Here is a 55,712-nt window from a genome sequence, read left to right as displayed (position 1 = left end):
GGCCACTACTTGGCGCATGTCTAATCGGTGGCGCGGAGGCACAGGCCGCATTCGTTTAGCAATTCGTTAAGATTTTCCATCGGAAAACAAAAAAGGCCTACGCCCTTAAGCGTAAGCCTTTGTTTTGTATGGTGGGCCCAGTAGGACTCGAACCTACGACCAAGGGATTATGAGTCCCCTGCTCTAACCAACTGAGCTATAGGCCCTCAGTAGGCCGCGGATTATAACGATGGTTTCTCTACAGTGCTATCCGAAAAGTCTGAAATAGAGATACGAAGAAATGTCGCAGCGAATTCTTCTGCCGATAAAGGCACGCTGACGATGTAGCCCTGAATTTGCTCGCAGCCTGCCTGGGCTAGGAAATCTTGTTGGGCGAGGTTTTCTACGCCTTCTGCAATGACGGTGAATTGCATGCTGCGACCCAAGGCGATGATGGCGCGCACGATGGCCGCGTCATGTGGGTCGTCCGGCAGCCCACGGATGAAGGATTGGTCTATTTTCAGGGTGTCCAGCGGCAGTCGCTTGAGGTAACTGAGCGAAGAGTAACCGGTGCCGAAGTCGTCGATGGCCAGTTGCACGCCCAGGCGTTTGAGTTGGTGCAGCACTTTAAGCGCTTCTTCGGTTTGGCTCATGATGAAGTTTTCAGTGATCTCCAGTTGCAGGCAGTCGGGTTTCAAGCCGTGACTGTTGAGTAACTGGCGGATACGTCCGACAAGACGAGGCTGGTGCAGTTGGGCGCCGGCAAGGTTAACCGACACCGGGCCAAAAGGTTCGTAACCCTGATCCCAGATGTTTAGTTGTGCGCACGCGTGCTCCAGTACCCAATCGCCCACCTGGATGATCATGCCGTTTTCTTCGGCCAGATGAATAAAGCGCTCGGGCGGAATAACGCCCAGCGTGGGATGAGTCCAGCGAATCAGTGCTTCGGCGCCCACCAGCGTAAAATCAAGCAGGCTGATTTTGGGTTGATAGAACAGGGACAGCTCATTGCGTTCAAGGGCGCGCCGCAGCTCTTGCTCAAGCACCACGCGCTCACGCGCTTGTGAGGTGAGGTCGTGGGTGTATCGCTCCACACGGTTGCGGCCTTTGAGCTTGGAGCGGTACATGGCGGCATCGGCGTTTTTAACCAGTGTGGCAACGTCGCTGCCGTCATCCGGGTAAACACTGGTGCCGATGCTGGCACTGATAAACAGTTCGTGTTCGCCAGCAGGAAAGGGCGCGTTGAAACACGTCAGCAACTTGTCGGCAATCAGTTCGGCATCGTGGGGTTGGTGCAGGCCCGGCAGCAGGATGATGAATTCGTCGCCGCCCAAGCGGGCGACGGTATCGATATCGCGCAATTGCTCTTTCAGGCGCGTTGCGATGCCCTTGAGCAAAAGATCGCCGACGGGATGGCCCAGGCTGTCGTTGATGTTTTTGAAACGATCGAGGTCCAGAAACAGGACGGCGCCGCATTTGCCTTGTGTGCTGTGCTCGTTAAGAGCGTGTTGCAGTCGGTTTTCGAACAATAAGCGGTTGGGCAAACTGGTCAGCGGGTCGTGATGGGCTTGATAGTCAAGGCGCGCCTGAGCGTGTTTGAGGCTGGAAATGTCGGCAAACACGGCCACAAAGTGGGTCACGATATTTTCGGTATTGCGCACCGCGCTAATGGTCATCCAACTGGGGTAAAACTCACCATTTTTGCGTTTGTTGCAAATTTCGCCCTGCCAGTGCCCTTCACTTGTGAGTTGGTGCCACATCGCGGCATAGAACGCGCTGTCGTGCTGGCCGGAGGCGAGTATGCGGGGCGTATGGCCCAAGGCTTCACGTTCGCTGTAGCCAGTGATTTCACTAAAGGCGCGGTTTACGGCGGTGATTTTTTGCTGTGGGTTGGTGAATAAAATACCTTCGGCCGTGCTTTCAAAGACGGTGGCCGTTTGTTGCAGTTTTTCCTGCATGTGTTGGCGTTCGGTGATGTCGCGAGCGATGGTCAGCATGCACGCTTCGCCGCCTATCATCAGCGGACGGCTGGAAACTTCGCACAAGCGAATGCGGCCACTTTTGTGCCGCAGGTTGCACCTGAAATCACGGACAAAGCCATGTTGTTTCAGCAATGCCAACAATTCATTGCGCTGGTGCAGGTCGGCCCAAATCTTCAGGTCCAGGGATGAGCGGTTCAGCGCGCTGGCCGTGTCGTAGCCGCTCAGCCGGCTGAAACCCTCATTGATTTCGATCAGCAGGCCATCGCTTTGGCGGCTCAACAACAAGCCATCGGGGGAGGCGTGAAAGGCTTTGGCGAACTTCTCTTCCGACAGGCGCAGGGCTTCTTCGGTGTGTTTGGCTTCGCTAATATTGATCATGAGGCCGCGCAGAACGGGTTTTTCGTTGTGGTGGGTGAGGCTGATGATGTCGCGTAGCCACAGGGTTCTGCCGTCAGCGGTGAGTACGCGATAGTCGATGCTGTGGTCGCGGCCCGCGCTGATCTCTTGGTTGCAGAAGGTTTGGGTTCGGTCCAGGTCATCGGGGTGAACGATTTTGGCCCAGAAACCCGGTACTAACCAATCCGCCAACGGGTAACCAATTAACGCTTCGGCTTGAGGGGACACGTAGGTGTAGGTGTAGTCATCCAGATGCGCCTCCCATGCAATAGCCGACAGACTTTCGACCAGCCCTCTGTAGCGGTATTCGCTGCTGCGCAGTTCTTGTTCAAGGGCGATACGGCGGGAAATTTCGGAGCTCAGGCGTCGGTTGATCCGAATTACCACCACCAAGACGCTGACCAGCAACAGGATGCCCGGCAATACATAGAGCAGCACGCCGCGCCACAGGGGGCCGTAGTCGTTAGTGTTGCCGATCCAGCGTTCCTGGATGGCCTGGAGTTCGCGTGGGCTTATATCGGCCATGACTTTATCGAGCAGGCGCAGCAAAACGGCCTGATCTTTAGGCACGGCCATTGCCAATTGATAGCGGTAGGGCGTTTCGCCACTGACGTACAAACCATCCAGTTTGAGTTGGCGCAAACTCCACACACTGGAGGCCAGATCGCCGACCATCGCATCCACTTGGTCGGTGGCCAATGCTTGCAATGCGGAGCTGACATTGGGCAGTGCCACCAGATTCAGGTCGGGGTGTTGGGCCTGAAGCAGCTCGTGGGGGGCATAGTTTTCAACCACCGCGACTTTCAAACCGTACAGGTCTTTGATGGTTTTTGGTGAGGCCCCGCCTTTGTGCGCCAGGATCACTATCGGGAAGTCGAGGTAGGGACGCGTAAAGGCCAAGCTTTTTTGCCGCTCGGGGGTCGACATGATGCCGGGCAGCCAATCCAGATTGCCCTCTTTGGCCAGCGTTAGCACGTTGCTCCAGCTGTACGGCTCCACGGGTTTTATCGTTACGCCGAGTCGGTCTTTGATCAGTTGCACGTAGTCCGCAGCAAGACCGGTGTAGAGACCTTTTTCATCGCGGAATTCGAAAGGCGGCCACGTAGCATCGATCCCCAGGCGCAGCTCAGGGTGGTTATCCAGCCACTGGCGCTCTTCATCGGTCAGCGTCAGGGCGTTTGCCGTTGCCGTCCAGGCGATGAACAGTAAGCAGAGGGGGGCTATCAGTCGGGGCATGCGCGTCTCGCTCTACGCTCGGGTGAGTCGAGTGTAGACGGGGGCAGGGCGCGAGGATGTGCAGAGGGGAAAAGAAGGTGAAGCGTGTGGCGGGCACATAGCAAAACCCCCGGCAGGGCCGGGGGTTTTGGGATCACTCGTCGAGGAAGGAGCGCAAATGCTCGCTTCTCGTCGGGTGGCGCAGCTTGCGCAGCGCTTTGGCTTCGATCTGGCGAATCCGCTCACGGGTCACGTCGAACTGCTTACCAACCTCCTCAAGGGTGTGGTCGGTATTCATGTCGATACCGAAACGCATGCGCAATACCTTGGCTTCACGGGCTGTGAGGCCGCCGAGTACGTCGCGTGTCGCTTCTTTAAGGCTCTCAACCGTGGCGACATCGATTGGCGACTGCATAGTCGAGTCTTCGATGAAGTCACCCAAGTGGGAGTCTTCGTCATCACCGATCGGGGTTTCCATGGAGATCGGCTCTTTAGCGATCTTCAATACCTTGCGGATTTTATCCTCAGGCATTTCCATGCGTTCACCCAGCTCTTCCGGGGTCGGTTCACGGCCCATTTCCTGCAACATCTGACGGGAAATACGGTTGAGCTTGTTGATCGTCTCGATCATGTGCACCGGGATACGGATGGTGCGGGCCTGGTCGGCAATCGAGCGAGTGATCGCCTGACGGATCCACCAGGTGGCATAAGTCGAGAATTTGTAGCCGCGGCGGTATTCAAACTTGTCTACCGCTTTCATCAAGCCGATGTTGCCTTCCTGGATCAAGTCGAGGAACTGCAAGCCACGGTTGGTGTACTTCTTGGCGATGGAGATCACCAGACGCAAGTTGGCTTCAACCATCTCTTTTTTCGCGCGGCGGGCCTTGGCCTCACCGATCGACATGCGACGGTTGATGTCCTTGATCTCGGCAATCTTCAAGCCGGTTTCAGCTTCGAGGGCCGACAGCTTTTGCTGGCAACGGATGATGTCCGGTTGCAGGCGACCAATGGCTTCAGCGTATTTGCTTTTGCCCTTGGCCAGCGCGTCGCTCCAGCTTTCGTCGACTTCATTGCCCGGGAACAGGCGCAAGAAATCGGTACGCGGCATACGTGCATCACGTACACACAGCTGCATGATGGCTCGCTCTTGTGCACGCAGACGCTCCAGGGCGCTACGAACACGTTCAACCAGGCCTTCGAATTGCTTCGGGACCAGCTTGATTGGCATGAACAGCTCAGCCAGGGCAACCAGCTCGGCAATTGCCTGCTTGCTGTCGCGACCGTGCTTTTTCAGGGCCTTGCGAGTGATTTCCATCTGATCGGAAACGGCGCCAAAGCGCTGTGCCGCGATGATTGGGTCGGGGCCACTTTCGACCTCTTCCTCTTCTTCGCTGGCCTCTTCCTTATCGTCCTCTTCGTCATCACCTTCGGCTTTCACCTTGGGGTCGACAGGAGGCGGAATCTCGGCTGCGGGCGGCGCAATACCGTCGTCCGGGTCGATATAACCGCTCAGGACGTCAGACAGGCGACCACCTTCGGTGGTGACACGAGTGTACTCGGAGAGAATATGGTCAACCGTGCCAGGGAAGTGCGCGATTGCGCCCATCACTTCACGGATGCCTTCTTCAATACGCTTGGCGATTTCAATTTCGCCTTCGCGTGTCAGCAGTTCTACCGTGCCCATTTCACGCATATACATGCGCACAGGGTCGGTAGTGCGACCGATATCGGTTTCTACTGCCGCCAACGCTGCGGCTGCTTCTTCAGCAGCGGCTTCGTCGGTGTCAGCATCGGCCAACATAAGGGCGTCCGCATCCGGAGCACTCTCGTGTACGGGGATCCCCATGTCATTAATCATGCGGATGATGTCTTCCACTTGCTCCGGATCTGAAATATCTTCGGGCAGGTGGTCGTTGACCTCTGCGTAAGTCAGATACTTCTGCTCACGGCCGAGGGTGATCAACTCTTTGATACGAGACTGCTGTTGCGCTTTTCCGGACATAACACCCTATCCACTGAAGGTCTTGGCGGGCAAAAAACAAGCCGAGGATTATACCTTAGCTATGACCTCACGCGCCAGTTGAGGTCGGGTTTGATGCAGGATTATTGCGACTTAGGAGGTCGCGTAACTGATTTTTCTCCTCGGTACTGAGCTCGCCTTGACGTGCTTTTCGAAGAAGTTGCTCTAAATTTCGCTCGCGTTGACGAGCTGACAAGCTTGTTATGGTGTCGAAAAACTGTTGTTCAAGGTTATCGGCATCAATTAGCCACTCCTTTTCCAGCAGCCTTTGTAGTAAGCGACCCTGTTCAGTGCCGTGCCAGCGCGACAGTAACTGGATAGAGCTTAGCTTAGGATTTTTCTGTACAGCCTCTACCAGTGCAATCAATAGCTGGTTGTTCGTCTGATCTTCGGCTGCAAAGTGCTCGGCATCCTCAACTTTTTTAGCCAGTTGAGGGTGATGCAGCAGTGTGCGCAGGGCAGTCAGGGTGGGCGGTTCAACGCCCACGGGGATCCACGCCTGTTCGCGCTCGCCGCCACGCTTGCCCTTTTTGTCCCACGGTTTGTTTTCCCACTTTTTGCCGCCAGCGCCGGTTTTTTTCGGCGTCCATTCCTGTTGGGGGATGTAGGCGTCTGGCTGCTGGAAGTCGCTGTAATCCGGCATGGCGTCGTAATCAATGCCGGGGTCGTAGGCGGGTTGCGCGGGTGGGGGAGCACTTTGCGCCAGTTGGCTGACCGCTTCGCTGTTGAGACCGGTTATTTCGCTTAAATGCTGACGCATCAAGTTGCGCAGGTTGGCGCCGGGCACTTTATCGATAAGCGGCGCTGCCAGCGTGGCCATGTGGGCCTTGCCTTCAAGCGAGCGCGGATCGGTTTCTTCCGTCAGTTGCTGGAAGAAGTAGTCGGCCAGCGGCTGAGCGTGCTGATTGATTCGCGCCTTGAATGCATCGCTGCCTTCGGACCGCACCAGGGTGTCCGGGTCTTCGCCTTCGGGTAAAAACAGGAAGCGTGCCCGGCGGCCGTCTTGCAAGCAGGGCAGCGTGGCTTCCAGTGCGCGCCAGGCGGCATTGCGGCCTGCCTGGTCGCCGTCAAAGCAAAACAATACGCTGGGCACCACGCGAAACAGACGTTTCATATGCTCTTCGCTGGTCGCGGTGCCGAGTGTTGCAACGGCATTGCGCAGCCCTTGTTGGGCCAGTGCAATAACGTCCATATAGCCTTCAACCACGATAATTTCATCGAGGCTGCGATTGAACTTTCGCGCTTCGAACAGCCCGTACAGTTCCTGGCCTTTGTGAAAAACCGGGGTTTCCGGGGAGTTCAGGTATTTGGGTTTGTCGTCGCCCAGTACGCGGCCACCGAAGGCGATGATGCGGCCACGGCTGTCGCGGATCGGAAACATCACGCGATCGCGAAAGCGGTCGTAGCGTTTGCCGGTCTCTGCGTTTTCGACCAGCAAGCCTGCATCGATCATGGCTTTTTGCTGGAGCGTGTCATTGCTCAGGTGCTTGAACAGGTTGTCCCAGCCGGGTGGGGCGAAGCCCAGTCCGAAGTCGCGGGCGATCTCGCCTGTCAGGCCGCGACCTTTGAGGTACTCCACAGCCGATTTACGCGCCGGGTGGCTTTTCAGGGCTTGACGGTAAAAGTCGGCGGCAGCGGTCAGCAACGGGTAAAGCGGGGAGTCGGTCGGCTGGCGTGGTTTGTGCGGGCGACCGCTTTCTTCCCGGGGGATTTCCATGCCTGCGGCTTTGGCCAGTTCTTCGACGGCCTGGGGGAAGTCCAGGTTGTCGTGGTCCATGATGAAGCCGAGAGCGTTCCCCCCTGCGCCGCAGCCAAAGCAGTAATAAAACTGTTTGTCCGGGCTGACGCTGAAGGAGGGGGTCTTTTCTTTGTGGAAGGGGCAGCAGGCGGTGTAGTTTTTGCCTGCTTTCTTCATTTGCACGCGTGAGCTGACGACATCGACGATATCGGTGCGGTTCAGAAGGTCGTCAATAAAGCTCTGGGGGATTAACCCTGCCATAGCGTTCTCGTCATCTCAGCGCAAAAAAATAGCCGAATAAATGGGCTTGGTCATCAGGGCGTGCAGGCGAAAGCGCTGCTCGAACGTGTGGCGTCTGCTCAATCATGTCGGGAAGTGTATCTGTCGAAGCTCCGTAGACTCGGGTTTAAATCTGAGTGAATGGGTTCGAAAATGTCACGCTCTGAGTCCGGCATTGACCAATGGCTGGTCTCGGATAGCTCATAAGCAGGCAGGGGAGAGATGCCTTGGGCTGATCGTCTTTAAGGAAAATCAGAGGTGTGTGCTCGTCGGTAGCCTTGAAAGGCTCGTCAGTAAAGACGTGCACCGCTGGCTTATAGGCCAGGTCTGACGTGTGTAGCTTTTGTCGCGGTCGCATCTGCGGCCTTGACGATAGTGCGTGTAACTTGCTGCAACTGCCTACGGCCCGGCTTTAGGCCGGGCTTGGCAGAAGCATGCAACGAACGTCTGTGTATTAGTACAGACGAACGGCGCGGCGCTGCTCGCGCTGAACTTTCTTCGCGTGACGCTTAACAGCAGCTGCTGCCTTACGCTTACGCTCAGAAGTCGGCTTCTCGTAAAATTCGCGGCTGCGAACTTCAGCCAGTACACCGGCTTTTTCGCAGGAGCGCTTGAAACGACGCAGAGCTACGTCGAAGGGTTCGTTCTCTTTTACTTTGACGGCTGGCATCCAGAGCTACCTTCATTCATTACCGGGGTCAACGTCTCAAGGCAAAATCGCGTTGGAAGACGTCGGTTTTTAAGGGTTGCGGATGTTAACCCCTCATCGCCCGGAATGCAAAGCCTCTGATCGAAAACCGCTGGCCGGGGGCGGTAGTGGCGACTATTATGCGCGCCTTCGAATTTAGCCTCTACAAGGCGCAAACCCATGCTAGTACTGGGATTAGAAACTTCCTGCGACGAAACCGGCGTCGCGCTATACGACAGTGAGCGCGGGCTTTTAGCCGATGCGCTGTTCAGTCAGATCGACCTGCACCGCGCTTATGGCGGTGTGGTGCCGGAGCTGGCGTCACGCGATCACGTCAAACGCATGCTGCCCTTGATTCGTCAGGTGCTGGCCGAGGCAGACTGCGTGCCCACAGAGATTGACGCTATCGCCTACACGGCGGGTCCGGGGTTGGTCGGGGCCTTGCTGGTCGGGGCTTCGTGCGCTCAGGCACTGGCTTTTGCCTGGGGCATTCCGGCACTGGGCGTGCACCACATGGAAGGCCACTTGCTGGCCCCTATGCTGGAGGAGCAGCCCCCCGAGTTCCCGTTCGTCGCTTTGTTGGTCTCGGGCGGTCACACGCAGCTGGTGCGCGTGGATGGTATCGGTCAATACGAGTTGCTCGGCGAGACGCTCGACGACGCCGCAGGTGAGGCGTTTGACAAGACCGCGAAGATGATGGGGCTCAACTATCCAGGCGGTCCTGAAATCGCACGTCTGGCCGCTCACGGGGTTGCGGGGCGCTTTGTGTTCCCACGCCCGATGACGGACCGTCCGGGCCTTGCATTCAGCTTCAGTGGGTTGAAAACCTTCGCCTTGAACACATGGCAGCGCTGCGTAACGGCGGGCGATGACAGTGAGCAAACGCGCAGCGATATCGCGCTGGCGTTCCAGCAGGCAGTGGTCGAAACCTTAACCATCAAGTGCAAGCGCGCGCTTAAGCAGGCGGGCATGAAGCGTCTGGTGATTGCGGGCGGCGTGAGTGCCAATACGGCATTGCGCGCTTCGCTGGAGAAAATGCTCGGCGAGATGAATGGCAACGTGTTCTATGCGCGTCCTGAGTTCTGTACAGACAACGGCGCGATGATTGCGTTTGCAGGTTGCCAGCGTTTGCAGGCCGGTCAGCACGAAAGCCTGGCAATCAGCGTGCAGGCACGCTGGCCAATGGAGCAACTGAGTCCGCTGCGAGGTTGAGCGGGCGCGGACGTTGCCGAATATGAGCTTTTTTCATTTGGCGCATTCAGAAATGCCGTTCGCGCCCGGCCAGCAGGTCGCGTAAATTGCCGCGGTGGCGCCACACAATCAGTGCGGTCAGTGCACACATGGGCAGCAGGGCGGCGGGTTCTTGCCAGGCCAGTAATGGCAGGGTCAGAGGGGTGGCAATCAGGGCGGCGAGTGAGCTGGTGCGGGTGAGTTGAAAGGTCAATAGCCACGCAGCTACGGCCAGCAGGGCAGCGGGCGGGTACAGTGCCAGCAGCATGCCGGCAGCCGTGGCGACGCCTTTTCCGCCCCTGAAGCGGAAGAAGGCCGGGTACATGTGGCCGATGACGGCGAAGACGCCGATCCAGGCTTGTTGCTGGAGTGCGAAGTCGAGTTGGTTGGCGAGCAAGACAGGCAGCAAGCCTTTGCACAGGTCGCCGAGCAACGTGAGGATGGCCAGTTTTTTACCGGCCAGGCGCAACATATTGGTCGCGCCCGCATTGCCTGAGCCACTCATTCGCGGATCGGGGTTACCGGTCAGGCGGCTGAGCAAAATGGCGAAGGACAGCGAGCCAAGCAGGTAGGCGATAATCGCCAGTAACCAAAACATGCTAACTATTCCGGGCGAGGACGCCCTGATTCTAACGGCGCATTGCGCCCTTGTCGTGCTGCGGAGAAGAGTGCTTGGACAGAGTGTTTATCGAAGGCCTGGAAGTTGACACCGTAATCGGTGCTTATGACTGGGAGCGTGGCATCCGTCAGTGTTTGCGCCTTGATCTGAGTTTTGCGTGGGACAACCGCCCGGCTGCTGCGGGGGATGACCTGACACTGGCATTGGACTACGCCAGTGTGTCGGCGCGTATTCAGGCATTTGCCGACCAGGCTCAATTCCAGTTGGTTGAAACCTTTGCCGAGCGTTTGGCCGAGGTGTTGATGAACGAATTTAATATTCCCTGGCTGCATCTCAAATTGACCAAGCCTGGTGCCGTTGCGGCGGCCACTGGGGTGGGTGTGGAGATAGAGCGCGGATGTCGCTAACTCAGGTCTTTCTCGGGCTGGGCAGCAATGTCGAGCGCGAAACGCATTTGCGCGCAGGTCTTGATGCACTGGCGGGTTTTCTTCGGGGCGTGAATTGCTCGCCAGTGTTTGAAAGTCAGCCGGTGGGGATCAAAAGCGGACCCTTTTTCAACCTCGTAGTGTCGGCTGAAACGGATCTTTCGTTGCCTGAGTTGAGTCGACGTTTGAAACTTATCGAAGCGGATAACGGACGATATGCTCAGGATCGCAAAGGTTTGCCCCTGGACATCGACGTGTTGTTTTACGGTGACCTCACGGGCAATTTCGACGGATTGATCTTGCCGCGTGCTGAAATTCTCACCAATGCCTTCGTGCTATGGCCGTTGTCGCTAATGGCCACGGAAAGGGTTCATCCGGGTACAGGTAAAACGCTGGGCCAAATGTGGGCAGACGCGCAAATCGATCAAGTGCTCGTACCCGCCGCATTCGAATGGCGCGGTGTGCCGTTGACGCCGGCAAACATGCTGCCCCCCTGTCCGTTGTTGTAGTCGCTGTCGAGGCGCGAGGCTGCGGCGCGGGTAGTATCACCCCCGCAAGCAGCCTCGCATGACGCGTCAGCGACAGGTTTTGCGTCCGAGGCCGTGGCAACCTGTTTCGGCATCAGTTTTTGGCGGCGTCTTTGTAGGCTTGCAGTGCCTTGAGTCGCTCGCGCTTGAGGGCCTCTCCCAGGTCCGGGCCTTTGAAACCCTGTTCAAGCAGGGGTTGGACTGCGACGCTCAGGGCTGCCTGTGCCGCTCCTCGCAGGTAATCCGCTTGTGGATAAGGCCGGTTTTCTAGCCCCAACCGTCCCTTGGCATCCATCTCGCATGCCACGATGAACTCTTCAAAGCGTTGCGGCCGACGGTACACGTCAAAACGTTGCAACAACTCCAGTAAGGTCGATGCCTTGAGTTCAAGCGCGCGATGGCCGTGGGTGTGGTATTCGCCGACCAACATGGCCAATTCCTGACAGTCCCGAGGCACTTTAAAGCGTTCATTGATGGCTTTAATCAGGCGCTGTCCCTTGTGCTCGTGGGCGATGTGCCGCGGCCACTCGCTCTCGCGGGTCAGCCCTTTGCCCACGTCATGCAGCAGACACGCCCAGCGCACGGTCAGGGGCTGATGATGCCGCGCGGCTTGTTCAAGCACGCTTAGGGTGTGAACACCACTGTCTATTTCGGGATGGTGGGCAGGGGGCTGCGGCACGCCAAACAGTGCGTTTACCTCGGGTAACAGCGCGTGCAGTGCACCGCAACTGCGCAACACTTCGATAAATACCTGTGGGTGGTCTTCCATCAGTGCTCGGGAGATTTCTTTCCAGCAGCGCTCGGGTGTCAGGGCTTGCAGTTCGCCTGAGGCAGACAATTGGCGCATCAGTTCCAGGGTTTCGGCAGCCACCTTGAAACCCAGCCCGGCATAGCGCGCAGCAAAGCGTGCAACGCGCAACACTCGCAGCGGATCTTCGGCGAATGCGGGTGAAACGTGGCGCAATATCCGGGCTTCCAGGTCCTGTTGGCCATGATACGGGTCGGTGATATTGCCAGCGTTATCTTCAGCCATCGCGTTGATGGTCAGGTCGCGGCGAATCAGGTCTTCTTCGAGGGTGACGTCGGGGCTGGCATGGAACACAAAACCGCCATAGCCATGACCACTTTTGCGCTCGGTGCGGGCCAGCGCGTACTCCTCACCCGTCTTGGGGTGCAGGAACACCGGGAAGTCGGAGCCTACAGGGCGAAAGCCCTTGGCGAGCATTTGCTCGGCACTGGCGCCTACCACCACCCAGTCGATGTCGGTGACCGGTTTGCCCAACAAGCGATCACGTACTGCACCGCCGACTTTATAGATCTGCATAAAAAACCTCCGTTAGCGCGACAGGATAACCGCTGCGCCGCACAAACGGAGGCCCTTGTGTCACAGGTGGAGGGCGCTGAGATCCAGTCGCGCGTAGTCCATCTCGCCATGCTCGCCTTTGGGCGGCACATGATGGACTTTCATGATCTGATCGCCTTGCAGGGTTTCGAGGTGGATATCAAAGCCCCACAGACGATGCAGGTGTTTGAGTACTTCGTCGGTGGACTCGCCCAGGGGTTTGCGGTCATGTTGTTGGTGGCGCAGGGTGAGCGAGCGGTCACCGCGCCGGTCGATGCTCCAGATCTGCACGTTGGGTTCGCGATTGCCCAGGTTGTACTGAGCGGCCAGGGTTTCGCGAATGATGCGGTAGCCGTTTTCGTCATGAATGGCCGGGACCAGCAAGTCGTCTTTCTGATCGTCGTCCATGATGCTGAACAGCTTGAGGTCGCGGATCACTTTAGGGGACAAGTATTGCAGGATAAAACTCTCGTCTTTAAAGCTGCTCATGGCGAACTTGATACTCGACAGCCAGTCGCTGCCGGCCATGTCCGGGAACCAGTGATAATCCTCTTCGGTGGGTGCTTCGCAGATGCGCCGGATGTCGCGGTACATTGCAAAACCTAACGCGTAGGGGTTGATGCCGCTGTAGTAAGGGCTGTCGAAGCCGGGTTGAAACACGACGCTGGTGTGGGACGTGAGGAACTCCATCATGAAGCCTTCGGTCACCAGCCCCTCGTCGTAGAGGTCGTTCATCAGGGTGTAGTGCCAGAAGGTCGCCCAGCCTTCGTTCATGACTTGGGTTTGGCGCTGCGGGTAAAAATACTGAGCGATTTTGCGCACGATTCGTACGATTTCGCGCTGCCAAGGCTCCAGCAGAGGAGCGTGTTTTTCGATGAAGTACAGAATGTTTTCCTGCGGTTCATCGGGGAAGCGAGCGTTGTCTTTTTCGCTGAACTTGTCTGCGCCTTTGGGAATGGTGCGCCACAGATCGTTGATCTGTTTTTGCAGGTGCTCTTCGCGGTCTTTTTGCCGGCGGCGTTCTTCCTCGGCAGAAATCGGATACGGCCGTTTGTAGCGATCGACCCCGTAATTCATCAGCGCATGGCAGGAGTCGAGCAGGTCTTCAACAGCATCAATGCCGTGGCGTTCTTCGCACTGCATGATGTACTGCTTGGCGAACACCAGGTAGTCGATGATCGAGCTGGCGTCGGTCCAGGTGCGAAACAGGTAATTGCCCTTGAAGAAGCTGTTGTGGCCGTAGCAGGCGTGCGCGACCACCAGCGCTTGCATGCAGATGGTGTTTTCTTCCATCAGATAAGCGATGCACGGGTCTGAGTTGATGACGATTTCGTAGGCCAGCCCCATCTGTCCACGGGTGTAGGACTTCTCGGTGCTCAAGAAGTGTTTGCCATAGGACCAATGGTGATAGCCAAGCGGCATGCCTACGGAGGCGTAGGCATCCATCATTTGTTCAGCGGTGATGACTTCTATCTGGTTGGGGTAGGTGTCCAGCGCATAGCGTTCGGCCAAGCGTCCGATCTCACGGTCATAGGCCTGAATCAGTTCAAAGGTCCACTCTGAGCCAGTGGAGATGGGATGGCGTTTATTCTCTTTGGCGGTCATGTCACTAACCTGCGCTGGAAGAGTTCACGGAAGACCGGGTAGATATCGCCGGCCGAGACTAATTGCTGCTGGGCGAAGGTGTCGCTAAACGCCTCGCTGATGCGTTCGTACTCGTACCAGAGTGCCTGATGCTCGCGGGGGGTAATTTCCACGTAAGTGTAGTACTGGACGAACGGCATGATCTGGTTGATCAAAATGTCGCGGCAAATGGGGGAATCGTCGTTCCAGTTGTCGCCGTCGGACGCTTGTGCGGCGTAGATATTCCATTCGTTGGTGGGGTAGCGCTCAGCCATGATCTCCTGCATCAGTTTGAGTGCGCTGGACACAATGGTGCCGCCGGTTTCCCGGGAATAGAAAAACTCTTCTTCGTCCACTTCACGGGCGCTGGTGTGGTGGCGAATAAACACCACGTCGATCTTGTCGTAGTTCCGTTTCAGAAACAGGTACAGCAGGATGAAGAAGCGCTTGGCGATGTCTTTGGTGGCCTGCGTCATGGAGCCGGAAACGTCCATCAGGCAGAACATCACGGCTTTGGAGCTGGGGTTGGGTTGTTTGACCAACAAGTTGTACTTGAGGTCGAAGGTGTCGAGGAACGGCACGCGATGAATCCGCGCGCTGAGTTTCTCGATTTCGCTCTCTATTTCTTTAATATCGCCGAAGTTGTCAGGCTCTTCGCGCTTTAGTCGCTCAAGTTCAGCGTTGGCCTCTTTAAGTTTTTTACGGCTGCTGCCCGTCAGGGCGATACGCCTCGCGTGGGCTGAGCGCAGGGTGCGGATGATGTTGATGCGCGACGGGTTGCCCTCATTGCTGATGCCCGCGCGTACGGTTTTGAAGGTGTCAGTGCCGGTCAGGTTGCGTTTGACCAGGTTGGGCAGTTCGAGGTCTTCGAACATGAATTCGAGGAACTCTTCCTGTGTGATCTGGAACACGAACTCATCCATGCCTTCGCCGGAGTTGCCCGCCTTGCCAGGCCCGCCGCCACCGCCTGAGCCGCCTTGCGGGCGCTGGATATGTTCGCCGCTGGTGAACTCCTTGTTGCCGGGGTGCACGATGGTTTGCTTGCCGCCACGGCCATGATGGAGCACCGGCTCGTCGATATCGCGGCCTGGAATGCTGATTTGCTCGCCATGCTCCATGTCTGTAATGGAGCGGCGACCTACGGCTTCTTCGACGGCCTTTTTAATGTGGTCGCGATAGCGGCGCAGGAAGCGCTGGCGGTTTACCGTGCTCTTGTTCTTGCCGTTGAGGCGTCGATCGATCACATAGCTCATAAGCCCTCCGGGCAGCTTCAAGGGGTGAGCGGCAAGCTGCAAGTTGAAGCGCTCCCGGTGTGGGGCTTATGCGCTTTTTACGTGCAACCTGCTGCTGGGTGCCTGGCGCTGCATCACTGCGATTTTCTGACCCGCAGGTACCACTCGGAGAGCAGTCGTACTTGTTTGTCGGTGTAGCCGCGTTCGACCATTCGGGTCACAAAGTCGTTGTGTTTCTGTTGGTCCTCTTTGCTCGCCTTGGCGTTGAAGCTGATGACCGGCAGCAGGTCTTCAGTGTTGGAGAACATTTTCTTCTCGATCACGACCCGCAGTTTTTCGTAGCTGAGCCAGGTCGGATTTTTGCCGTTGTTGTTGGCACGGGCGCGCAACACGAAGTTGACGATTTCGTTGCGGAAATCTTTCGGGTTGCTGATGCCGGCCGGTTTTTCGATTTTTTCCAGCTCCTCGTTGAGCGCCACGCGGTTGAGGATTTCGCCGGTTTCGGGATCGCGGTACTCCTGATCCTGAATCCAGAAGTCTGCGTAAAGCACGTAGCGGTCGAAGATGTTCTGTCCGTATTCGCTGTAGGACTCCAGGTACGCGGTCTGGATCTCTTTGCCGATGAACTCGATATAGCGTGGTGCCAGGTACTCTTTCAGGAACCGCAGATAACGTTCGCGGGTTTCAGGCTGGAACTGTTCCTGTTCGATCTGCTGTTCGAGCACATACAGCAGGTGCACCGGGTTGGCGGCAATTTCGTGCGGGTCGAAGTTGAACACCTTGGACAGGATCTTGAAGGCAAAGCGGGTCGACAGGCCGTTCATGCCTTCGTCTACGCCAGCCGTGTCGCGGTACTCCTGAATGGATTTGGCTTTCGGATCGGTGTCTTTGAGGTTTTCACCGTCATACACGCGCATCTTCGAGTAGATATTGGAGTTTTCCGGCTCTTTGAGGCGTGACAGTACGGTGAACTGAGCGAGCATCTTCAGGGTGTCAGGCGCGCAGTGGGCTTTGGCCAGCGAGCTGTTGAACAGCAATTTGTCGTAGATTTTGACTTCGTCGCTGACGCGCAGGCAGTACGGCACTTTAACGATGTAAATCCGGTCGATAAACGCTTCGTTGTTTTTGTTGTTGCGGAAGGTATGCCACTCCGACTCGTTGGAGTGCGCCAGCAAGACTCCGGTAAACGGAATCGCCCCCAGCCCTTCGGTGCTGTTGTAGTTGCCTTCTTGAGTGGCGGTAAGCAGCGGGTGCAGCACCTTGATCGGCGCTTTAAACATTTCGACGAACTCCATCAGGCCCTGGTTGGCCCGGCACAGTGCGCCCGAGTAGCTGTAAGCATCGGCGTCGTTCTGTGGGAATTCTTCGAGTTTGCGTATATCAACCTTACCCACCAGCGCAGAAATGTCCTGGTTGTTCTCATCACCCGGCTCGGTTTTTGCCACTGCGATCTGGTTGAGGATGGAGGGATAGAGCTTGACCACGCGAAATTGGCTGATGTCACCGCCAAACTCGGCCAGCCGTTTGGTGGCCCACGGCGACATGATGGTGCTCAGGTAGCGCTTGGAAATCCCGAAGTCTTCTTCAAGGATGGCGCCATCTTCGGTGGCGTTGAACAGCCCCAGTGGCGACTCGAATACGGGCGAGCCTTTAATGGCATAGAACGGCACCTTCTCGATCAGCTGTTTGAGCTTTTCAGCCAGCGAGGACTTGCCGCCGCCCACCGGGCCGAGCAGGTAGAGGATTTGTTTCTTTTCTTCCAGCCCTTGGGCGGCGTGGCGGAAATACGAGACGATCTGTTCAATGCATTCTTCCATTCCATGGAAGTCAGCAAAGGCCGGATAACGGCGAATCACTTTGTTGGAGAAGATTCGCGACAGGCGAGAGTTGGTCGAGGTGTCCAGCAGTTCCGGTTCACCGATGGCCAGCAGCAGCCTTTCGGCGGCAGAGGCGTAAGCGCTTTTGTCGTTTTTGCACAGCTCAAGGTATTCCTGGAGCGTGAGCTCTTCTTGGCGTGTGGATTCAAAGCGTTGTTGGAAGTGGCTAAAAATACTCATGACGTCACCTCGCTCGATACGTGGAGCCGGCGATTGATCGGTCAGTTCGAGTGCTGGCATGCAGCAACGTTGCAGTCGCTGTGTACCCCCCAGGACACCATCAAAGGGGCTAACCCTTTGAAGTTACTACTGATGATCCATACGCCGGTGTACCGGCTCTCCCCAGATTCGGATGGCCTGAGCTAAAGGATAGTTGGTTATGGGGGAGGTCAAGGTGAGATGCGTGATTTGTTGCATTAGACCGTTGGTCTGGCAGGGCGCCAGCCCACTGAATACGCGGGCTTGGCGTTTATTAAAAAATTATTCAGCAGACTCGCCGGACGTTTCCTTCGGAAAAGTCGTGCGCCATAGTTCGAAGCCACCGTCCAGGCTGTACACCTCGCTAAAGCCTTGGGCGACCAGATAGGCCGCTGCACTTTGGCTGGAGTTGCCGTGGTAGCAGGCGACAATCAGTGGCGCGTCGAGGTCAGCGTTGGCAATGAAGTCGTGCAGCGAATGGTTGTCCAGGTGTTTGGCGCCAGTGATATGGCTGGCGGCAAAGGCTTGCGGCTCTCGGATATCAACCACTACTGCGCCTTGTTCGCGCAGTGTGTGGGCTTGCTGGGGCGGGATACGTTTGAATTCGGTCATGGGAAATTCCTGTGGCCTGACTACGGGCGCGTGGGGGTTGCGCCCAAAGGTTGGGAAGGGGGGGGAGCCGTGACAGGCGCCGCAAGGTGGAGGTCGTCGCAATCGCAGCTTAAACGCTGGCCGGTGTCGACATTGAGCAGGGTCATGGCCCCGCCCCAGACGCAGCCGGTGTCGAGGGCGAAAATCCCCGGCTCCTTGCAGTGGCCTTCCAGTGCGGCCCAATGCCCGAAGATGATCTTCAGGTCTTGAGTTTTACGTTCTTTGTAACTGAACCACGGTGCGTAATCGGGCGGGGCGCTGCCGACGCCTTCTTTGCTTTTAAGGTCGAGTTTGCCGTCGCGGGTACAAAAGCGCATGCGCGTGAAGTAGTTGGTGATCACCCGCAGGCGTGCGATGCCGGTCAGGTCGTTGTCCCACTTGGCCGGTTCGTTGCCGTACATGCCGTCGAGAAAAGGCCCCAGCAGGCTGTCATCCCTTAGTGCATGTTCCACTTCGCTGGCGTACTTGAGGGCTTTTTTCAGGCTCCACTGCGGTGGAATGCCCGCATGGACCAGTGCGGTATTACGCAGCAGGTCGTAGTGCAGGAGCGGCTGTTGGCGTAGCCAATTGAGCAGCTCGGCGCAATCCGGGGCGTCAAGGATCTCGCGCAACGTGTCGCCTTTTTTCAGGCGCTCAATATTGTGGCCCACTGCAAGCAGGTGCAAGTCATGGTTGCCCAGCACGCACACCAGTGATTCGCGCATGCGGTACAGATAACGCAGGGTCTCCAGTGACTCGGGGCCACGATTGACCAGGTCGCCCACCAGCCAGAGGGTGTCGGTGGTCGGGTTGAACGCTACCCGCTCCAGCAGGCATTTAAGCGGTTGCAGGCAGCCTTGCAGGTCGCCAACGGCATACACCGTCATCAGTGCAACGCTCCGGGTACGGCGAGGCGGAAGGGCGCGATGGTTGCTTTGAACTGATAGTTGTCGTCAGCCTGCATCAGATAACTGCCTTGCATGGTGCCGACCTTGGTCGTGATGACCGAACCGCTGCTGTAGGTGTGCTCTTCACCGGATTGAATCAACGGTTGAAGGCCCACCACGCCTGCACCACGCACTTCTTCGACGTGCCCGTCGCCATCGGTGATCACCCAATGACGTGACAACAATTGTGCAGGCACAGAGCCGTTGTTCTTCACCGTGATGGTATAGGCGAAGGCATAGCGATCCTGATCGGGTTGGGATTGTTCTGGCAAGTAGCGGGTGACGACGCTGACGTCGACCTGATAGCGGGGATCAGACATTCTGAAGGCCTTACTTGAATGCGGAGACACAGCTTGGGATAAAACTGATGCCTGAGTCTAGGCCAAGACACGGGTACTAGGCCAGATGTGGCCTGTACCCGTTTTACGCGTTCAATCAGTCGGCAGCGGGCGCTGCAACCGGTTGTTCGCTGAGCTTGTCAGCCAGGCGCACAAAGGCGGCAAGGTCGAGTTGCTCAGGACGTTTGCTGCCATCGACGCCTGCGGCTTCGATTTCAGCGTTGCTGAGCAAGGCTTTAAGGGTGTTGCGCAGGGTTTTGCGACGCTGATTAAAGGCTTCGCGAACCACGCGTTCCAGCAGGCGATGGTCTTTGGCGGGGTGCGGAAGGACTTCGTGCGGCACCAGACGGACAATCGCGGAATCAACTTTAGGCGGCGGGTTGAATGCGCCCGGGCCTACGTTGAACAGATGTTCGACGCGGCAGTGGTACTGAACCATGATCGACAAGCGACCCCAGTCGCCACCGCCAGGCCCTGCGGCCATGCGCTCAACCACTTCTTTTTGCAGCATGAAGTGCATGTCGCGAATCAGCTCGGCGTTTTTCAGCAGGTGAAAAATCAGCGGCGTGGAGATGTTGTACGGCAGGTTGCCCACTACGCGCAGAGTGCGCGGTGCGGCGTTGAGGCTTTTGAAGTCGAACTTCAGCGCGTCACCCTGGTGCAGGGTGAAGTTGCTCATGCCGGCAAACTGCTGGTTCAGGATCGGGATCAGGTCTTTGTCGAGTTCAACAACGTCGAGCTGGCCGCCGCTGTCGAGGATGCCTTCGGTCAATGCGCCTTGGCCCGGGCCGATTTCCAGCAGTCGGTCGCAGGCCTTGGCATTGATAGCACGCAGAATGCGGTCGATAACACCGGCGTCATGCAGGAAGTTTTGGCCAAAACGCTTGCGCGCCTTGTGTTGGTATTGCTCGTTCATATACGGGTCTCGGCCATCTGGTAGGCGGTTTCCAGGGCGACTTGCAGGCTGCCGGTGTCGATCTTGCCGCTGCCCGCCAGGTCCAGGGCGGTGCCATGGTCTACGGAGGTGCGGATAATCGGCAAGCCCAGGGTGATGTTGACGGCGGCGCCAAACCCTTTGTATTTCAGCACGGGCAGGCCTTGGTCGTGGTACATCGCCAGCACTGCGTCGCAGTGTTCCAGATATTTGGGGGTAAACAGAGTGTCAGCAGGCAGCGGGCCACGCAGGTCCATGCCCTCGCTGCGCAGTAGCTCCAGGGTGGGTTCAATGATGTCGATTTCTTCATGGCCCAAATGTCCGCCCTCGCCAGCGTGGGGGTTGAGCCCGCACACCAGGATGCGCGGTTGGGCGATGCCGAATTTGTGTTGCAGGTCAGCGTGCAAAATACGCGTAACGCGCATCAGTCGCTCGGGGGTGATTGCATCGGCGACCTGACGCAGCGGCAAGTGCGTTGTTACCAGCGCCACGCGAAGTCCGCGGGTGGCCAGCATCATCACCACTTGTTCAGTGCGGGTCAGGTCGGCGAGGAATTCGGTATGGCCGCAGAAGGGAATGCCGGCCTCATTGATCACGCCTTTGTGTACCGGGGCGGTGATCATGCCTGCAAAGTCGCCATCGAGGCAGCCTTGGGCGGCGCGAGTCAGGGTGTGCAGCACAAAGGCTGCGTTGGCCTGGTCCAGAGTGCCCGCCGTGACAGGGGCGTGCAAAGGCGTATCCCAAACATACAAACTGCCTGCTGGCGCCGGATGCTCAGGCCAGTGGCCGGGGCTGACCGGCAGCAGGGTGACAGCCACACCGAGCTGCGCGGCCCGCTCAGTGAGCAGGTCGCAGCTGGTGATGGCAATCAGGGGATGTGGCTGGTGTTGCGAGGCGAGTAGCAGGCACAGGTCTGGACCTATGCCTGCCGGTTCGCCGGGTGTCAGTGCAAAACGCGGGTTTTTCACTGTGCTGCCTGGTCGGCGTTCTCTTGCGAGGTGGCGCCAGGCAGTTTGATCTCTACATAGGCTTCATCGCGGATCTGACGCAGCCAAGTTTGCAGCTCTTCGTCGTACTTGCGGTTACGCAGGGCGTTCATGGCCTGTTGTTCGCGTGCTTGAGACGTGCTGTCAGTGGCGCGGCGGCCAAGCACTTCCAGTACATGCCAGCCGTATTGAGTCTGAAACGGCTTGGACAGTTTGCCTTGCGGGGTATCAGCCAGGACCGCGCGGAACTCAGGCACCAGCGAATCCGGGTTAACCCAGTTCAGATCGCCGCCGTTAAGCGCCGAACCCGGATCTTCGGAGAAGGTTTTAGCCAAGGTCGCAAAATCTTCGCCCGCTTCGATACGGTCGTGGATTCTTTTGATCAGCTCTTGCGTCTGCGCTTCGGTACGGATTTCGCTTGGCTTGATCAGAATGTGGCGTACATGCACCTCGTCCACCACCACAGACTCACCGCCACGTTTGGCATTGAGTTTGAGGATGATGAAACCGCCAGGCGTGCGAATAGGCTCAGTGATCTCGCCCACCGGCATTTCACTCAATAGCCGGTCGAACGGTGGTGGCAGTTGGGCCGCTTTACGCCAGCCCATGTCGCCACCTTCCAGCGCGGTATCGCTGCCCGAGCGTGCGATTGCCATTTGGCCGAAGTCAGCGCCTTTTTTCAGCTGGTTGTAGATATCAACCGCTTGTTTGTAGGCGTTCTGGATCGCTTCCGAATTCGCGCTTTCAGGCGTTGGAATCAGGATGTTGGCCAGTTGGAACTCTTCGGACATTTGCATCTTGCCCAGATCGGACTTGAGGAAGTTTTGCACTTCCTGATCGCTCACCTGAATGCGCTCCGCCACACGGCGTTGACGCACACGGCTGATGATCATTTCGCGACGGATCTGGTCACGGGCATCTTCATACGACAGGCCATCACGAGCCAGCGCCTGACGGAACTGGTCAATGGTCATGTTGTTGCGCTGGGCAATCGTGCCTACAGCCTGGTTCAGCTCTTCATCGGTAATGCGAATGCCCGAGCGCTCGCCGATCTGCAATTGCAGGTTTTCGACGATCAGGCGCTCCAGCACTTGCTGATCCAGAACGCTGGCAGGCGGTACGCCCTGACCGCGCTTGGCGATGGTCTTCTGAACTTCCTGAACCCGCTGGTCCAGTTGGCTCTGCATGATCACGTCGTTATCGACGATGGCCACGACTTTATCCAGAGGCTGAACCGCGGCGTGAGCCGCGGTACCCAGGAACAACGCGCCCAGCACTAGCGGGCGCAGACACTCAGAAAGCTTGATCTTCACGTTCACGATAACCTTGGATGCCTTTGTCGAGGAAGCTCTCTACTTTGGTGCCAACAACGCCACCGAGACCTTTCAGCACAATTTGAAGGAAGAGACCATGGTCGCCCTTCTCGTTTTGAGGGGCTTCTTGGGTGTATTCGTCGTTGGAGACCCAGTAACGGTTGATCAGACGAAGTTTCCAGCAGCAGTTGTCGTACTCGAAACCACCGAAGGCTTCCAGTGTACGGTTGCGGTTGTAGTCGTACTGCCAGCGGCTGATCACGTTCCACTGCGGCACGATCGGCCAGATCACCGAGAAGTCGTGCTGCTTGATCTTGTAGTAATCCTTGATGTAGCCAGGCTGGCCTGGAGACAGGTAATCGCCTCCGCCAACGGTCCACTTACCGGTGTACTGGTCGTAGCGAACCTGGTCGTTGCGATAACGGAAGCCAGCGTTGACCACCTTGTTCGGGTTGTCTTCAGGCTGGTAGTGCATCATCGCGCTGCCAGAACGCGGGCTACGGGTTTCCGGGTCCCAGTTGTAGTCAGCGGTTGCACGCCAGTCGCGGTTGAAGCGGTAGGCGTATTCCAGTGCATACGGGGAAACGTTGGAGGTCGCGTCCTTACGGTCGTCGGAAATGCCCGGCAACTGAACTTTGCGGTCCTTGAAGTAGTAGGCTTGGCCGACGCTGACGCGTTGGCGTTCAAAGCCGTTGTCTTCGATCCAGCGGCTGGTCAGACCCAGCGACAGTTTGTTCTCGTCACCCACGCGGTCCGAACCGGTGAAGCGGTTGTCACGCCACAGCGAGGAGTAGCTGAACGTGCTTTCGCTGGTGTCGAAAACCGGAATGTCTTCCTGGTTGCGTTCTGGTACGTACAGATAGAACGCGCGCGGCTCAAGGGTCTGGCGGTAGTTGGTGCCGAACCATTGAGTGTTGCGGTCGAAGTACAAGCCGCTGTCGATGCTGGCAATTGGGACGCTACGGCTTTGGGAGCTGCTAAAGTTCTGCCCTGCCTTAGTTAGTGCATCTTTACCCGTGCTATCAAGATCAAGATCGTACTGGGTGTACATGTACTTGAGCGATGGGGTCACGTAGCCGTAGCTCGCGGTCATCGGCAAGCTCATGCTCGGCGCAAGGTTCAGGCGCGTACCGTTTGCGCGGGCCAGGCCTGCGACACGGGTATCCAGTCGGCTAGCGACAGTGCCGTCTTCGTTGGTGTAGTCGCCGTTTTCCAAGCTGCGCTCAAAGCGAACAATCTCGGTGTCGTATTTGAAGTCCAGACCGCCCGGGTGGTACGGCAACGCACCGTTGAAGGTGATTTGCGGCAACTTGTTGTACGGCGTGATCTGGGTAACGGTGGCCATTTGATAGGCCTGAGCGTTCAGCGTGGCGTTATAGGTGTCACCACGGTAGGTCACAGAACCTTGCTGGTTCACGTATTCGCGGCTTTCAACACCGATCTGGTCGCTTTGCAGATCCTGGAAGTAATACGGGTCGCTGATCTTGGTGTAGTCGACCTGCGTCAGTACGCGCGAATCCAGGCCACCCTTGTGCTGCCAGTTGAGCATGTAGCGGGTGTCTTTGTAGTCGGTCTGGTCTTTGCGCTTGTCATCCTTGTCGTTCAGATAAGCGGCACCAAACTGACCTTCGCTCGACTCGGTCAGGTAGCGGAATTCGCCTTCCATCAACAAGCCGCGCTTGGTCATGTAACGCGGGTACAACGTGGCGTCGTAGTTCGGCGCCAGGTTGAAGTAGTACGGGGTCACGAGCATAAAGCCGGTGTCGGTGCTGCTGCTGAAGGACGGCGGCAGGAAACCGGACTGACGGCGGTCGTCGATCGGGAAATAGATGTACGGGGTGTAGAAGATCGGAATGTCTTTAACCCGCAACGTCACGTTGGTGGCCGTACCGAAGCCGGTGGCCGGGTTCAACGTGATGTTGTTGCCCTTGAGTTGCCAGGCGTTGCTGTTCGGTTCGCACGTGGTGTAGGTACCATCCTTGAGGCGGATGATGGCGTTTTCACCGCGCTTGGCGTACAGCGCACTGCCGCGAATGCGCGACTTGTGCAGGATGTATTCAGCGTTGTCGACCTTGGCTGCGCCGGTGTCGAGCTGAACATCGGCGTGATCGCCGACAATCAACGCACCGTTGTCACGCAGACGGACCTTGCCGTTCAGCTCGCCCCGGTTTTCAGCCTGATACAGGCTGGCTTCGTCGGCTTCGATCTGCATGCTGCCCTGACGCATGACAACGTCACCGGCCAGCGTCGCGATCTGCTCTTCCTGCTGGTAGCGGGAAGCCTTGGCGCCGATAAAGGTCGGGGAGTCGCTTTTGCTGGTCGGGTCATTCATGCCCGGACGGATTGGCTCGATGTAAGCGCCCGAGCAATACGGGCCGGTTTCGGCCAGTTGTGCAGGGGTCAGCTTGTCGCGCTCCACCCAGTCGAGGTGACTGTAGTCGGCACTGCGCGCTTTCAGACCACGGCCTTTGGCTTCTGTCACCAACGGGGTCTGGGCGACTTGCTCGATCGTCTCGCCACTGGCGCCGACCGATGCATCGCTGTGAACCGGGCGCGGCGGCAATTGAGCCGTCGTCGCTTTCGGTGCGCAATCCCAGCCGCCCGAAGCCGACACGGAACAGTCATACTGCTCCTCGGCAACAGCGAATGGCGCAGCTAAAGGTTGCATGGCCAGCAAACTGCCGGTTACCAGCAACGGAAATTTTTTACGAAACGCGGGGGATTTCAATGCCATCTTATTAGTCCGGGCTTCCTGCGTGCCATCAGCCCGCGGTGGGGGACCGCACGCCTCTCGATGGTCTGGAAAAGATGCTGGATAATAAAGCATGACCCGCTTGACGGCTAGGGCCGTCGGAGACCCACGCAATGCCTGACCAAGATGTACGCCTGCAACACCTGAAAGTTTGGCTCGATGAGCAATTATCTGCCCTGTTTTTAAATCAAGGTTGGGGCCTCGTACCCCCGGCCACGTTGACTGCGGCCAGCAGCGATGCGAGCTTTCGGCGGTATTTTCGCTGGGAGGCCGAGGGTCGCAGTTTTATCGTCATGGACGCTCCGCCCCCCCAGGAAAACTGCAAACCTTTCGTCGATATCGCCGAATTACTGCGCACAAGCGAAATAAATGTGCCGAAAATTTTTGCTCAGGACCTCGAACGCGGGTTTCTTTTGCTCAATGACCTGGGCAATAAAACCTTTCTTGACGTTATTAATGAAGATAACGCCGATGAGCTGTTCGACGACGCCATTGAAGCGCTGCTGGCCTTTCAGCAGTTGCCAATGACCGAGCCATTGCCCAGCTATGACGTGGCCTTGCTGCGCCGCGAGCTGGAGTTGTTCCCTGAATGGTACGTACGCCGTCACTTGGGCATTGAGCTGGATGAGCAACAGCAGGCGCTGTGGCAGCAGGTCAGCGATCTGTTGATCGACAGCGCCCTGGCACAACCCAAAGTGCTGGTGCACCGCGACTTTATGCCGCGCAATCTGATGTTGAGCATCCCCAACCCCGGCGTGCTGGATTTCCAGGACGCGGTATATGGCCCGGTGACCTATGACATCACCTGCTTGTTCAAGGATGCATTCCTCAGTTGGCCAGAGGAGCGGGTATTGCAGTGGCTGAGCAACTATTGGGAGAGCGCGCGTCATCTGGCGATTCCCGTGCAGCCGGTCTTGCAGGACTTTTTGCGTGCCAGCGACCTGATGGGCGTGCAACGTCATTTGAAGGTGATCGGTATCTTCGCGCGTATTTGCCACCGCGACGGCAAGCCGCGTTACCTGGCGGATGTGCCGCGCTTCTTCACCTATATAGAAGCGGTACTGGCGCGCCGTCCTGAACTGGCGCAATTGGGTGAGCTGTTTGTCAGTCTGCGTCAGCCCGCCGAGGCGCCCCTATGAAGGCGATGATTCTGGCTGCGGGCAAAGGCGAGCGTTTACGCCCCTTGACCCTGCACACGCCAAAACCGCTGATTCGTGCGGGCGGTGTGCCTCTGATCGAGTACCACCTGCGTGCGCTGGCCGCCGCAGGTTTTAGCGAGATCGTGATCAATCACGCCTGGCTCGGTCAGCAGATAGAAGATCACTTGGGTGACGGTTCACAGTTGGGTGTCAGCATTCAGTACTCCGCTGAGGGCGAACCCTTGGAAACCGGCGGCGGGATTTTTAAAGCATTGCCGTTGTTGGGCGATAACCCGTTTGTGGTGGTGAACGGTGATATCTGGACCGACTATGACTTTAGCGCCCTGCGCCAGCCGCTTGCCGGTCTTGCGCATTTGGTGCTGGTGGATAACCCGGCGCACCACCCCACAGGTGATTTTTGCCTGATGGACTCGCAGATCAAAGATGCACAACCGAACGCGCCCACGCTGACCTACAGCGGCATCGCTGTACTCAGCCCCCAGTTGTTCAGCGGCTGCACGGGCGGCGCGTTCAAGTTGGCGCCGTTATTACGTACAGCCATGGCCGCCGGCCGTGTATCAGGAGAGCGTTTGCTAGGGCATTGGGTAGATGTAGGTACGCATGAGCGTTTGGCTGAGGTTGAGACCTTGATCAAGGGCGCTCACTAATATGCTGTGGCCAGGGACCCTGATCGGAGCCGGAGGTGGCTTTTTGATAGCCAGTATTCCGGGGGCCATGCTCGGTGCATTGCTGGGGCAGGCGCTGGACCGGCGTCTGCAACTGCACAGCTGGGCGCATCTGCGCGAACGGCTGGGCGGACGTGCAGTGCTGCGCAATGACGAACTGCTGTTTGTGTTGCTCGGTCGTCTGGCCAAAAGCGGTGGGCGAGTGGTGGATAAACACATTGAGCAGGCGCGCCAAGAGATGCGTTTGCTCGACATGAGCGCGCCTGCGCAGAAGCGGGCGATTGGCGCCTTCAATCGTGGCAAGTCCGGCAATGAGTCATTGCGCGGTTATTTGCGGCGCCTCAAGTCACAGCCACACGCCGCAGAAGGTGTTCTGCGCGCGTGCTGGCGGATGATCATTGCCGATGGCCGGGTCGACACCCGGGAGCGTGAATTGATTGTGCGCTGGGGGCGTTGGCTGGGTTGGACCCCGCAACAGATTCAAGCGTTGGGCGCTGATTACGAGCCTCAAAAAAGGCCGCTGGCAACGCGTGGCGGCACGTATCAAGAGTCGCTCAAGCTGTTGGGCGTCACCGACCAGAGTGATCCGGCGCAGATCAAGCGCGCCTATCGACGTTTGCTCAGCCGTCATCACCCGGACAAGGTGGCAGGCTCCGGTGCAAGCCCCTCCCAAGTGCTTGAGGCGACCGAGACGACCCGCGAGCTGCATCACGCTTACACGTTGATCCGCCAGCGTCGCGGGTTTTGAGCGTTACTTATCCACAGGCTGCGGGCTGAGCCAGCCGCGAATTCGGCGAAACAACTGTTCTTGCTCGGCCTCGCGGTTGCCTGGAATCGCCGCTAACGCCACCTGTTTAAACTCTCCGCCATTCACCCGCTTGCTGGCTTGCAGCCGTTGCAGGGCCGCTTTACGCGCCATAGCGTTGTCTTTATAGAAGACGTCCAGCAAGGCGACTTTGAGCGTCGGGGTCATTTGGCTCAAGTCCGCCTGGGCCTGAGCCGGTGTCTGCGCGGCCACCATCACCAGTTTCGACACGTGCGCGGGTTGTTTTTCGGCCACATAGCGTGCCGCCCAATACGCCCCCGTGCCGTGCCCCAGCAATACGATGCTGCGCACATTCTGCTGCTGTGCGAAGGCAATGCTTGCCTCGATACGGGCGAAGATGCGCTCGGCATCGGCGGTGTTCATCTCTTCACGCGTGGCGAGGGGCGTGACGTCCGGCGCCGGGTTTTCAGTGCCGACGCTGGCTGCCTGTTCGATAGGTTTGGCTGTGGTGCTGGCGTCTTTGCTGCTACTGTCTGGCGCTTGTGGCGTAGGTAATTTCTCGGGTTCAACGGTGCGCGCCTGACTGGCTTCGCTTTGCAGGTCTGGCAAGCTCAGGCTCAGGCTGGCCCAGTTGGCGTCCGGCAGTTTGTTGCGCAGCGGGCTGATGGCCAGCGGCCAGTCAGCGGTTTCGCCTGCACCGGGCACGATAATCACTGCACCGCTGGGGTCGTTGCTGTTAGCGGGTTTCCACAGCGCAAGGAAGGTGTCCTCACCCGCTTGCAGCTGTTGCTGTTCGTGCTGCGGGAGCTGTCGTTCAAGCGCAGTCGCGTCTTCCTGGCTACGTTCGAGCAAGGGCTGACGCTCAACAGGTTGAGGTTGTGCAGGCTCGGCAGCGGGCTGCGGCTCAGCAGCGTAGACCGGTAATGCCAAGGGCAGCAGTAACGACAGGCACAGGGCTGGCAGCGCCAGACGGTAAGAAGACATCAGTTTTTCCAGGCCAGAAGTAATCCCGGTAGCCTAAAGGGTTGATCAGTATTTGTCAGGGGGTGAGCGTTCAGATGACACGTTTTTGCTATCTGTTGGTTATCGGCTGGTTCTGGCTGCCCTTGATGAGCCATGCAGCGCCCGTGCCTGCGGCGCAGTTGAGCGTTGAGCAACAACACTGGCTGGCGCAGCACCCGCAGTTGCGGGTCGGCCTGGTGCTGCAAGCGCCCTACGCCAAATTTGATCAGCGTTTGCAGCAGCTCTCCGGGGCCAATGTGGAGCTGATGAAGTGGCTGGCGCAGGCGTTGAACGTTGAGTTGCGCTGGCGCAATTATCCGGATCTGGCGCACCTTGAAGCAGCGGCCCGCGCCGGGGAGATTGATCTGGTGCCGGGCCTGACCCAAACACCGGCAGGGTTGCGCCTGTGGCTGTTTTCCGACCCGTATATGCGGGTGCCGCAGTTGGTGGTAGGCGAGCGCAACGGCAACGGCAACGGAGCGGTCGATCTGGAGCGGCTCGACAGCCAGACTCGCGTGGCGGTGCGCATGCCCAGTGCGACGGCGGATTTTTTACGCAGCAGCTACCCGGGACTCAATTTGCAAGGCGTGCCGCTGGAGCGTCAGGCGTTGCAATTGTTGCTCAGCCAGCAAGCGACCTATGCTGTGATTGATGAAGCGCAACTCAGTCGCTTGTCCGTTGAGCCGGAGTTCGCCGGGTTAGCGGTGGTGGGCGATATCGGTTTGCCGCAATTGTTACGCGTGGCGACCCGACGCGATTGGCCGCAGCTGGCCGGGATCGTCGAACGCGGGCTGCATGCGATACCGGCACGCGACATGGAGCAACTGCATGCCCGCTGGTTGCAGCCCAAATACCCCCACCTGGGCCCTTCGCCCGGCTTTTGGCAAAACCTGAGCCTGTTGATCGGTGCATTGTTGTTGGCGTGCATGGCGATTGTGTACTGGCAGCGGCGTCAGCAAACCGCGCTGGAACGGGCGCTGCTCAATGCTCGCGAAGACATCGCGCTGCGTGTCGCGAGCGCCGAAGCGTTGCGCCTGACCCAGTTTTCGATCGACCAAAGCCCGGTCGGCATTCTGTGGGTCAATTGGGACAGTCACGTGCGCTATGCCAATCAGGCCGCCGAACACATGCTCGGGTGTGCGCCGGGTGCGGTCCTTGAGCGACCCTTGAGTGATTTTGAACCGGGGCTGACGATGGACCGCTGGCTCGGTTTGTGGAAGCGCGCACGGGCCAGTGAAGACGGCGCGCAGCGCTTTGAAAGCCAATGTGTGCGTGCCGACGGCAGCACGTTTCCGGCGGACATTACCCTCAGCTTCCTGCGTTTTCAGGCGGCGGAGTACTTGGTCGTGTACCTCAATGACATCACTGAACGCCGTCGCGTGCAGGCCGCGCTGCAAGAGAGTGATGCGCGCTTGCAAGGCATCGCGGCCAATGTGCCGGGGCTGGTGTTTCGTCTGGAGCGCTCACTGCTTACGGGTGAGTTGGACTTCCCCTACATCAGTGAAGGCAGTGAGAGTTTGGCCGGCTTCTCGCCCGCGACGTTACGTAAACGCGAAGTCGGTTTGCGCAGCTTGGTACATCCCGACGACAAGGCGGATTACCACCGCGTGCAGGACTTGGCGCTGGACAGCGACAGCGACTGGGCGTGGCAAGGTCGCATCGTTACGCGCGATGGTCAGCAGCGCTGGGCCGAGATCAAGGCCATCACCCGGCGGCTGGGCGATGGCACCGTGGTGTGGGACGGCATTGTGTGGGATATCAGCGAAAGCAAGCGCATTGAACTGGAACTCGACAGCTCGCGTGGGCAATTGCGTGAACTGTCGGCGCACCTTGAGAGTGTGCGTGAAGAAGAAAAAGCACGTATCGCCCGCGAAGTGCACGACGAGCTGGGGCAGATGTTGACCGTGCTCAAACTCGAAACGTCCATGTGTGAGCTGGCGTATGCCGACCTCGACCCCGGCCTGCGCGAACGCCTGAACAGTATGAAAAAGCTCATCGCTCAGCTGTTTCAGTTGGTGCGTGATGTGGCCACGGCCTTGCGCCCGCCCATTCTGGACGCGGGCATCAGTTCTGCCATCGAATGGCAGGCACAGCGCTTTGAAGCGCGTACGCAAATTCCGTGTCTGGTGCAGGTGCCTGAACATTTACCGCCGTTGAGTGCTGCCAAGGAAGTAGGTCTGTTCCGGATTTTGCAGGAGGCGCTGACCAACGTGATGCGCCATGCTCAGGCGCAAACCGTTGAGTTGACCTTAAGCATTGAACAACAATCGCTGTGCCTGACCATCAGCGATGATGGCCTGGGGTTTGTTCCCGCCACCGGCAGGCCAACCTCTTTCGGGTTGGTGGGCATGCGCGAACGCGTATTGATGTTGGGGGGTACGCTGTCGCTGCACAGTGTGCCGGGCGAAGGCACCACCCTGAATGTGCGGGTGCCGCTGGTTCAGCCGTCGAAATGACCTTGATGAGGAAATACCTGTGATTCGTGTACTGGTAGCGGAAGACCACACCATCGTGCGTGAAGGCATCAAGCAATTGATTGGCCTGGCCAAGGACTTGCTGGTAGTGGGGGAGGCGAGCAATGGCGAGCAACTGCTGGAAACCTTGCGTCATGTGCCGTGCGAAGTGGTGCTGCTGGATATTTCGATGCCCGGTGTCAACGGCCTGGAAGCGATCCCGCGGATACGTGCCTTGAACAACCCGCCCGCGATTTTGGTGTTGTCGATGCACGACGAAGCGCAGATGGCGGCGCGGGCGTTGAAATTTGGTGCGGCGGGGTATGCGACCAAGGACAGTGATCCGGCGTTGCTGCTCACGGCGATTCGAAAAGTGGCGGCAGGGGGGCGTTACATCGACCCGGAGTTGGCGGATCGCATGGTGTTTGAAGTGGGCCTGACTGATTCGCGGCCGTTACATGCGTCGTTGTCGGAGCGGGAGTTTTCTGTATTCGAGCGCCTGGCGCAGGGCGTAAACGTGAATGACATCGCGCAGCAGTTGGCCTTGAGCAGCAAGACCATCAGCACGCACAAGGCGCGCTTGATGCAAAAACTCAACGTCACCTCGCTGGCGGACTTGGTGAAGTACGCGATGGAACACAAGCTGGTGTGAAATACACAAACGCAACGGCAGCGACTACCGAGTGGGGCGTGTCTGATTACGACAGTTTTGTATCATTGATTTGCCATCGTGCTTGGCCGTAAGCGTTCCACTGTCTTAAACGCGACATCTGTGTAGGGCACGCCCTACCCCTAATCTTCCAACTGCCTCATGTGAATCTCTCCTGCGCCCCGATTTCTGCGGGTTGGCGCCTTCTTTAGTCTTGGGCTACAGCAGTCCAAAACAAAAGGTGTGGCTATGAGTGAGGTCGGTGCAAGCGCTGGGTCGAATGACATTTTGGTCAGCTTTCGTGGCGTGCAAAAAAGCTATGACGGCGAAAACCTGATCGTCAAAGACCTCAATCTGGACATTCGTAAAGGCGAGTTTCTGACCTTGCTCGGGCCTTCAGGGTCGGGCAAAACCACCAGCCTGATGATGCTCGCAGGCTTTGAAACGCCCACCGCGGGTGAAATCCTGCTGGCGGGCCGCTCGATCAATAACGTGCCGCCGCACAAGCGCGACATTGGCATGGTGTTTCAAAACTACGCGCTGTTTCCGCACATGACCGTGGCCGAAAACCTGGGCTTTCCGCTGTCGGTGCGCGGCCTCAACCGCACGGATATCAGTGAGCGGGTCAAGCGTGTGTTGAGCATGGTGCAGCTCGAGGCGTTTGCCCAACGTTACCCGGCGCAACTTTCGGGCGGCCAGCAACAGCGGGTGGCACTGGCGCGCGCGCTGGTGTTCGAACCGCAGCTGGTGCTGATGGACGAGCCGTTGGGCGCGCTGGACAAGCAGCTGCGCGAGCACATGCAGATGGAGATCAAGCATCTGCACCAGCGCCTCGGTGTGACCGTGGTTTACGTGACTCACGACCAGGGCGAAGCGCTGACCATGTCGGATCGGGTGGCGGTATTCCATCAAGGTGAAATCCAGCAAATTGCCCCGCCGCGTAGCCTCTACGAAGAGCCGAAAAACACCTTCGTTGCCAATTTCATCGGCGAAAACAACCGCCTCAATGGCCGCCTGCACAGTCAGGACGGCGAGCGCTGCGTGGTCGAATTGGGTCGCGGTGAGAAGGTGCAAGCGCTGGCGGTGAATGTGGGGCGCACCGGCGATCCGGTGACCCTGTCGATCCGCCCGGAGCGCATCAGCCTCAATGGCGCCAGTGAGTCCTGCGTGAACCGTTTCTCGGGGCGAGTTGAAGAGTTCATCTACCTGGGCGACCACGTGCGGGTGCGCCTGGAAGTTTGCGGCAAGAACGATTTTTTTGTGAAACAGCCGATTGCCGAACTGGACCCGACGCTGGCCGTCGGTGACGTGGTGCCGCTCGGTTGGCAGGTTGAACACGTACGTGCGCTGGACCCTCTCTTAGAGGCGAATTAATCGCCCCGGCTTCACCAACCCTGTGGAGAACACCATGCATAAATCCCTGAAATTATCGGTCCTGAGTATGGGCCTGTTGTGCGCCGCCAATGCGCTGGCGGCCACCGACCTGACCGTGGTCTCGTTTGGCGGGGCGAACAAGGCCGCTCAGGTCAAAGCGTTTTACGCGCCCTGGGAAGCTCGCGGCGACGGCAAAATCATCGCCGGTGAGTACAACGGTGAAATGGCCAAGATCAAAGCGATGGTCGACACCAAAAGCATCTCGTGGGATTTGGTCGAGGTTGAATCGCCCGAACTGTCCCGTGGTTGTGACGAAGACATGTTTGAGCAACTGGACCCGGCACTGTTTGGCAATCCCGATCAGTACGTGTCTGGCGCCATTCAGTCATGCGGCGCAGGCTTCTTCGTATGGTCCACGGTCATGGCTTACAACGCTGACAAGCTGAAAACCGCGCCGACCAGTTGGGCGGATTTCTGGGACACCAAAACCTTTCCCGGCAAACGCGGGCTGCGCAAAGGCGCCAAGTACACATTGGAATTTGCACTGATGGCAGACGGGGTTGCGCCCAAAGATGTGTACACGGTGCTGGCGAGCAAGGACGGTCAGAACCGCGCCTTCAAAAAGCTCGACGAGTTGAAACCGAGCATCCAGTGGTGGGAAGCCGGTGCGCAGCCGCCGCAGTACCTGGCCTCGGGTGATGTGGTGATGAGTTCGGCGTACAACGGCCGCATCGCTGCGGTGCAAAAAGAAAGCAACCTGAAGATCGTGTGGAACGGCGGCATTTACGACTTCGACGCATGGGCCATCCCTAAAGGTTTGAGCCCGGCCAAAGCTGAGGCGGCGAAAAAGTTCATGCAATTCACGCTTCAACCTCAACAGCAGAGTGTGTACTCGCAAAACATCGCGTATGGCCCGGCGAATAAAGAGGCCATGCCGCTGCTGCCTAAAGAGGTGCAAGCCGACATGCCGACCGCGCCTGAAAACATCAAGGATCAGGTGCAGATCGACGTCAGCTTCTGGGCTGATAACGGCGAGCAACTGGAGCAACGTTTCAACGCGTGGGCTGCCAAGTAAGGATCGCTGATACCCGACGCGTCCGGTCAGGGCGTGTCGCCCTTGTTTAAAGATTTGCGGAGTTCGCCATGGCCCTCGCCATCCCCTTGAACGAAGTCTCCAGCCCCAGCTTGAAGAAGCGCCTGGCGCATGCCGAGCGTGTGAATCGCTGGAAAGCGCAGGCGTTGATTGCACCGTTGGTGATCTTTCTGCTGCTGGTGTTTTTGGTGCCGATTGCTGCGCTGTTGTACAAAAGTGTCGGCAACCCGGAAGTGGTCGAAGGCTTGCCTCGCACCGTGGTGGCGGTGCACGGCTGGGATGGCAAAGGCTTACCGGCTGAGCCGGTGTATCTGGCGCTCAGCGAGGACTTGGCCGAGGCACGCAAGAATCAAGTATTGGGCGATTTGTCCAAACGTCTGAACATGGAGTTGGCAGGCTACCGCAGCCTGTTGATGAAAACTGCCAAAGCGCTGCCGTTCAAGGCGGTGCCGGCATCTTACAAAGACGCACTGGAAACCCTCGACGAGCGTTGGGGCGACCCGGCGTATTGGCAGGCGATCAAGCGCAATAGCTCAAGCGTGACCCCGTTTTACCTGCTGGCAGCGGTCGATCATCGTATTGATGACCTCGGCGAAGTGGCTCCGGCTACACCGGATCAGGCGATTTACCTGGACATCTTCGCCCGTACCTTTTGGATGGGATTGGTCATCACCTGCATCTGTCTGGTGCTGGCTTACCCCTTGGCGTACCTGCTGGCCAACTTGCCCGCACGCCAAAGCAACTTATTGATGATTCTGGTGCTGCTGCCGTTCTGGACCTCGGTGCTGGTGCGCGTCGCGGCCTGGATCGTCTTGCTGCAATCTGGGGGGCTGATCAACAGTGCCCTGATGAGCATGGGCGTCATCGACAAACCGTTGGAGTTGGTGTTTAACCGCACCGGGGTCTATATCTCGATGGTGCACATCCTATTGCCGTTCATGATCTTGCCGATTTACAGCGTGATGAAGGGTATTTCGCCGACCTATATGCGGGCTGCGATCTCACTGGGATGTCATCCATTTGCCAGCTTCTGGCGCGTTTATTTCCCACAGACGTATGCCGGTGTCGGTGCCGGTTGCCTGCTGGTGTTCATCATCGCCATTGGCTACTACATCACCCCCGCATTGCTGGGCAGCCCTAACGATCAAATGGTCAGTTATTTCGTGGCGTTCTACACCAATACCAGCATCAACTGGGGCATGGCCACGGCGTTGGGCGGTTTGCTGCTGCTGGCGACGGTGGTGCTGTACCTGATTTACAACTGGCTGGTGGGTGCCACCCGCCTGCGTCTGAATTAAGGAGGCCGCCATGCTGAGCCCTTACATGTCCCCCGTTGAACGGGTGTGGTTCTACAGCTTGCGCATCCTTTGTGGGCTGATTCTGTTGTTTTTGATCTTGCCGGTGCTGGTGATCATTCCGTTGTCGTTTAACTCCGGAAGTTTTCTGGTTTACCCGTTGCAGGGCTTTTCGCTGCATTGGTATCAGGACTTCTTCGCCTCGGCCGAGTGGATGCGCGCATTGAAAAACAGTGTGATCGTGGCCCCGGCGGCCACGGTATTGGCAATGGTGTTCGGCACGTTGGCGGCGATTGGACTGACCCGTGGTGACTTCCCCGGCAAGGCGCTGGTCATGGCGCTGGTGATCTCGCCGATGGTGGTGCCGGTGGTGATTATTGGTGTGGCCAGCTACCTGTTTTTCGCGCCCTTGGGGCTGGGTAACAGCTACTTCTCGTTGATCGTGGTGCATGCGGTGCTGGGCGTGCCGTTTGTGATCATTACCGTGTCGGCGACGTTGCAGGGGTTCAACCAAAACCTGGTGCGGGCGGCGGCCAGCTTGGGCGCTTCGCCGCTGACCGCTTTTCGCCGGGTGACTTTACCGCTGATTGCACCGGGCGTGATTTCAGGTGCTCTTTTTGCCTTTGCCACCTCGTTTGATGAAGTGGTGGTGACGCTGTTTCTGGCGGGGCCGGAGCAAGCGACGTTGCCGCGCCAGATGTTCAGCGGCATCCGTGAAAACCTCAGCCCCACCATTGCCGCAGCGGCCACGCTGCTGATTGCGTTCTCCGTCGTGTTGCTACTGACGCTGGAGTGGTTGCGCGGGCGCAGTGAGAAATTGCGTACAGCACAGGTCTAAATCCAGCAGGCGTCCCACAGGGGGTAATCGCCGATCCGCGAGGTCAACTGAGCGCGGATCGGGTTTTGGATCAGGTAGCGGGCGGCGGCCTTGAGATCATCTTCCCGGCGCAAGGTTCGGTCGTGATAGCCCTTTTGCCATAGCCGGCTTGTGGATTGGGTGGCGAGATTGACAGCGACGCTGCTGCGCGACTTTATTCGGCACATCAACTCACCCAGCGACTTTGTGCGTAACTCTACGAGCCAATGGCAGTGATCAGGCATTACGACCCAGGCGAGTGAGTTAACGATGCCTTCGTCGTGAGCTTGTCGGAGTTGGTTGACCACGAGGCGGCCCAGATGGAAGTCACTGAATACGGGTCGTCGTTGGTCGGTGACGGTAGTGAGCATATAGATGCGGCCGGGTTCGGAGTAGCGGCCTTTGAGTAGGTGTTTGCTGTTGTAGGATTCTGGCATTCCTTTGCCTTCGTGAAGAGGGATGTTTTCTAAAGTTAGATGGGTTATCAGGCAACGCCTTGTGCCTTTATTGGCAAGATATTGCAGGAAGCTGTTGGGCCTTATCGCAGCCTTCGGCAGCGATGTATGCCTATGTAGTCGCTGCCGAAGGCTGCGATCGGTCGCGTAGCGGCCGCAAGGCGGTGTGCGCGTCGGGGCGCGCGGTATACAATGCGCGCCACCGTGTTTAGCTCACTAAAAGGTGCGTCATGCAGCCCTTCGCTATTGCCCCATCGATTCTTTCTGCCGATTTCGCCCGTCTTGGCGAAGAAGTAGACAACGTACTCGCTGCGGGTGCTGACTTCGTTCACTTCGATGTCATGGACAACCATTACGTCCCCAACCTGACCATCGGCCCGATGGTATGCGCCGCATTACGCAAGTACGGGGTGACCGCTCCAATCGACGCGCATCTGATGGTCAGCCCGGTTGATCGGATCATCGGCGATTTCATCGAAGCCGGCGCGACTTACATCACCTTCCACCCCGAAGCCACGCAGCACATCGACCGCTCGCTGCAATTGATCCGCGAAGGCGGCTGCAAAGCAGGGCTGGTGTTCAACCCCGCGACCCCGCTGGACGTGCTCAAGTATGTGATGGACAAGGTCGATATGGTCTTGCTGATGAGCGTTAACCCGGGCTTCGGCGGCCAGAAGTTCATCCCCGGCACTCTGGACAAACTGCGTGAAGCGCGGGCGCTGATCGATGCTTCGGGCCGTGATATTCGCCTGGAGATCGACGGCGGCGTGAATGTCGGCAATATCCGTGAAATCGCTGAGGCGGGTGCTGACACGTTCGTCGCGGGTTCGGCCATTTTCAACACGCCCAACTACGAAGAAGTTATTCAGAAAATGCGTGCCGAGCTTGCGTTGGCGCGTCCGTGAGCGGTTTTGAGCAGCTCCTTCAGGGGCAATTGCCCAAGCTGGTGATGTTCGATCTGGACGGCACGCTGATTGATTCGGTGCCAGACCTGGCTTCGGCCGTAGAAACCATGCTGCTCAAGTTGGGCCGTCCGCCTGCCGGTCTTGAAAACGTGAAGATGTGGATCGGCAACGGTGCGCCGATGCTGGTACGCCGTGCGTTGGCGGGCAATCTTGAGGCCTCGGGTGTCGACGACGCCGAGGCCGAGCACGCGCTGGAGATTTTCATGGAGGCCTACGATGGCGGCCATGGTCAGACCAAGGTCTATCCCGGTGTGCGCGAAAGTCTCAAGTGGCTGCAAAAGCAGGGCGTCGAGATGGCCCTGATCACCAACAAACCTGAGCGCTTTGTGGCACCGCTGCTGGATGAATTGAAGCTGGGGCGCTTTTTTCGCTGGATTATCGGTGGCGATACGTTGCCGCAGAAAAAGCCCGACCCCGAAGCGCTGTTGTTCGTGATGAAAATGGCCGGCGTCACCCCGCAGCAATCAATATTTATTGGTGATTCACGCAATGACGTGTTGGCTGCCAAGGCCGCAGGTGTGCGTTGTGTGGCGCTCAATTATGGCTATAACCACGGTCGCCCGATTGAAGAAGAGTCGCCGGACATGGTGATCGGTAACCTGCAAGAGCTGATAGCCGGTTGCTTAGATTCGGCGGCTGAGATAACGTTGGGCACTTCTGTTCACCCCTCTCGTAGAGATTCCATCGTGGTGGTCACTCGCAAACTCTGGATGAAAGTTATCAAGGCCCTGGCCCGTTGGCGTTGGCGCGCCTGACTTGAATCTGGCCGGATAGCCGGCACGTTTGCACACCTGACTGTTTGACCCTCAGACCACGAGGCACCTCATGATCCGTGAAGAATTCCTGCGTTTGGCCGCTGCCGGCTATAACCGTATCCCGCTTGCCCGCGAAACCCTGGCCGACTTCGACACGCCGCTGTCGATCTACTTGAAACTGGCTGATCAGCCCAACTCTTATTTGCTGGAGTCGGTGCAGGGCGGTGAGAAGTGGGGGCGTTACTCGATCATTGGCTTGCCGTGCCGCACGGTATTGCGTGTGCATGAGCATCAGGTTCGCGTGACCCACGACGGCGTCGAGATTGAAGCGCACGAGGTTGAAGACCCGCTGACGTTTGTCGAGGCTTTTAAAGCGCGCTACAACGTGCCGACCATTACCGGTTTGCCGCGCTTCAATGGCGGGTTGGTGGGGTATTTTGGCTATGACTGTGTGCGTTATGTGGAAAAGCGCCTCGGCAAATGCCCGAACCCTGATCCGCTGGGCGTGCCGGACATTCTGCTGATGGTGTCGGATGCCGTGGTGGTGTTCGACAACCTCGCGGGCAAGATGCACGCGATTGTGTTGGTTGATCCGGCGCAACCTGATGCTTATGAAGAAGGCCAGGCGCGGCTTGAGGCATTGCTTGAGCAGTTGCGTCAGCCGATTGCGCCGCGTCGCGGTCTGGACTTTACGGCTCAGCAGTCAGCGGACCCGGTGTTCCGCTCCAGCTTCACCCAGCGTGATTACGAGCAAGCGGTCGACACAATCAAGGACTACATCCTCGCGGGCGATTGTATGCAAGTCGTCCCCTCGCAGCGCATGTCTATCGACTTCAAGGCAGCGCCGATTGATCTGTACCGTGCGTTGCGCTGCTTCAATCCGACGCCTTATATGTACTTCTTCAACTTTGGTGACTTCCACGTGGTGGGCAGTTCGCCGGAAGTGCTGGTGCGGGTTGAAGACAACCTGATCACCGTGCGCCCGATTGCCGGTACGCGCCCGCGCGGTGCGACCGAAGAGGCTGATCTGGCGCTGGAGCAAGACCTGCTCAGTGACGATAAAGAAATCGCCGAACACTTGATGCTGATCGATCTGGGCCGCAACGATACGGGCCGGGTGTCTGAGATCGGTTCGGTCAAGCTCACTGAAAAAATGGTCATCGAGCGTTACTCCAACGTGATGCACATTGTGTCCAACGTCACGGGCCAGCTGAAAAGCGGGCTGACGGCGATGGACGCACTGCGTGCGATCTTGCCTGCGGGGACGTTGTCGGGTGCGCCGAAAATTCGTGCGATGGAAATCATTGATGAGCTGGAACCGGTCAAGCGCGGTGTCTATGGCGGCGCGGTCGGTTACTTCGCCTGGAACGGCAATATGGACACGGCCATCGCTATTCGTACGGCGGTGATCAAGAACGGTGAATTGCATGTGCAAGCGGGCGGCGGCATTGTCGCCGACTCGGTACCGGCCCTGGAGTGGGAAGAGACGCTGAACAAACGCCGCGCGATGTTTCGCGCCGTAGCGCTCGCTGAACAAACCCCCGCGTCCGACGCCTGAGGAGCTGTGCCATGTTGCTGATGATCGATAATTACGACTCTTTTACTTATAACGTTGTGCAGTACCTCGGCGAGCTGGGTGCAGAGGTCAAGGTGGTGCGCAACGATGAACTGACCGTGGCCGAGATCGAGGCGCTCAACCCTGAGCGCATTGTGGTGTCGCCCGGCCCGTGCACGCCGAACGAGGCGGGCATCTCATTGCAAGCGATCAAATACTTTGCGGGCAAGATGCCGATTCTGGGCGTGTGCCTGGGTCATCAGTCTATCGGCCAGGCTTTTGGCGGGGACGTGGTTCGCGCACGCCAAGTCATGCACGGCAAGACCAGCCCGGTGTATCACCTCAATACGGGGGTGTTCGAAGGATTGAACAACCCATTGACCGTCACCCGTTATCACTCGCTGGTGGTCAAGCGCGAAACCCTGCCTGAGTGCCTGGAGCTGACAGCGTGGACACAACACGCGGATGGCTCGGTGGACGAGATCATGGGGTTGCGCCACAAAACACTCAATATCGAAGGGGTGCAATTTCACCCTGAATCGATCCTGACCGAACAAGGTCATGAACTGTTCGCCAATTTTCTTAAACAAACCGGCGGCACGCGCTAAGGACTTCATATGGATATCAAGACTGCCCTGAACCGTATCGTCGGTCATCTGGACCTGACCACTGATGAAATGCGCGATGTCATGCGCGACATCATGACCGGCCAATGCACCGAGGCGCAGATTGGCGCTTTCATGATGGGCATGCGTATGAAAAGTGAAAGCATCGACGAAATCGTCGGTGCCGTCACCGTAATGCGCGAGTTGGCGGACAAGGTCGAACTCAATACCCTCGATGGCGTGGTCGACATTGTTGGCACCGGCGGCGACGGGGCGAATATTTTCAACGTCTCCACGGCTTCGGCATTGGTGATCGCGGCCGCCGGTTGCACGGTGGCCAAGCATGGCAATCGTGCCGTGTCCGGTAAAAGTGGCAGCGCCGACTTGCTCGAAGCGGCCGGTGTGTACCTGAACCTCACACCGGTACAAGTTGCACGGTGCATCGACAGCGTGGGCATCGGCTTCATGTTTGCCCAATCCCATCACGGCGCCATGAAGCACGCGGCCATCCCGCGTCGCGATCTTGGGCTGCGAACCCTGTTCAATATGCTTGGCCCGCTTACGAATCCGGCTGGCGTGTTGCATCAAGTGGTCGGCGTGTTCAATCAGGCGCTCTGCCGTCCGTTGGCTGAAGTGCTGCAACGCCTGGGCAGCAAGCATGTGCTGGTGGTTCATTCGCAAGATGGTCTGGACGAGTTCAGCCTGGCGGCGCCCACGTTTGTGGCCGAGCTGCGTAAAGGCGAAATCACCGAGTATTGGGTGCAGCCTGAAGACTTGGGTATCAAGAGCCAAAGCCTGTTTGGGCTGGTGGTCGACAGCCCTGAACACTCGCTGGAACTGATCCGCGATGCTTTGGGCCGCCGTAAAACAGAGGCCGGCCAGAAAGCCGCTGAAATGATCGTACTTAATGCGGGCGCTGCGTTGTACGCTGCTGATCTTGCCTACACTCTGAAAGAAGGTGTGGCGCTGGCGCACGATGCGCTGCACACCGGGCTGGCCCGCGAAAAGCTGGAAGAACTGGGCGCGTTTACCGCGATTTTCAAGCAGGAGAATGAAGCATGAGTGTGCCAACCGTTCTGGAAAGCATTCTGGCGCGCAAGGTTCAGGAAGTGGCTGAGCGCAGCGCCCGCGTGAGCTTTGCCGAAGTTGAACGCCTGGCCGCTCAGGCTGATCCTGTACGTGGTTTCGCCAAGGCTTTGCTGGCGCAGGCCAAGTTGAAACAGCCTGCGGTGATTGCCGAAATCAAAAAGGCATCGCCGAGCAAAGGGGTGATTCGCGAGCATTTTGTGCCTGCCGACATTGCGCAAAGTTATGAGAAAGGCGGGGCGACCTGTCTGTCGGTACTCACTGACATTGATTACTTTCAGGGCGCTGACGCCTATCTGCAACAGGCACGTGCTGCGTGCAAGCTGCCGGTGATCCGCAAGGATTTCATGATCGATCCGTATCAGATCGTTGAAGCCCGTGCGTTGGGCGCCGACTGTGTGTTGCTGATCGTGTCTGCACTGGATGACGTGAAAATGGCCGAGCTGGCCGCCCTGGCTAAAAGCGTCGGGCTGGACGTGTTGGTAGAGGTGCATGATGGCGACGAACTGGAGCGTGCACTGAAAACATTGGATACGCCGCTGGTCGGGATCAACAACCGTAACCTGCACACCTTTGAGGTGAGTTTGGAAACCACGCTGGATTTGTTGCCGCGTGTGCCGCGTGATCGATTGGTAATCACCGAGAGCGGCATTCTGAACCGCGCCGATGTTGAGCTGATGGAAATCAGCGAGGTGTATTCGTTCCTGGTCGGTGAAGCGTTTATGCGTGCGGAAAACCCGGGTGCTGAGTTGCAGCGTTTGTTCTTCCCGGAGCGCGGGACATCCATCACCGGCTCAACACTGGATTAACGCTGTAGTCGCTGTCGAGGCACGAGGCTGCGATTTGCCAGCACCCTTATCGCAGCCTGCGCCAGTGGCTACAGATTTTGAGCAGGAATCCCATGACCGTCATTCAACAACTTAGCGTCGAAGCCGGTCTTAAGGCCGAGCAGGATTTGCTGGCGGCGGTCTGCGCTGGCGAGTTAGAGGCGGGTGTGTTGTTCTGGCAGCCCACTGACCGGTCGCTGGTCATGCCTCGGCGCTTGAGTCGTTCACCAGGTTTTGAGCACGCGAGTGTCGAGCTGGCCGCCAGTGGCTGGCCGATCCTGTTGCGTGAAACCGGCGGCGAACCCGTTCCGCAGTCGGCCTCAACGGTGAACATCGCATTGGTCTACGCACCGCCTCGCAGCGAAGGCGATCACGGCCGGATCGAAACGGCTTACCGTCGTCTGTGTCAGCCGATCTGTGATCTGTTGACCGAATTGGGCGGTACTGCGTCATTGGGTGAGGTTGAAGGGGCTTTTTGCGATGGCCGTTTCAATGTCAATCTGAACGCTCGCAAGTTGGTGGGGACTGCTCAACGCTGGCGCCAAAGTCAGGGTGGCCAGCGGCCTGTGTGCTTGGTTCACGGCGCATTACTGCTCGATAATGAACGCGAATCGATGGTGGCGGCGGTCAATCAGTTCAATCAACGCTGTGACTTGCCGCAGCGTTGTCGTGCTGACAGTCACATTGCGTTGCATGAAGTGTGTGCAGCACCGGATTTTTTCGAGCAGCTCACTGCCCGCTATCAACAGATACTGGCGCCCTTACTCAAGCCCTAGCGAGTTCCAAACACCACCATGGTCTTGCCTTTGACGCTGACCAGGTTCTGTTCTTCCAAATCCTTCAGCACCCGCCCAACCATCTCACGCGAACAACCGACTATTCGGCCGATTTCCTGACGCGTTACTTTAATTTGCATTCCGTCCGGGTGAGTCATGGCATCGGGTTGCTTGCACAGCTCCAATAGGCAGCGCGCAACGCGACCGGTGACATCGAAGAACGCAAGATCGCCGACCTTGCGCGTGGTATTACGTAACCGCTGTGCGATTTGGCCGCTGAGCGCGGAAAGGATTTCAGGTTCCTGATGCGCGTACTCTCTGAATTTTGTGTAACTGATTTCTGCAACTTCGCATTCGGTCTTGGCCCTGACCCATGCACTGCGCGCCTGCTCCAGGCCCGGTTGTTCGAACAAACCCAACTCGCCAATAAAGTCCCCGCTGTTGAGGTAAGCGATGATCATTTCACGCCCATCATCGTCCTCGATCACGATGGTGACTGAGCCTTTGACGATAAAGAACAGGGTGTGCGAACGCTCGCCGGCACAAATGATATTGCTCTTGGCTTGATAACGTTTGCGCTGGCAATGAGTCAGAAATTTGTCGAGGTTTTTGATCTTGGGTATGGGAGTAAGGGCAACCATGGTTGTATCCCGGAAAGCGTGCACGGTAAGGGTTATATCTATTTTTATATAGAGCGCTTGCTGGCTGGCGCCAGCGATTTGGCGCCAGCTTACCAGACGAATTCTTTACCGATTGCAGAATTTTCCTGGTGCTGTGTCAGAGAATCGCTTCAGGCTGGTCAGTCATCGAATTTCGGCCCTGTGATAAGCTGGCGCCCCTTTTAAACCAGTGGAGTCTGAGCAATGAAGGCACGCATTCAATGGGCTGGTGAAGCCATGTTTTTGGGTGAATCGGGCAGCGGCCACGTCGTTGTCATGGATGGTCCGCCTGAAAGCGGTGGCCGTAACCTGGGTGTGCGGCCGATGGAGATGCTGTTACTGGGACTCGGCGGTTGCAGTAACTTTGATGTGGTCAGCATTCTCAAAAAGTCGCGTCAGGCCGTTGAAAGTTGCGAGGCTTTTTTGGAGGCCGAACGCGCCACTGAAGACCCAAAGGTGTTCACCAAAATCCACCTGCACTTTGTAGTCAAAGGGCGTGGCCTTAAAGAAACGCAGGTTAAACGGGCTATCGAGCTGTCTGCCGAGAAGTATTGCTCGGCGTCGATCATGCTCGGCGCGGCTGGCGTTGCGATCAGCCATGACTACGAAATAATCGAACTGGCTTGAGTGGACATTCAATTTTCATAAAAGCGTTGCAGACTCTGGCGATCAGTCGCGGACGTCTGCATAATGCGCCACTTTTTTAAGGGTCGTGGCGGGGATATCTCCCGGTCACGTGTCCTAACAGATAACCAAAATCGCCATCGCGAAGAGGTGTTAACCGTCCTACGCAGGTGCGTCCTACGCACTTGACGGGCATGCTGGATCACGCGGCCGAGCCGCATCGACATAGAGAGTTTTATTACGGTGAAAAGCAAACTCAAGCTCCACGGGTTCAATAACCTGACAAAGACCTTGAGCTTCAACATCTATGACATCTGCTATGCGGAAACCCCGCAAGACCAGCAGGCATACGTTGAGTACATCAATCAAGAGTACGACGCAGAACGCCTGACGCAGATCCTTACAGATGTGGTTGATATCATTGGTGCCAACATCCTGAACATCGCCCGTCAGGATTACGATCCCCAAGGCGCCAGCGTGACTATTCTGATTTCGGAGCAGCCGGTAACACCTACCGAAAGCCAGATCGAAGAATCCCCAGGCCCGCTGCCCGAGACCATTCTGGCTCACCTCGACAAAAGTCATATTACGGTGCACACCTACCCGGAGATTCACCCGGTGGACGGTATTGCAACATTCCGTGTGGATATTGACGTGTCGACGTGCGGCGTTATTTCACCGCTTAAAGCTCTCAACTATCTGATTCATAAATTTGATTCGGATATCGTGACGGTCGACTACCGCGTCCGGGGTTTTACCCGTGATGTGGAAGGCAAGAAGCACTTTATTGATCATGAGATCAATTCGATCCAGAACTACCTCTCCGAAGACACCCGCGCCGGTTATCAAATGACCGATGTGAATGTGTATCAGGAGAACCTGTTCCACACCAAAATGCTGCTCAAGGACTTCGAACTGGATAACTACCTGTTCGGCGATGCCACCAGCAATCTTTCGGTGGAGCAGCGTGCTCAGGTCACTGAACGCGTTAAGCACGAAATGCTCGAAATCTTTTACGCACGCAACATGTCGTAAGGTTTTGATAAAAAAAGGCGGCTACCGTGAGGTAAGCCGCCTTTTTTGTGCGCGTTTTGCAGGAACAATTAAATACGATACGTGCTTTTAGTCATGACTTTTGCCATCAGGCTCATGCCAAATTTGATCGGGGCAGGGAAGCGGTAGCCGCCCGCATCGAGTGCAGATTCCGCGTGGCGTTCTTCGTCGATACGCATTTGCTCAAGAATCGCGCGCGACTTTTCATCTTCGGCAGGCAATTGTTCAAGGTGTTCATTGAGGTGCTTGCACACTTGGTCTTCAGTTGCGGCGACAAATCCCAGGCTGACCTTGTCGCTGATCAAGCCTGCAACCGCGCCAATTCCGAAGGACATGCCGTAAAACAGCGGGTTGAGCACGCTTGGATGGCTGCCCAATTGGCGGATACGTTGCTCACACCAGGCCAAATGATCGATTTCTTCTTCTGCGGCATGCTCCATGGCTTCACGCACATGCGCCAGCTTGGCGGTCAGGGCCTGACCTTGGTACAGGGCCTGGGCGCAGACTTCACCGGTGTGGTTGATACGCATCAGCCCGGCAACATGACGTGTTGCCTGCTCACCCAGCGGGTTTTCAGGTTTGACGATGGCAGGTGACGGGCGATGCGGCTGGCCACTGAATGGCAACAAGGTGCGCATCGCGGTATCGGCTTGTAACAGAAGACGGTCAATCGGCGAGTAGTGACGTTGGGTAGTCATGCTTACCTCCGGAAAAAATCACGGCGGCCAGTTTACCCCAATCGGGTGGGCAGGGTTTGCGCTGGATCATGCGTGAGTGGGAGCGTTGCGGCTCCCACGAGGGCGTGGTGTTAAAAATCAGCCCGGAGGCCAGTTCATCTGGCGCTGACCCAAAACGTGCATATGAATGTGGTAGACGGTCTGGCCGCCATCTTCATTGCAGTTCATGACAACGCGGAAGCCTTTCTCGCAGCCTTGTTCGACCGCCAGGCGTTGGGCGGTGAACAGGATGTGGCCCGCTAGCGCTTTGTCTTCTTCGGTGAGGTCGTTGAGGGTGCGGATCGGTTTTTTCGGGATGACCAGAAAATGTACCGGCGCTTGTGGGGCGATGTCGTGAAAGGCCAGCACCTGATCATCTTCGTAGATGATATTGGCGGGTATTTCACGGTTGATGATCTTGGTGAACAGAGTATCCAAAGCTGTATCTCCGTAAGTGAAGTCCGGCCTGAGTGTACCCAGAGGACGGTTTGGCGGCCAGCCGACTTAACGTGGGCAGTAAGACTTGTTAACCGATGCGGCGATTTTGCGTGTCATCCATCGCGAAAGTACGCGCGGGATGCGGGTTAACCAACGATTGCGCCAACCGGGCATGATGATCGCTTTGTTCTTTTCGAGGGCGCGCACGGTATACAGCGCGACTTCTTCAGGGCTGAGCGCGTTACGACTTTTTTTGACCGTGGCGGTATTCATGTTGGCGGCATCGAAGAAACCGGTGCGGGTTATACCGGGGCAGAGTACCGACACCTTGATCCCGGTCTTTTTGACTTCTTCGCGCAAGCCTTCTGAAAAATGCAGCACGTAGGCTTTGCTGGCGAAATAGGTGCTCAGCCAAGGCCCCGGTTGATAGGCCGCGATCGATGACACGTTGAGGATTTGCCCGCCACCTTGCACTGCCATCATGTTGCCGATGGCGTGGCACAAGCGAGTGAGCGCCAGTACATTGAGCTCGATCAGGTCTTGCTCGGCGCTCCAGTCGTGGGCCAGGAAGGGGCCGCAGGTGCCGATGCCCGCGCAGTTAACCAGTAAGTCGATCTGGCGGTCGCCTTCTTCAAGCTCCAGCAGGAAACCGGACAAACGCAACGGTTCGCCCAGATCACACGCGCGAAATAGCACTTCAACGCCAAAGCGGCGGGTGAACTCGAGGGCAATGGCTTCCAGCGCATCGCGTTGGCGGGCAACCAGAATCAAACTGCGCCCGCGACGGGCGAGGGCTTCTGCCAGGGCCAGGCCAATGCCGCTTGAGGCGCCAGTGATCAAAGCGTAACGGGTCATGCTGTTCTCCATCGCAACGGTGCAGTCCGGTGACAATGTTGTCCCTGGCGTTGGCGCGTTCATTAAAGTGCGCAGTCTACAGGCTGTTGCTGGTGGCTGCGTCGATGAACGAGGTCGCAATGCCCAACGCAAAGAGCAGGATCCCCACAACGAAAAGCACAACCGACAAAATGATAGAGATCCAGGCCAGCACTTTGACTGCGGTGCTGTTGGGCGGTGGTGGTGGACCGTATTGATTGTGGCCGGGCGTGCCGGGCGTAAGGATCATGATCGTGGACAGAATAAAGGTCGCTACAGGGACCAGGTGAAGCAACAGCAGCCATGCTGACCAGTTAAGGTCGTGCAGGCGTTGTGCGCTGATCCTCACCAGGGTCATGAGGTAAGCAAGTATCAAGGCCAGCGCGCACGTGAAGCCCAGGGTGTAGGACACTTTTAGCGCAAGCGCGACCGGCAATACCGCAACCCACGTGATGAGGGTAAGTACCAGGCTCCAGGCGAGCAAGCGCATGCGGCCTATTCGACCGCTGAACCCTAATGGGTCCAGGGGGGCGTACGTTTCGTGAGGTGTTTTGTTCAAACTTAGGTGCGGCATTGCTACTTCCTTGTCAGGTGCCTCAAGAAACTAGCCCGCCGAGGGGCGGGCTTCGAACTATCGGGGGTGCGGCCAATGGTTGGAGAGTTGCTGGGTGAGGTGTAACGCTTGACGGTATTGCTCATCCAGACGGGCGATTAACTGATCGGTTGATGGCAGGTCGCTAATCTCGCCGACGCCCTGACCCGCAGACCAGACGGTTTTCCATGCTTTGGCTTCGTCGCTGAGCGGTTTCAGTTTGTTGCCAGTCTCGCCTTTACTGTTCAGGGTTGCCATGTCGAACCCTGCGTTTTCGAGGCTTTTGCGCATGAAACTGGCGGGCACGCCTGATACCGCCGGGGTGTGGATGATATCGGCTGCGCGGGATGCGAGCAGCATCTCTTTATAGGCGTCGGGCGCATGGCTTTCTGTCGTGCCGATAAAGCGTGTGCCCAGGTAGGCCAGGTCGGCGCCAACCACCTGAGCGGCCAGAATCTCCCGGCCGTGGTTGATGCACCCTGCCAGTAGCACGGTCTTGTCGAAAAACTGACGTATTTCAGCGACCAGTGCGAACGGGCTCCATGTACCGGCATGCCCGCCAGCGCCCGCGGCGACTGCAATCAGGCCATCGACGCCGGCTTGTGCCGCTTTTTCGGCATGTCGGCGTGTGGTGACGTCGTGGAACACCAGGCCTCCGTAGCCATGAATGGCGTCCACTACTTCCTTCACGGCGCCCAGACTGGTAATCACGATCGGAACCTTGTGTTCGATGCAAATGGCCAGGTCGGCCTCAAGCCTTTCGTTGCTGTTGTGCACAATCAGGTTAACGGCGTAAGGCGCCGGGTTATCCAGCAACGCCAGCCCGGCTTCGATCTCTTCAAGCCATGCTTTGAACCCGCTGCTGTCGCGTTGGTTGAGTGCAGGGAAACTGCCCACCACCCCATTGCGACAACAGGCCAGTACCAGTTGCGGATTGGAGATCAGAAACATCGGCGCGGCCACCACCGGCAGGCGCAAGCGTTGTTCAAGCAGAGCAGGCAGTGACATTGGATAACCTCGATGAAAGATGAGATGCAGTTAGAACGGTTTGACCACCACCAGAATTACGATAGCGATCAGAAACAGGACGGGCACTTCGTTGAACCAGCGGTAGTACACATGGCTGCGGGTATTTTCACCGCGGGCGAGGCGTTTGACCTGGGCGCCGCACATATGGTGATAGCCGATTAGCAGTACGACCAGCGTCAGCTTGGCGTGCATCCAGCCTTGGCTGAAGTAACCACTGGGGTTGAGGCTGATTAGCCATCCTCCAAAGATCAGGGTGGCGATCATTGCCGGGCCCATAATGCCGCGATAGAGCTTGCGCTCCATGACGCTGAAGCGTTCTTTGCTGACGGTGTCTTCGCTTTGTGCGTGGTATACGAACAGGCGCGGCAGGTAAAACAGGCCAGCAAACCAGCAGACGATGCTGATGATGTGGAAGGCTTTGAGCCATAGATAAAGCATTTTTAGTTATTCCCAGGTTCACGGTAGACCAAATAGTAGTAGTAGAGCGCTTGAGAGTCACCTTGGCGGTTGTCGCAGGGGCGCGCTGTCCCTATTATCGAGGGCTTTCCAGTGGGTTCGTTGAGGGGCAGGTTATGGTCAAGGTCGGTATTGTCGGCGGCACGGGTTACACCGGGGTCGAATTGCTGCGTTTGCTGGCACAGCATCCGCAGGCTGAAGTGGTGGTCATCACTTCTCGATCCGAAGCGGGCCTGCCGGTAGCCAATCTGTATCCCAACCTGCGCGGTCATTACGATGGCCTGGCCTTCAGCGTGCCGGACACGCAAACATTGGGCGCGTGTGATGTGGTGTTTTTCGCCACGCCGCATGGTGTTGCCCATGCGCTAGCGGGTGAGCTACTGGCTGCGGGCACCAAGGTGATCGACCTGTCCGCGGACTTCCGTTTGCAGGACGCGGATGAGTGGGCCAAGTGGTACGGTCAGCCGCACGGCGCCCCAGAACTGCTGAAAGAAGCGGTGTATGGCCTGCCGGAAGTTAATCGCGAGCAAATCAAGCAGGCGCGCCTGATTGCGGTGCCCGGTTGCTACCCGACTGCTACCCAGCTGGGCTTTCTTCCCTTGCTGGAAGCTGGGCTTGCCGATACTTCGGTGTTGATTGCGGACTGCAAGTCCGGTGTCAGCGGTGCGGGGCGTGGGGCTAGCGTAGGTTCTCTTTACGCAGAGACCTCAGAAAGCATGAAAGCGTATGCAGTAAAAGGTCATCGCCACTTGCCTGAGATCCGTCAGGGTCTACGTCGTGCAGCCGGTAAGGACGTGGGGCTGACGTTTGTCCCGCACTTGACGCCGATGATTCGCGGTATCCATTCCACGCTGTATGCGACCGTTGTTGACCGTTCCGTAGATTTGCAGGCGTTGTTTGAAAAGCGTTACGCCAACGAACCTTTCGTCGATGTGATGCCTGCCGGCAGCCACCCCGAGACTCGCAGTGTGCGTGGCGCGAATGTGTGCCGAATCGCGATCCATCGTCCTCAAGATGGCGATCTGGTCGTGGTGTTGTCGGTGATCGACAATCTGGTCAAAGGCGCTTCGGGTCAGGCGGTTCAGAATATGAATATCCTGTTCGGTCTGGATGAGCGTTTGGGCTTGTCGCATGCCGGGATGCTGCCGTAAGGGCAAGCAATATGCTCAAGCGGCAAGTCGCTGGCTTGCCGTTGCTACTTATGAATAGTTGACCGCTTTTCTAGGAGAAGCGGATAATGCGCGCCATCACGCATTATGGCGGCATAGCGCCGGGAGATAGTCAGCATGAGCGTCGAATCCTTCACCCCCACGGCTTTGCAATTCACCGAAGGTGCTGCGCACAAGGTGAAGAGCCTGGTCGATGAAGAGGGTAATGATCGTTTGAAGTTGCGCGTGTTTGTTACGGGCGGCGGTTGTTCCGGTTTTCAGTATGGTTTCACGTTCGATGATGACGTGGCCGACGATGACACTATCGTTGAGCGCGAAGGCGTGAGCCTGGTGGTCGATCCAATGAGCTTCCAGTACTTGGCGGGAGCCGAGGTGGATTATCAGGAAGGCCTGGAAGGCTCGCGTTTTGTGATCAACAATCCTAACGCCACCACGACGTGTGGTTGCGGATCTTCGTTCTCGATCTGATCACTCAGCACTCGCAGTATTCAAAACGCCGCGTCAGTTCGCGGCGTTTTGCTGTGTGCAAATTGTTAAGAGGGCTTCAGGCGGGGTAGATTGCGCCGAGGACCCGTAGACCACGGGCGCCAGTGACACTCGGGCGGTTGGTGGGGATGTTTTCCAGGCAACAATGCGCGAGCCATGCAAACGCCATCGCTTCAACCCAGTCCGGGTCGACGCCTTTGGCGTGTGTGCTACTGACTGTTGTGTGGGGGAGCAGTGCGGCCAGCCGTGCCATGAGCGTGCCATTGTGCGCGCCGCCGCCGCATACCAGCAGCTCTTCAGTGAGCGGTTGAGCGGCTTTTAACGATTCTACGATGGTCAGCGCGGTGAGCTCGAGCAAGGTTGCCTGAACGTTTTCGGCGGCGAACGTGGGCAAATTTTGCAGGTGATGCTTTAGCCAGCTGAGGTTGAAAACTTCACGGCCGGTGCTTTTTGGGCCTTTTGTCTTGAAGAACGAATCGCTGAGCAGTGTCTCAAGCAATATCGGTTCTACCTTGCCGCTTGCAGCCCATTGGCCATTACGGTCGTAGAGCTCGCCGCAGGTGTCGTGTATCCAGGCATCCAGTAGCACGTTGCCTGGGCCGCAATCAAATCCGGCGACAGGTGATGTAGGCGTAATCAGGCTGAGATTGCTGAAACCGCCTACGTTCAAGACTGCGCGATAGCCAGCGTCGTCATTGAACAGTGCTTCATGGAATGCAGGGACCAAAGGTGCGCCTTGACCGCCAGCGGCCACGTCTCGGCGTCGAAAGTCGCCTACCACGCATATACCTGTAAGTTCTGCCAGTAGCGCCGGGTTGCCAATTTGTACCGTGAAGCCTAGGGCGGGTTCATGGCGGATGGTCTGGCCGTGACTACCGATTGCTCTGATTGAAGCGGGTGTGAGCTGTTGTTGTGCAAGGAGTGCATTGACGCCCTGAGCCGCCAGTTCGACCCAGCGGTTTTCAGCAAGGGCGCACCGCATGACCTCATCCGGGCCGCTGGTACACAAGCCGAGCAGCTCGGCGCGCAAGGCAGCGGGCATCGGCGTGTAGTGAGTGGCAACCAATGTGGGTCTCGCACCCATCTCAATGAGTGCGATGTCCATGCCGTCCAGGCTAGTCCCGGACATCACACCTATATAGAGCGCCATGATTTAGCGTTTGCTCGACGCGAGCAGCGTGGCTTTTTCCTGGTTCATGCGTGCCATCAGGGGTTGGCTTTGTTGCAGGAAGCGAGCGCGTTCGTTTTTGGCAATTGGATCGGCCATTGGGAGCTTTTGGCCCAGCGGATCGACGTGTACGCCATTCACTTGAAATTCATAGTGCAGATGGGGGCCGGTCGACAGGCCGGTAGTGCCGATATAACCAATCACTTGGCCTTGCTTAACAGAACCGCCTGTTTTGACGCCTTTGGCAAACCCCTGCATGTGGCCGTAAAGAGTGCGATAGGTGTTGCCGTGTTGAATGATGACGGTATTGCCGTAACCACCGCGGCGACCGGCGAGTAGCACTTTACCGTCACCGGCAGCTTTGATCGGAGTGCCACGAGGTGCTGCATAGTCCACGCCTTTGTGGGCGCGGATCTTGTTCAGGATTGGGTGTTTGCGGCCTGAAGAAAAGCGCGAGCTGATGCGAGCGAAGTCTACCGGTGTGCGGATAAACGCTTTACGCATGCTATTACCGTCAGCGGTGTAGTAATTGCTGATGCCTTGTTTGTTGGTGTAGCGCACGGCGGTGTAAGTCTTACCGCGGTTGGTGAAGCGTGCGGACAGAATATTGCCCGTCGCGACCGTTTTGCCGTTGGCGACTTTTTGCTCATAGATCACTTCAAACTGGTCGCCTGGGCGAATGTCCTGGGCGAAGTCAATGTCGTAGCCAAATACCTTGGCCATGTCCATTGTCATGCTGTGCGGCAAGCCTGCACGTTGCCCCGACGCGGAAAGCGAGCTGCTGATGACGCCGTGTACATACGCTGTGCGTACGGTAGGCAATGTTGTCACCCGGTTAAACGCATAGCCCTTGGCTGTTTTTGTCAGGGTAATGGTTTCAAGGTCGCTAACACGGCTGTGCAGGCTTTTGAGTTGACCATCAGGACTCATATCAAACTCAAGTTTTTGACCGTGCTTGAGTTGGCTAAATTGCTTAGCTTGCTTGTCGCTGGCCAAAATCTCATGCACGGATGCGGAAGGCAGTCCCACCTTTTCGAACAATGTTGAGAGCGTGTCACCTTTTGCCACGATAACTTCGCGGTGGTTAGGCTCTTTTTTCTCGTCGACCTTAGCTGTTGCGGTCGGGGCAGTCTCTTGCTGTTCGATTTGGGCAAAGGGCGAGGCTGGCGCCTCTGTTGTGGCTTGAACCAATTCGGAAGCGTCTTGATCTTGTGTCAGTTGTTCTGCGGGGCTTTCGAGCTCCAGGTTTAGAGTCGTGCGTTTGGCTTCTACTTCGCTTGAAGGAAATACCAGCAGGGCCAAGCTTAATAATGCAGCGATTCCACTAGCGGCAAGCAGGTGGGTCTTCGGATAAAGCGGCGGCGCTTTAGGCGGTTGACTGGTCATAGATAATTTGACTTTGAGATAGATGAATTGGAAAAGATGACTGACACGGTGAACATGAAATAACTGTATAAAATATAACCAAAACACCCATGAAGCAAGCCGCTGAAGCATTGGCTGACAGATAGCTGCCCACACGTAGGTGAGAACTTGTAATTAGTGGCTGATCTTGTATGGTTGGTTCCCTTTGAATTTGAGCCTTACGGGTCTGATATGAAGTCGGTTGAAGAGCAGCTAGCGCTAATCAAGCGTGGTGCCGAAGAGGTACTGGTCGAGTCTGAATTGGTCGAGAAATTAAAGCGCGGCCAGCCGCTGCGTATTAAGGCCGGATTTGATCCGACAGCGCCCGACCTGCATTTGGGGCACACAGTCCTTATTAATAAGCTGCGTCAGTTTCAGGAGATGGGCCATCACGTCATCTTTTTGATTGGTGACTTCACAGGGATGATTGGTGACCCCAGCGGTAAGAGCGCAACGCGTCCTCCGCTGACGCGTGAGCAAGTGCTGGATAATGCTGAGACTTATAAAGCACAAGTCTTCAAGATCCTCGACCCTGCTAAAACTGAAGTCGCTTTCAACTCCACCTGGATGGATCAGATGGGGCCGGCTGACTTCATTCGTTTGACGTCTCAGTACACCGTGGCCCGGATGCTTGAGCGCGATGATTTCGACAAGCGTTACACCACGAACCAGCCCATCGCGATTCATGAATTCCTATATCCGTTAGTGCAGGGTTATGACTCGGTCGCTTTGCGGGCTGATGTAGAGCTGGGTGGTACTGATCAGAAATTCAACTTGCTGATGGGGCGTGAGTTGCAACGCGGCTATGGGCAGGAGGCTCAGTGCATTGTGACTATGCCGCTGCTGGAGGGTTTGGACGGCGTTAAGAAGATGTCCAAGTCCTTGGGTAACTATGTCGGTATTCAAGAAGCGCCGGGTGTGATGTACAGCAAGCTGGTGTCCATACCGGATGCGTTGATGTGGCGTTACTTTGAGTTGCTGAGCTTTCGCTCGATGGACGAAATCAATGCGTTTAAAGCTGATGTCGAGGCGGGGGCTAACCCGCGCGATATCAAAATCAAGCTTGCTGAAGAGATTGTGGCTCGTTTCCATGGTGATGAGGCTGCTGCTAACGCGCACCGTGGGGCGGGTAATCGCATGAAAGAGGGTGAGCTGCCTGACGATTTGCCAGAGATTGAACTGCTTGCGACTGAAGATATGCCGATTGCGGCGGTCCTTAATAAGGCCGGGCTGGTGAAGAACTCCGCTGTTGCGCGTGATTTGCTGGGTTCAGGTGGTGTGCGAATAGATGGAGAGGTGGTTGATCGCACCTTTATATATGTACTGGGTTCGACCCATGTATGTCAGGCAGGAAAGAAGGCTTTTGCACGGATTACGCTAAAAACCGAATAAAGCTGTAATTAGTGCTGGACGGCGCATTTTATTAGCCTATAATGCG

At 57.4% G+C, this 55,712-nt stretch carries 51 protein-coding genes and 1 tRNA gene; 24 read left to right on the top strand and 28 right to left on the bottom strand.

The annotated features are described in order from the left end of the window. Nucleotides 1-129: 129 nt before the first annotated feature. From GYN01_RS07655 to rpsU, 5 genes are all read right to left on the bottom strand, one after another. A tRNA-Ile gene (locus GYN01_RS07655) sits at nt 130-206 on the bottom strand. A gap of 15 nt (nt 207-221) precedes the next feature. Beyond that, entirely contained in the window at nt 222-3,593 is a 3,372-nt protein-coding gene (locus GYN01_RS07650) for a bifunctional diguanylate cyclase/phosphodiesterase (protein ID WP_048402165.1), read from the bottom strand. A 133-nt stretch (nt 3,594-3,726) separates the two neighbouring features. Continuing rightward, nucleotides 3,727-5,574 (bottom strand): RNA polymerase sigma factor RpoD, encoded by a 1,848-nt coding sequence (rpoD, locus tag GYN01_RS07645; RefSeq protein WP_048364221.1) that lies wholly within the window; start codon nt 5,572-5,574, stop codon nt 3,727-3,729. Between the two features lie 67 nt (nt 5,575-5,641). Next, nucleotides 5,642-7,591: a DNA primase gene (gene dnaG, locus GYN01_RS07640; protein ID WP_048364222.1), complete on the bottom strand. Its 1,950-nt coding sequence runs from the start codon at nt 7,589-7,591 to the stop codon at nt 5,642-5,644. A gap of 472 nt (nt 7,592-8,063) precedes the next feature. Next, complete coding sequence (gene rpsU / locus GYN01_RS07635; RefSeq protein WP_002551877.1) at nt 8,064-8,279, bottom strand: 30S ribosomal protein S21; 216 nt, start codon at nt 8,277-8,279, stop codon at nt 8,064-8,066. 198 nt (nt 8,280-8,477) lie between these two features. Between rpsU and tsaD the strand changes: the two genes are divergently transcribed. Further along, nucleotides 8,478-9,509 carry a tRNA (adenosine(37)-N6)-threonylcarbamoyltransferase complex transferase subunit TsaD gene (gene tsaD / locus GYN01_RS07630; protein ID WP_203306814.1) on the top strand — a complete coding sequence of 344 codons (1,032 nt, stop codon included), beginning with the start codon at nt 8,478-8,480 and terminating at the stop codon, nt 9,507-9,509. A gap of 46 nt (nt 9,510-9,555) precedes the next feature. On the opposite strand, the gene plsY is transcribed toward tsaD, so the two are convergent. Beyond that, the gene (gene plsY / locus GYN01_RS07625) at nt 9,556-10,125 is read right to left on the bottom strand and encodes a glycerol-3-phosphate 1-O-acyltransferase PlsY (protein ID WP_048364224.1); all 570 of its coding nucleotides are present in this window, start codon (nt 10,123-10,125) and stop codon (nt 9,556-9,558) included. Between the two features lie 74 nt (nt 10,126-10,199). Here plsY and folB point away from each other — a divergent pair, with 74 nt between their 5' ends. Both folB and folK read left to right on the top strand, forming a co-directional pair. Beyond that, nucleotides 10,200-10,553, top strand: coding sequence for a dihydroneopterin aldolase (folB, locus tag GYN01_RS07620; RefSeq protein WP_048364225.1), 354 nt, complete (start codon nt 10,200-10,202; stop codon nt 10,551-10,553). Next, nucleotides 10,544-11,080, top strand: coding sequence for a 2-amino-4-hydroxy-6-hydroxymethyldihydropteridine diphosphokinase (folK, locus tag GYN01_RS07615; protein WP_048364226.1), 537 nt, complete (start codon nt 10,544-10,546; stop codon nt 11,078-11,080). The genes folB and folK overlap by 10 nt, the downstream gene beginning before the upstream one ends. A gap of 112 nt (nt 11,081-11,192) precedes the next feature. On the opposite strand, the gene GYN01_RS07610 is transcribed toward folK, so the two are convergent. From GYN01_RS07610 to GYN01_RS07560, 11 genes are all read right to left on the bottom strand, one after another. Further along, nucleotides 11,193-12,422 (bottom strand): multifunctional CCA addition/repair protein, encoded by a 1,230-nt coding sequence (locus GYN01_RS07610; protein ID WP_203306813.1) that lies wholly within the window; start codon nt 12,420-12,422, stop codon nt 11,193-11,195. A gap of 60 nt (nt 12,423-12,482) precedes the next feature. Next, a complete protein-coding gene (locus GYN01_RS07605; protein WP_048364228.1) occupies nt 12,483-14,045 on the bottom strand; it encodes a SpoVR family protein in 1,563 nt (520 codons plus the stop codon). After that, complete coding sequence (locus GYN01_RS07600) at nt 14,042-15,316, bottom strand: YeaH/YhbH family protein (protein ID WP_203306812.1); 1,275 nt, start codon at nt 15,314-15,316, stop codon at nt 14,042-14,044. The genes GYN01_RS07605 and GYN01_RS07600 overlap by 4 nt, the downstream gene beginning before the upstream one ends. Before the next feature lie 113 nt (nt 15,317-15,429). Continuing rightward, nucleotides 15,430-17,352, bottom strand: coding sequence for a PrkA family serine protein kinase (locus GYN01_RS07595; protein WP_048364230.1), 1,923 nt, complete (start codon nt 17,350-17,352; stop codon nt 15,430-15,432). A gap of 300 nt (nt 17,353-17,652) precedes the next feature. After that, nucleotides 17,653-17,982 carry a thiosulfate sulfurtransferase GlpE gene (gene glpE, locus GYN01_RS07590; protein ID WP_048402162.1) on the bottom strand — a complete coding sequence of 110 codons (330 nt, stop codon included), beginning with the start codon at nt 17,980-17,982 and terminating at the stop codon, nt 17,653-17,655. A gap of 20 nt (nt 17,983-18,002) precedes the next feature. Next, complete coding sequence (locus tag GYN01_RS07585; RefSeq protein WP_203306811.1) at nt 18,003-18,887, bottom strand: symmetrical bis(5'-nucleosyl)-tetraphosphatase; 885 nt, start codon at nt 18,885-18,887, stop codon at nt 18,003-18,005. After that, complete coding sequence (apaG, locus tag GYN01_RS07580; RefSeq protein ID WP_048364233.1) at nt 18,887-19,267, bottom strand: Co2+/Mg2+ efflux protein ApaG; 381 nt, start codon at nt 19,265-19,267, stop codon at nt 18,887-18,889. Before apaG ends, GYN01_RS07585 begins: the two co-directional genes overlap by 1 nt. Before the next feature lie 115 nt (nt 19,268-19,382). Then, the gene (gene rsmA / locus GYN01_RS07575) at nt 19,383-20,201 is read right to left on the bottom strand and encodes a 16S rRNA (adenine(1518)-N(6)/adenine(1519)-N(6))-dimethyltransferase RsmA (RefSeq protein ID WP_048364234.1); all 819 of its coding nucleotides are present in this window, start codon (nt 20,199-20,201) and stop codon (nt 19,383-19,385) included. Beyond that, nucleotides 20,198-21,187, bottom strand: coding sequence for a 4-hydroxythreonine-4-phosphate dehydrogenase PdxA (pdxA, locus tag GYN01_RS07570; protein ID WP_048364235.1), 990 nt, complete (start codon nt 21,185-21,187; stop codon nt 20,198-20,200). Before pdxA ends, rsmA begins: the two co-directional genes overlap by 4 nt. After that, nucleotides 21,184-22,524, bottom strand: coding sequence for a peptidylprolyl isomerase SurA (gene surA / locus GYN01_RS07565; RefSeq protein WP_203306810.1), 1,341 nt, complete (start codon nt 22,522-22,524; stop codon nt 21,184-21,186). Before surA ends, pdxA begins: the two co-directional genes overlap by 4 nt. After that, nucleotides 22,499-25,252: an LPS-assembly protein LptD gene (locus tag GYN01_RS07560; protein WP_203306809.1), complete on the bottom strand. Its 2,754-nt coding sequence runs from the start codon at nt 25,250-25,252 to the stop codon at nt 22,499-22,501. The genes surA and GYN01_RS07560 overlap by 26 nt, the downstream gene beginning before the upstream one ends. A gap of 131 nt (nt 25,253-25,383) precedes the next feature. On the opposite strand from GYN01_RS07560, the gene GYN01_RS07555 reads away from it, so the two are divergent. The 3 genes from GYN01_RS07555 to GYN01_RS07545 are packed head-to-tail and all read left to right on the top strand — an operon-like array spanning nt 25,384 to nt 27,843. Continuing rightward, complete coding sequence (locus tag GYN01_RS07555; protein ID WP_203306808.1) at nt 25,384-26,409, top strand: aminoglycoside phosphotransferase family protein; 1,026 nt, start codon at nt 25,384-25,386, stop codon at nt 26,407-26,409. Continuing rightward, nucleotides 26,406-27,077, top strand: a complete 672-nt coding sequence (murU, locus tag GYN01_RS07550) for an N-acetylmuramate alpha-1-phosphate uridylyltransferase MurU (protein ID WP_048364239.1) — start codon at nt 26,406-26,408, stop codon at nt 27,075-27,077. The genes GYN01_RS07555 and murU overlap by 4 nt, the downstream gene beginning before the upstream one ends. A 1-nt stretch (nt 27,078) precedes the next feature. Beyond that, nucleotides 27,079-27,843, top strand: a complete 765-nt coding sequence (locus GYN01_RS07545; protein WP_048364240.1) for a TerB family tellurite resistance protein — start codon at nt 27,079-27,081, stop codon at nt 27,841-27,843. A gap of 3 nt (nt 27,844-27,846) precedes the next feature. Here GYN01_RS07545 and GYN01_RS07540 read toward each other — a convergent pair whose 3' ends face one another. Continuing rightward, nucleotides 27,847-28,845 carry an alpha/beta hydrolase family protein gene (locus GYN01_RS07540; protein ID WP_048364241.1) on the bottom strand — a complete coding sequence of 333 codons (999 nt, stop codon included), beginning with the start codon at nt 28,843-28,845 and terminating at the stop codon, nt 27,847-27,849. Nucleotides 28,846-28,919: 74 nt separating this feature from the next. On the opposite strand from GYN01_RS07540, the gene GYN01_RS07535 reads away from it, so the two are divergent. The 6 genes from GYN01_RS07535 (at nt 28,920) to GYN01_RS07510 (ending at nt 36,565) form a co-directional block, all read left to right on the top strand. Then, a complete protein-coding gene (locus GYN01_RS07535; RefSeq protein WP_203306807.1) occupies nt 28,920-31,319 on the top strand; it encodes a PAS domain-containing sensor histidine kinase in 2,400 nt (799 codons plus the stop codon). Nucleotides 31,320-31,338: 19 nt separating this feature from the next. Then, a complete protein-coding gene (locus GYN01_RS07530) occupies nt 31,339-31,968 on the top strand; it encodes a response regulator (protein WP_476748489.1) in 630 nt (209 codons plus the stop codon). 246 nt (nt 31,969-32,214) lie between these two features. Further along, nucleotides 32,215-33,339, top strand: coding sequence for an ABC transporter ATP-binding protein (locus GYN01_RS07525; RefSeq protein WP_048364244.1), 1,125 nt, complete (start codon nt 32,215-32,217; stop codon nt 33,337-33,339). A 34-nt stretch (nt 33,340-33,373) separates the two neighbouring features. Beyond that, complete coding sequence (locus GYN01_RS07520; protein WP_048364245.1) at nt 33,374-34,414, top strand: ABC transporter substrate-binding protein; 1,041 nt, start codon at nt 33,374-33,376, stop codon at nt 34,412-34,414. A gap of 68 nt (nt 34,415-34,482) precedes the next feature. Beyond that, nucleotides 34,483-35,730 (top strand): ABC transporter permease, encoded by a 1,248-nt coding sequence (locus GYN01_RS07515; protein ID WP_048364246.1) that lies wholly within the window; start codon nt 34,483-34,485, stop codon nt 35,728-35,730. A 10-nt stretch (nt 35,731-35,740) separates the two neighbouring features. Next, a complete protein-coding gene (locus GYN01_RS07510; protein WP_048364247.1) occupies nt 35,741-36,565 on the top strand; it encodes an ABC transporter permease in 825 nt (274 codons plus the stop codon). Here the strand turns inward: GYN01_RS07510 and GYN01_RS07505 are convergent. Next, on the bottom strand, nt 36,562-37,020 hold the full coding sequence (locus GYN01_RS07505) for an REP-associated tyrosine transposase (protein WP_048402155.1): 459 nt from the start codon (nt 37,018-37,020) through the stop codon (nt 36,562-36,564). The genes GYN01_RS07510 and GYN01_RS07505 overlap by 4 nt on opposite strands. A 248-nt stretch (nt 37,021-37,268) precedes the next feature. Between GYN01_RS07505 and rpe the strand changes: the two genes are divergently transcribed. The 7 genes from rpe (at nt 37,269) to GYN01_RS07470 (ending at nt 43,607) form a co-directional block, all read left to right on the top strand. Beyond that, nucleotides 37,269-37,943: a ribulose-phosphate 3-epimerase gene (rpe, locus tag GYN01_RS07500; RefSeq protein WP_048402154.1), complete on the top strand. Its 675-nt coding sequence runs from the start codon at nt 37,269-37,271 to the stop codon at nt 37,941-37,943. Next, a complete protein-coding gene (locus tag GYN01_RS07495; RefSeq protein WP_048402153.1) occupies nt 37,940-38,758 on the top strand; it encodes a phosphoglycolate phosphatase in 819 nt (272 codons plus the stop codon). The genes rpe and GYN01_RS07495 overlap by 4 nt, the downstream gene beginning before the upstream one ends. 70 nt (nt 38,759-38,828) lie before the next feature. Beyond that, entirely contained in the window at nt 38,829-40,316 is a 1,488-nt protein-coding gene (gene trpE / locus GYN01_RS07490) for an anthranilate synthase component I (RefSeq protein WP_203306805.1), read from the top strand. Nucleotides 40,317-40,327: 11 nt separating this feature from the next. Beyond that, nucleotides 40,328-40,921 (top strand): aminodeoxychorismate/anthranilate synthase component II, encoded by a 594-nt coding sequence (locus tag GYN01_RS07485; RefSeq protein WP_203306804.1) that lies wholly within the window; start codon nt 40,328-40,330, stop codon nt 40,919-40,921. 9 nt (nt 40,922-40,930) lie between these two features. Next, the gene (trpD, locus tag GYN01_RS07480; protein ID WP_048364253.1) at nt 40,931-41,980 is read left to right on the top strand and encodes an anthranilate phosphoribosyltransferase; all 1,050 of its coding nucleotides are present in this window, start codon (nt 40,931-40,933) and stop codon (nt 41,978-41,980) included. Continuing rightward, nucleotides 41,977-42,813 (top strand): indole-3-glycerol phosphate synthase TrpC, encoded by an 837-nt coding sequence (trpC, locus tag GYN01_RS07475; RefSeq protein WP_048402152.1) that lies wholly within the window; start codon nt 41,977-41,979, stop codon nt 42,811-42,813. Before trpD ends, trpC begins: the two co-directional genes overlap by 4 nt. 92 nt (nt 42,814-42,905) lie before the next feature. Next, nucleotides 42,906-43,607, top strand: a complete 702-nt coding sequence (locus tag GYN01_RS07470; protein WP_048364255.1) for a lipoate--protein ligase family protein — start codon at nt 42,906-42,908, stop codon at nt 43,605-43,607. Here GYN01_RS07470 and crp read toward each other — a convergent pair. Further along, a complete protein-coding gene (crp, locus tag GYN01_RS07465) occupies nt 43,604-44,248 on the bottom strand; it encodes a cAMP-activated global transcriptional regulator CRP (protein WP_203306803.1) in 645 nt (214 codons plus the stop codon). The genes GYN01_RS07470 and crp overlap by 4 nt on opposite strands. A gap of 222 nt (nt 44,249-44,470) precedes the next feature. Between crp and GYN01_RS07460 the strand changes: the two genes are divergently transcribed. Both GYN01_RS07460 and speD read left to right on the top strand, forming a co-directional pair. Then, nucleotides 44,471-44,893 (top strand): OsmC family protein, encoded by a 423-nt coding sequence (locus GYN01_RS07460; protein ID WP_048364257.1) that lies wholly within the window; start codon nt 44,471-44,473, stop codon nt 44,891-44,893. 240 nt (nt 44,894-45,133) lie between these two features. After that, on the top strand, nt 45,134-45,925 hold the full coding sequence (speD, locus tag GYN01_RS07455) for an adenosylmethionine decarboxylase (RefSeq protein WP_048364258.1): 792 nt from the start codon (nt 45,134-45,136) through the stop codon (nt 45,923-45,925). 68 nt (nt 45,926-45,993) lie between these two features. Here speD and coq7 read toward each other — a convergent pair whose 3' ends face one another. The 6 genes from coq7 to hemJ all read right to left on the bottom strand — a co-directional run bounded on the left by coq7 (nt 45,994) and on the right by hemJ (nt 50,029). After that, a complete protein-coding gene (gene coq7 / locus GYN01_RS07450; RefSeq protein WP_048364259.1) occupies nt 45,994-46,641 on the bottom strand; it encodes a 2-polyprenyl-3-methyl-6-methoxy-1,4-benzoquinone monooxygenase in 648 nt (215 codons plus the stop codon). 117 nt (nt 46,642-46,758) lie between these two features. After that, nucleotides 46,759-47,097 (bottom strand): histidine triad nucleotide-binding protein, encoded by a 339-nt coding sequence (locus GYN01_RS07445; protein WP_048364260.1) that lies wholly within the window; start codon nt 47,095-47,097, stop codon nt 46,759-46,761. Between the two features lie 66 nt (nt 47,098-47,163). Then, a complete protein-coding gene (locus GYN01_RS07440; protein WP_048364261.1) occupies nt 47,164-47,952 on the bottom strand; it encodes an SDR family NAD(P)-dependent oxidoreductase in 789 nt (262 codons plus the stop codon). A gap of 76 nt (nt 47,953-48,028) precedes the next feature. Further along, complete coding sequence (locus GYN01_RS07435; RefSeq protein ID WP_048402148.1) at nt 48,029-48,544, bottom strand: DUF805 domain-containing protein; 516 nt, start codon at nt 48,542-48,544, stop codon at nt 48,029-48,031. A 57-nt stretch (nt 48,545-48,601) separates the two neighbouring features. Beyond that, nucleotides 48,602-49,570: an NAD(P)H-dependent flavin oxidoreductase gene (locus GYN01_RS07430; RefSeq protein WP_203306802.1), complete on the bottom strand. Its 969-nt coding sequence runs from the start codon at nt 49,568-49,570 to the stop codon at nt 48,602-48,604. A gap of 30 nt (nt 49,571-49,600) precedes the next feature. Continuing rightward, nucleotides 49,601-50,029 carry a protoporphyrinogen oxidase HemJ gene (hemJ, locus tag GYN01_RS07425; RefSeq protein WP_048402146.1) on the bottom strand — a complete coding sequence of 143 codons (429 nt, stop codon included), beginning with the start codon at nt 50,027-50,029 and terminating at the stop codon, nt 49,601-49,603. A 134-nt stretch (nt 50,030-50,163) separates the two neighbouring features. On the opposite strand from hemJ, the gene argC reads away from it, so the two are divergent. After that, nucleotides 50,164-51,198: an N-acetyl-gamma-glutamyl-phosphate reductase gene (argC, locus tag GYN01_RS07420; RefSeq protein ID WP_048364265.1), complete on the top strand. Its 1,035-nt coding sequence runs from the start codon at nt 50,164-50,166 to the stop codon at nt 51,196-51,198. Between the two features lie 135 nt (nt 51,199-51,333). Then, on the top strand, nt 51,334-51,684 hold the full coding sequence (gene erpA / locus GYN01_RS07415; protein ID WP_203306801.1) for an iron-sulfur cluster insertion protein ErpA: 351 nt from the start codon (nt 51,334-51,336) through the stop codon (nt 51,682-51,684). Between the two features lie 76 nt (nt 51,685-51,760). Here the strand turns inward: erpA and GYN01_RS07410 are convergent, their stop codons facing one another. Continuing rightward, nucleotides 51,761-52,852, bottom strand: coding sequence for an anhydro-N-acetylmuramic acid kinase (locus GYN01_RS07410; protein WP_203306800.1), 1,092 nt, complete (start codon nt 52,850-52,852; stop codon nt 51,761-51,763). A 3-nt stretch (nt 52,853-52,855) separates the two neighbouring features. Further along, the gene (locus GYN01_RS07405; RefSeq protein ID WP_048364268.1) at nt 52,856-54,256 is read right to left on the bottom strand and encodes a peptidoglycan DD-metalloendopeptidase family protein; all 1,401 of its coding nucleotides are present in this window, start codon (nt 54,254-54,256) and stop codon (nt 52,856-52,858) included. A 210-nt stretch (nt 54,257-54,466) separates the two neighbouring features. On the opposite strand from GYN01_RS07405, the gene tyrS reads away from it, so the two are divergent. After that, nucleotides 54,467-55,666, top strand: a complete 1,200-nt coding sequence (tyrS, locus tag GYN01_RS07400) for a tyrosine--tRNA ligase (RefSeq protein ID WP_048402143.1) — start codon at nt 54,467-54,469, stop codon at nt 55,664-55,666. Nucleotides 55,667-55,712: the final 46 nt, after the last annotated feature.

Source organism: Pseudomonas weihenstephanensis, assembly GCF_016812185.1.
Classification (GTDB): Bacteria; Pseudomonadota; Gammaproteobacteria; order Pseudomonadales; family Pseudomonadaceae; genus Aquipseudomonas; species Aquipseudomonas weihenstephanensis.
Note: the sequence above shows the minus strand (reverse complement) of the source record. Positions and strands in the feature narration are given on the sequence as shown.

Bases quoted from the DNA above. Each gene is read 5' to 3' on its own strand.
- GYN01_RS07650 (WP_048402165.1), bottom strand. From the start codon at position 3,593: ATGCCCCGACTGATAGCCCCCCTCTGCTTACTGTTCATCGCCTGGACG.
- rpoD (WP_048364221.1), bottom strand. From the start codon at position 5,574: ATGTCCGGAAAAGCGCAACAGCAGTCTCGTATCAAAGAGTTGATCACC.
- dnaG (WP_048364222.1), bottom strand. From the start codon at position 7,591: ATGGCAGGGTTAATCCCCCAGAGCTTTATTGACGACCTTCTGAACCGC.
- rpsU (WP_002551877.1), bottom strand. From the start codon at position 8,279: ATGCCAGCCGTCAAAGTAAAAGAGAACGAACCCTTCGACGTAGCTCTG.
- tsaD (WP_203306814.1), top strand. From the start codon at position 8,478: ATGCTAGTACTGGGATTAGAAACTTCCTGCGACGAAACCGGCGTCGCG.
- plsY (WP_048364224.1), bottom strand. From the start codon at position 10,125: ATGTTTTGGTTACTGGCGATTATCGCCTACCTGCTTGGCTCGCTGTCC.
- folK (WP_048364226.1), top strand. From the start codon at position 10,544: ATGTCGCTAACTCAGGTCTTTCTCGGGCTGGGCAGCAATGTCGAGCGC.
- GYN01_RS07610 (WP_203306813.1), bottom strand. From the start codon at position 12,422: ATGCAGATCTATAAAGTCGGCGGTGCAGTACGTGATCGCTTGTTGGGC.
- GYN01_RS07605 (WP_048364228.1), bottom strand. From the start codon at position 14,045: ATGACCGCCAAAGAGAATAAACGCCATCCCATCTCCACTGGCTCAGAG.
- GYN01_RS07600 (WP_203306812.1), bottom strand. From the start codon at position 15,316: ATGAGCTATGTGATCGATCGACGCCTCAACGGCAAGAACAAGAGCACG.
- GYN01_RS07595 (WP_048364230.1), bottom strand. From the start codon at position 17,352: ATGAGTATTTTTAGCCACTTCCAACAACGCTTTGAATCCACACGCCAA.
- glpE (WP_048402162.1), bottom strand. From the start codon at position 17,982: ATGACCGAATTCAAACGTATCCCGCCCCAGCAAGCCCACACACTGCGC.
- GYN01_RS07585 (WP_203306811.1), bottom strand. From the start codon at position 18,887: ATGACGGTGTATGCCGTTGGCGACCTGCAAGGCTGCCTGCAACCGCTT.
- apaG (WP_048364233.1), bottom strand. From the start codon at position 19,267: ATGTCTGATCCCCGCTATCAGGTCGACGTCAGCGTCGTCACCCGCTAC.
- rsmA (WP_048364234.1), bottom strand. From the start codon at position 20,201: ATGAACGAGCAATACCAACACAAGGCGCGCAAGCGTTTTGGCCAAAAC.
- GYN01_RS07560 (WP_203306809.1), bottom strand. From the start codon at position 25,252: ATGGCATTGAAATCCCCCGCGTTTCGTAAAAAATTTCCGTTGCTGGTA.
- GYN01_RS07555 (WP_203306808.1), top strand. From the start codon at position 25,384: ATGCCTGACCAAGATGTACGCCTGCAACACCTGAAAGTTTGGCTCGAT.
- murU (WP_048364239.1), top strand. From the start codon at position 26,406: ATGAAGGCGATGATTCTGGCTGCGGGCAAAGGCGAGCGTTTACGCCCC.
- GYN01_RS07545 (WP_048364240.1), top strand. From the start codon at position 27,079: ATGCTGTGGCCAGGGACCCTGATCGGAGCCGGAGGTGGCTTTTTGATA.
- GYN01_RS07540 (WP_048364241.1), bottom strand. From the start codon at position 28,845: ATGTCTTCTTACCGTCTGGCGCTGCCAGCCCTGTGCCTGTCGTTACTG.
- GYN01_RS07535 (WP_203306807.1), top strand. From the start codon at position 28,920: ATGACACGTTTTTGCTATCTGTTGGTTATCGGCTGGTTCTGGCTGCCC.
- GYN01_RS07525 (WP_048364244.1), top strand. From the start codon at position 32,215: ATGAGTGAGGTCGGTGCAAGCGCTGGGTCGAATGACATTTTGGTCAGC.
- GYN01_RS07520 (WP_048364245.1), top strand. From the start codon at position 33,374: ATGCATAAATCCCTGAAATTATCGGTCCTGAGTATGGGCCTGTTGTGC.
- GYN01_RS07515 (WP_048364246.1), top strand. From the start codon at position 34,483: ATGGCCCTCGCCATCCCCTTGAACGAAGTCTCCAGCCCCAGCTTGAAG.
- GYN01_RS07510 (WP_048364247.1), top strand. From the start codon at position 35,741: ATGCTGAGCCCTTACATGTCCCCCGTTGAACGGGTGTGGTTCTACAGC.
- GYN01_RS07505 (WP_048402155.1), bottom strand. From the start codon at position 37,020: ATGCCAGAATCCTACAACAGCAAACACCTACTCAAAGGCCGCTACTCC.
- rpe (WP_048402154.1), top strand. From the start codon at position 37,269: ATGCAGCCCTTCGCTATTGCCCCATCGATTCTTTCTGCCGATTTCGCC.
- trpE (WP_203306805.1), top strand. From the start codon at position 38,829: ATGATCCGTGAAGAATTCCTGCGTTTGGCCGCTGCCGGCTATAACCGT.
- GYN01_RS07485 (WP_203306804.1), top strand. From the start codon at position 40,328: ATGTTGCTGATGATCGATAATTACGACTCTTTTACTTATAACGTTGTG.
- trpD (WP_048364253.1), top strand. From the start codon at position 40,931: ATGGATATCAAGACTGCCCTGAACCGTATCGTCGGTCATCTGGACCTG.
- trpC (WP_048402152.1), top strand. From the start codon at position 41,977: ATGAGTGTGCCAACCGTTCTGGAAAGCATTCTGGCGCGCAAGGTTCAG.
- GYN01_RS07470 (WP_048364255.1), top strand. From the start codon at position 42,906: ATGACCGTCATTCAACAACTTAGCGTCGAAGCCGGTCTTAAGGCCGAG.
- crp (WP_203306803.1), bottom strand. From the start codon at position 44,248: ATGGTTGCCCTTACTCCCATACCCAAGATCAAAAACCTCGACAAATTT.
- GYN01_RS07460 (WP_048364257.1), top strand. From the start codon at position 44,471: ATGAAGGCACGCATTCAATGGGCTGGTGAAGCCATGTTTTTGGGTGAA.
- coq7 (WP_048364259.1), bottom strand. From the start codon at position 46,641: ATGACTACCCAACGTCACTACTCGCCGATTGACCGTCTTCTGTTACAA.
- GYN01_RS07440 (WP_048364261.1), bottom strand. From the start codon at position 47,952: ATGACCCGTTACGCTTTGATCACTGGCGCCTCAAGCGGCATTGGCCTG.
- GYN01_RS07435 (WP_048402148.1), bottom strand. From the start codon at position 48,544: ATGCCGCACCTAAGTTTGAACAAAACACCTCACGAAACGTACGCCCCC.
- GYN01_RS07430 (WP_203306802.1), bottom strand. From the start codon at position 49,570: ATGTCACTGCCTGCTCTGCTTGAACAACGCTTGCGCCTGCCGGTGGTG.
- hemJ (WP_048402146.1), bottom strand. From the start codon at position 50,029: ATGCTTTATCTATGGCTCAAAGCCTTCCACATCATCAGCATCGTCTGC.
- argC (WP_048364265.1), top strand. From the start codon at position 50,164: ATGGTCAAGGTCGGTATTGTCGGCGGCACGGGTTACACCGGGGTCGAA.
- erpA (WP_203306801.1), top strand. From the start codon at position 51,334: ATGAGCGTCGAATCCTTCACCCCCACGGCTTTGCAATTCACCGAAGGT.
- GYN01_RS07410 (WP_203306800.1), bottom strand. From the start codon at position 52,852: ATGGCGCTCTATATAGGTGTGATGTCCGGGACTAGCCTGGACGGCATG.
- GYN01_RS07405 (WP_048364268.1), bottom strand. From the start codon at position 54,256: ATGACCAGTCAACCGCCTAAAGCGCCGCCGCTTTATCCGAAGACCCAC.
- tyrS (WP_048402143.1), top strand. From the start codon at position 54,467: ATGAAGTCGGTTGAAGAGCAGCTAGCGCTAATCAAGCGTGGTGCCGAA.